Source organism: Microbacterium sp. GQ128, assembly GCF_059758615.1.
The window spans coordinates 569,962-626,600 of the sequence record NZ_JCAXDY010000003.1 but is presented as its reverse complement, the minus strand read 5'-3'; the positions used below and the strand labels follow the sequence as shown (position 1 = coordinate 626,600).

The window sequence follows — 56,639 nt, the reverse complement described above, 5'->3', positions numbered from 1 at the left end:
CATGGCGACGATGCCACGCCCACCGCAGTACTCACGCCGCGAGAGCCGGGTTCCGCCACCGAACCGCCCACCACGGGTGAGCAGCCCTTGGCCTGGGCGCCTGTCGAGCCGGCACCGAAGAAGCGTCGCCTCGGGCTCTGGATCGGGCTCGGACTCGGTGTCGTCGCGTTGGGCGCAGGAGCCGCCTCGATGGTGCTCATCGCGCCGGGAACCACCGTCGCCGGGATCCCGGTGGGATGGATGACGCCCGGTGCCGCGGCCGAAGCGATCAGCACGCATCTCGCCGAGACCGAGGTCACGCTCACCGGCGAGGGAGACGACGCAGTGCTCACCGGCGCCGACCTCGGCGCGTCCCTTGATGCGACCGCTCTCGCCGATGCCGCCTTCGCCGAGCGCCCCCTGTGGAACCTCGGCATGTGGATGGGCGATCCGGTTCCCGCCGACATCGCCCTCGATGCCGAGAAGGCTTCTACGGCGCTGCGCAGCGCCGTGCCCACGAGCTTCCAGGACCCGGTGGACGCCGGCGTCGCATTCGACCCCGCCAGCGGAAAGTACATCGTCACGGCCTCGGAGCCCGGCACCGGAATCGACGTCGACGATCTCACCGCCGCCTTCACCGACGCGGTAGCTGAGGGGAAGACGTCTCTCGAATACCCCGGCGGTCCGGCCGAGGCCCTGCCTGCCGTCTCCGACGACGACGCCACTGCGACCGCCACCGGGCTGAACACGATGCTCGGGACGATCGGCTTCTACGTCGGCGACGAACGCACCGTGCCGGTCAAGCCCGCGGTCGCCGCCACCTGGTTGACCGTGGTCGCCGAAGAAGGTCAGCTGCGCATCGAAGCCGATCCGCAGGCCATCCAGGCCACGGTCGATACGCTTCCGGGTCTCGTCGACCGCGCGCCTGTCAACGCCACGAACATCGTCGACTCCGCCGGCACCGTGCTGCGGGCCGAGCAGGAGGGCGTCGTCGGCCGCGCCGTCGGCGACACGTCGGGTGTCGCCGAGCAGTTCGCGCAGCAGCTCGCCGCCGGCGACGGTGTCTTCAAACTCACCGTGGGCGAGACCGCGTTCGAGACCGTGAACCTGTTCCGCCGCATCGAGATCAACCTGAGCTCGCAACGCGCCTACCTGTTCCAGAACAACGAGGTCGTCCAGTCCTGGGCGGTGTCGACCGGCCTGCCCGGCACGCTGACCCCGGCCGGCAACTTCAAGGTGTTCGCGCACACGGCCATCCAGGACATGGGCTGCTACGAGGGCGCGCCCTACTGCACCGAAGACGTCCCCTGGATCACCTGGTTCGCACCGAACATCGGGTTCCACGGCACCTACTGGCACAACAACTTCGGCCAGCGCATGAGCCACGGCTGCGTGAACCTCCCGATCGACCTCGCCAAGTACGTCTACGACTGGTCGCCGGTCGGCCTCGAGGTGTCGGTCTACTACTGAGCCGCTCTGGCGCGGACATGAAGAAGGGGGTGGATGCCGAAGCATCCACCCCCTTCTCGTGTGTCAGCGCAGTGCGTCGACGATGCCGTTCAGCGTCGTGGACGGACGCATGACCGCGGCGACGAGCTTCTCGTCGGGACGGTAGTAGCCGCCGATCTCCACCGGCTTGCCCTGCACCGCGTTGAGCTCAGAGACGATCGTCTCCTCGTTCTCGGCGAGCGTGGCGGCGATCGGTGCGAAGGCCGCGGCGAGCTCGGCGTCCTTCGTCTGCTTCGCCAGCTCCTGAGCCCAGTACAGGCCCAGGTAGAAGTGGCTGCCACGGTTGTCGATCGTGCCCAGCGCACGGCCCGGGGAGCGGTCCTCTTCGAGGAAGGTGCCGGTCGCGGCATCCAGCGTCTCAGCCAGCACGCGGGCCTTCTCGTTGCCCGTGCGGTCGGCGAAGTGCTCGAGCGATGCGGCCAGCGCGAAGAACTCGCCGAGCGAGTCCCAGCGCAGGTAGTTCTCCTCGACCAGCTGCTGCACGTGCTTGGGGGCGGAGCCGCCCGCACCCGTCTCGAAGAGACCGCCGCCCGCGAGCAGCGGGACGATCGAGAGCATCTTGGCGCTCGTGCCGACCTCGAGGATCGGGAACAGGTCGGTGAGGTAGTCGCGCAGCACGTTGCCGGTGACCGAGATCGTGTCGAGCCCGTGACGCATGCGGGCGAGCGTGTAGCGCGTAGCCTCCTCAGGCGCGAGGATCGTGATCGTGAGGCCCTTGGTGTCGAGCGTCGCCAGCCCCTGGTGCACCTTCGCGATGATCTGCGCGTCATGCGAGCGGTTCGCGTCGAGCCAGAACACGGCCGGCACGCCGGTCGCGCGGGCGCGGGTGACCGCGAGCTTGACCCAGTCCATGACGGGGATGTGCTTGGTCTGCGTCGCGCGCCAGATGTCGCCCTTGCCGACCGTGTGCTCGATGAGCACCGTGCCCTCGCTGTCGAGCACCTGGACGATGCCGTCCGCAGCGATCTCGAACGTCTTGTCGTGGCTGCCGTACTCCTCGGCCGCCTGCGCCATGAGCCCCACGTTCGGGACGGTGCCGATCGTGGCGGGGTCGAGCGGTCCGTTCGCGATGACGTCGTCGATCACGGCCTGGTAGACGCTCGCGTACGAGGAGTCGGGGATGACCGCGAGGGTGTCGGCCTCTTCACCGTCCTTGCCCCAGAGCTTGCCACCGTTGCGCACGAGCGCGGGCATCGAGGCGTCGACGATCACGTCGCTCGGCACGTGCAGGTTGGTCGTGCCCTTGTCGGAGTTCACGTAGGACAGGCGCGGACCCTCGGCGATGGCCTTGTCGAACGCCGCGGCGATCTCGTCGCCGCCCGTGACGTTCGCGAGCCCTGCGAGGATCGATCCGAGACCGTCGTTCGCGCTGAGTCCGGCTGCAGCCAGCTTGTCGCCGTACTGCGCGAACACGTCGGCGAAGAACGCCTTGACCACGTGACCGAAGATGATGGGGTCGCTGACCTTCATCATGGTCGCCTTGAGGTGCACCGAGTAGAGCACGTCGTCGGCCTTCGCCGTGGCCAGAGTCTCGGCGAGGAACGCGTCGAGTTCGGTGGCGGAGAGGAACGTCGCGTCGATGATCTCGCGCGGCAGGACCTTGAGCCCCTCTTTCAGCACGGTGACCGTTCCGTCTTCCGCCGTGTGGCGGAAGCTCAGGACGTCGTCGTGGGCCGCGACCCAGGACCGCTCGTTGTGCTTGAAGTCATCGTGCCCCAGAGTGGCGACGCGCGTCTTCGATCCCTCGGCGAACGGCTTGTTGCGGTGCGGGTGCTTCTTCGCATAGTTCTTCACCGCGAGAGGCGCACGGCGGTCGCTGTTGCCCTCACGCAGCACCGGGTTCACGGCGGAGCCCTTGATGCGGTCGTACCGCGCGCGCACGTCCTTCTCTTCGAGCGACGACGGCTCGTCCGGGAAGTCGGGGATGTCGTAGCCCTGCTCCTGCAGTTCCGCGATGGCGCCCTTGAGCTGCGGGATCGAGGCCGAGATGTTCGGCAGCTTGATGATGTTCGCCTCGGGGAGCGTGGCCAGGCCACCCAGCTCGGCGAGGGCGTCACCCACCTGCTGCTCCGGCGTGAGCTTCTGCGGGAAGGCGGCCAGGATGCGGCCGGCCAGCGAGATGTCGCGGGTCTCGAAGTCGATGCCCGCCTGACCCGTGTAGGCCTGGATGATCGGCAGGAACGAGGCGGTGGCCAGTGCCGGCGCCTCGTCTGTGTGGGTGTAGATGATGGCTTCGTCGGTCACCGGGAGGTTCTCCGCTCTTGTGGTCTATTTGTCTCGATACCAAGATACCTGAGTGGCCTCGAGCCCGCGGCCCCGGCCTCTCCACGCCGCCCGAGGAGTGGAGACGAACGGCCAGATCTGGACGAAAAGTTCGACCGAACCGTGTCGGGTCCGCCGCGAGGCGTTAGCCTGGGTCCATGTCCGAACTGCGCATGGTCGAACTCTCCGCTGCGACGATCGTCGCCGTGAACAACCTGTCGCTCAAGCCCGGGCAGGAGCAGTTCCTCGCTCCCGTCTCGTACGGGATCGCAGCCACAGTCATCAACCCGCAGACGTCCTGGCAGCGGGTGATCCTCGATCGCAACGAGGTCGTCGGCTTCGTCAGCGCGAACTTCGATCCCGAAGCGCCGGAGGAGCACTTCCGCTCCGTGCTGTGGCGCATCAACGTCGACGCCGACGATCAGGGTCGCGGCGTCGGCCGCTTCGCCGTCGAGGCTCTGGTCGACGAGGCCAAGGCGCGCGGCGTCGACCACGTGAACGTGATCTACGAGGCCGGCGAGGGCGGGCCCGAGACCTTCTTCCACCGCGTCGGCTTCACCCCTGTCGGAGAGACCGAGTACGGCGAGGTCATCGCCGAGATCCGCGTCACGTCCTAGGGCCGGCGGCGGGGTCTCGAATCCCCTCCCCCATCGAGACCTCGTCGCCCCTGACCGCGGGATCGCTCCCATGGTCACGAACCCGGATTTGTTGCGCATGACCACAAAAGGCTTGCGTCCCGCATCGGGTCGTGCCTATCATCGCTGGAGAAGCTTGAGCGAAACGCTTCGACGATTACTTCCCACACGTTGACGATGGAGTCCCGATGACGACGATCCATGAGGTGGCACGCGCCGCCGGCGTGTCGATCAGCACGGTCTCCTACGCGCTCAGCGGCAAGCGTCCGGTCTCGGAGAAGACCCGCCTGCGCATCGAGGACGCCGTGCACGCGCTCGGGTATGAGCCCGATGCCGGTGCGCGCATGCTGGCCGGTCGCCGCACGCACATCTTCGCTCTGACCGAGCCGCTGCGCGCGGACACGCATGCACCGACCCACATGGCCTTCGTGCTCGCGACCGCGGTCGCCGCGCGACGACAAGGCTTCGACATCCTCCTCCTCACCGACGAGCAGGCCTCAGAGGGCATGAACCGCGTGGCGGCGAGCAACCTCGTCGACGCGATCCTCGTGCTCGACGTCGCTCCCGACGACGAACGCGTCCCCATCGCCCGCTCCATCGGCACGCCCACCATCTTCATCGGCCTGCCCGACGACAGCGCCGGCCTGACCTGCGTCGACCTCGACTTCGAGGCGGCCGGTCAGCTGGCCGTGGACCGTCTCGCCGACGCGGGTCATCGACGCATCACCCTGCTCGGTCAGACCGAAGTCTCATACCGCAAGTCGAACTTCCCCCGCCGGCTGCTCCGCGGCGTGCAGGAGCAGGCAACCGCCCGCGGGGTGGCTCTCGACTGGTCGGAGTCGGGCGCATCGGTCACGGATGCGGCCGCCGTGCGCGCATCCGTGGAGGCGGCGCTCGCTCGCGGCGATCGCGCGTTCATCGTGCACGCCGTCGACGACGTGCATCAGGTGCTGCTGTCCGTGCTGGCCGAACAAGGCCTCCGCGTCGGCGACGACGTCTCGGTGGTCTCCGCTGCCGCATCCTTCGACACATCGGCGCTGCCCGTTCCCGTCGACACGATCCCTCTCGTTCCGCAGCGATCGTGCGAACTCGCGGTCGACCTGGCGGTCCGCCATCTGGACGACCCGCTCGCACCCGCCGAGATCCATCTCATCCCGCCCGAGTACCGCTCGGTCGGCTCCGTCTCCCCCGCCCGAGACTGACCGTCTCCCCACGCTCCCGCAAGGCATGGTCGCTGTCGAAACGCTTCGACGATGTCTCACTCACAACTGAACAATCCGACCCAGTGAAGTGTCCGGCCCTTGGGGCCATTGAGAAAGGAGTGCCGACGATGGCACGCACCACCCGCAGGACGAAGGCGTTGGCCCTGGTGGCCGCGCTCACGACGACCGGCATCGCGCTGAGCGGCTGTACAGCCGGTTCCGGTGACGACGGCGGCGACGGCCAGACCCTCAAGCTCTGGCACTACGAAGGCGCCGACAGTGCGATGGGCAAGGCCTGGGCCGAATCCATCAAGATCTTCGAGGAGGAGACCGGAGCGAAGGTCGAGTTCGAGGAGAAGTCCTTCGAGCAGATCCAGAAGACCGCCAGCCAGGTGCTCGACACGGATGCCGCGCCCGACCTGATGGAGTTCAACAAGGGCAACGCGACCGCGGGCTTCCTCGCCTCCACCGGCCTGATCGCCGACATCTCGGACGCGGTCGAGGAGTACGGGTGGGACGAGAAGCTGGCACCGTCGCTGCAGACCACCGCCAAGTACTCGGAAGACGGCGTGATGGGCGGTGACACGTGGTTCGGAATTCCGAACTACGGCGAGTTCGTGGGCGTCTACTACAACGAGGATGCCTTCGCCGCAGCGGGACTCGAGATCCCCACGACGTACGAGGAGTTCGTCGACGTGCTCGACGCCTTCGTCGCCCAGGGCGTCACGCCCCTCGCGGAAGCCGGCGCCGAATACCCGCTGGGGCAGCTCTGGTACCAGCTCGCCCTGCTCGAGGCCGATCGCGGCTTCGTCGACGACTACCAGCTCTACGAGACCCCCGTCGACTGGCAGGGCCCGGAGGTCACGGCTGCCACCGAGACCCTGAAGGAGTACGTCGACAAGGGCTACATCGCCTCCGACGTGTCATCGGTCAAGGCGGAGGACGCAGGCGTCTCGTTCATCAACGGCTCGTCGCCGATCTTCGTCTCCGGCTCGTGGTGGTTCGGCCGCTTCGTCGCCGAGGCCACCGGCTTCGACTGGTCGATGGCGGCATTCCCCGGAGCCGACCTCTCGCTCGGCTCCTCGGGCAACCTCTGGGTCGTTCCCGAGAACGCGGCCAACAAGGACCTCGCCTACGAGTTCATCGATATCACGATGCGCCCCGAGATCCAGGCGATCATCGGCAACAACGGCGGCCTGCCCGTCGCGGCCGACACCGCCGACATCACCGACGAGAAGAGCGCGGCCCTCATCGAGACCTTCAACGGGGTCCTCGACGCCGACGGCCTCTCCTTCTACCCGGACTGGCCCGCACCGGGCTTCTACGACGTGATCGTGCAGGAGCTGCAGGGCCTCGTCACCGGCGTGCAGGACGTGAAGACCACGAACAAGAACCTCGGCGAGCAGTACGACGAGGGCACCGCCGAATTCCGTTGATCGACCTGCGGGGGCGACGTCCACGGATGCCGCCCCCGCACCTCCTGGAGATGAAGATGTCACTCGCCACCCGCCGCGAGGGCCGCACCAAGCTGCCGCCCGAACAGCCGTCGATCCCGCAGCGCAGCGGTGGGACCGGTGCCTACTGGTTCTACCTGCTCCCCGGGTTCGTGCTCCTGCTCATCGTCGTGATCGTTCCGCTGATCTGGAACGTGTACCTCACCTTCACGAAGTGGAAGGGGGTGCGCGCACCGGAGTTCATCGGGCTCGAGAACTGGCAGAAGATCCTCACCGACAGCGACTTCTGGACCTCGTTCACGAACTCGGTGTGGATGATCATCGCGATGGTCGTGGTGCCGACGATCGTGGGGCTCGTCGTCGCCGCACTGCTGTTCGACGTGGTCGGACGCAAGTTCGGCGGCAAGGTCGGCAGCTTCCTCCGGGCCACCTACTACCTTCCGCAGATCCTCCCCATCGCCGTCGCCGGCATCGTGATCGGCTGGATCGTGCGCCCGGGCAGCGATGGTGCCCTCAACCAGATGCTCGGCTGGTTCGGCCTGCCCGCCTACGACTGGCTCGGCCAGATGCCGTCAGCGCTCATCGTGCTCATGGTCGTGATGGTGTGGGTGCAGCTCGGCTACCCCGTCGTGGTCTTCATGGCCGCACTCCAGCGCGTCGACCCGGAGCTGTACGAGGCCGCGGAGCTCGACGGCGCGAACTGGTTCCAGCGGTTCTCGGCGATCACGATGAGCATCATCCGCCCGGAGATCTTCGTCGTCACCCTGACCTGCACGATCGCCGCGCTCAAGGTGTTCGGTCCGGTCTACATCATCACCCGCGGAGGCCCGGCCGGCGCCACCCTGGTGCCTGCTTACTACGCCTACCAGGAGTTCTTCACGAAGCGGAACGTCGGCTACGGCGCCACGATCGCCACCGTCCTCACCATCGTCGTCGTGATCGTGTCGATCATCTTCATCCGCGTCCAGAACTCCCTCGAGCGCAAGGAAAGGGCGGGTCTGTGATGCACGCCACCACCGCCATCGTCACCGGAAAACCCGCCAAGACGCGTCCGCGCGGCGGCATGACCAAGAAGCGCCCGATCGACTGGCTGCTGCTCGTGCTCGTCATCGTCGGCGCGCTGCTCGTCATCGCGCCGTTCTACCTGGTGCTCGTGAACTCCTTCAAGTCTCCCGTCGACTACGCCACCTCCGGCCCCCTCGCCCTCCCCGAGTCGCTCGACTTCGGCGGCATCATCAAGTTCTGGGAACGGGTGAACTTCCCGGAGAAGGTGTGGAACTCGATCTTCATCGCCGGGATCGTGTCGGTGCTCGCGGTCGTCATCTCGATGCTCAACGCCTTCGCGATCGGCATCGGACGCGTGCGCGGTCGCTCCTGGATCGTGCTGCTGTTCCTGATGGCGAACCTCCTGCCGCAGGAGGCGCTGCTCTACCCGCTGTACTACATGTTCAAATCCGTCGGACTGTACGACAACGTGTGGTCGGTGATCATCGTGTTCACCGTCATCCAGGCGGCCTTCGGCACCTACCTGCTCTCGTCCGTCTACGGCACCTTCCCCAAGGAGGTCCTCGAGGCCGCGTCGCTCGACGGTGCCAGCCGCTGGCAGATCCTGTGGCGCGTGATCTTCCCGATCAGTCGTCCGACACTCTCGGTCCTGTTGATCTTCTTCTTCATCTGGACCTGGAACGAGTTCCTCATCCCGCTGACGTTCCTCGCCTCCAACGCGAATCAGACGGTTCCGGTGGCCATCAGCGTGCTCCAGGGCGACCGGCTGATGGACGTGACCACCACGAGCGCCTCGGCGCTGCTCGGCATCATCCCGACGCTCATCTTCTTCCTCATCTTCCAACGCACCCTCACCAGGGGCATCACCGCAGGAGCAGTCAAGCAATGAAGTTCACCGACGGGTTCTGGCAACTGCGTCCCGGAGTCTCGGCGCTCTACGCGCAGGAGGCGTACGACATCACCGAGACCGACGAGACGCCGGACGGGACCGGCATCGTCATCACGGCACCCACGATGGTCATCGCGAAGCGCGGCGACACCCTGAACCGGCCCGTGCTCACCACCACCCTCTCCTCCCCCGCCGAGGGCATCATCCGAGTGCGCATCGCGCATCACGCCGGCGGTCGATGGCACGGCGGATTCACGCTGCCGGGCGCGGGCGCCGGCACGGCCTCGATCACCATCGGCGACCAGGGGGGCGTGCTGGACGCCGGGTCGCTGGTCGCCCGCATCGCCCCCGGCGATCCGTGGGACCTGTCGTTCGAGGTCGACGGCCGCCGAGTGACCGGCAGCGGACACAAGGCGCAGGGCTACGTGCGGCTGGCGGACGACGCGCAGGTCGATCGCGGGATCGTCGGCAACGGGCGCCAGGGCGGCGCGGCGCCCCGAGCATCCGCCTACGTGCACGAGCAGCTCGACCTGGGCGTCGGGGAGCACGTGTACGGGCTCGGCGAGCGCTTCGGACCGCTGGTGAAGAACGGTCAGACCGTGGAGATCTGGAACGCCGACGGCGGCACCTCCAGCGAGCAGGCCTACAAGAACGTCCCGTTCCATCTCTCCGATCGCGGCTACGGCGTGCTCGTGAACGACCCGGGCCACGTCTCGTACGAGATCGGCTCGGAATCCGTCGAGCGCGTGCAGTTCTCGGTCTCCGGCGAGGTGCTCGAGTACTTCGTGATCGCGGGCCCGACGCCGAAGGACGTGCTCGGTCGCTACACGGCCCTCACCGGCCGCCCGCCCGTGGTCCCCGCCTGGTCGTACGGGCTGTGGCTGTCGACGAGCTTCACGACCGACTACGACGAGCAGACCGTGAACTCGTTCATCGACGAGATGTCCGCACGCGAGCTGCCGGTCTCCGTCTTCCACTTCGACTGCTTCTGGATGCGCGAGTTCCAGTGGTGCGACTTCGAGTGGGATCCGCGGGTGTTCCCCGACCCCGAGGGGATGCTCGGGCGCCTGCACGACAAGGATCTGCGGGTCTGCGTGTGGATCAACCCCTACATCGCCCAGCGCTCCCCGCTGTTCCGCGAAGCCGCCGATCAGGGCTTCCTGGTGAAGCGCGCCGACGGCTCGGTGTGGCAGTGGGACCTCTGGCAGGCCGGCATGGGCCTCGTCGACTTCACGAATCCCGACGCCACAGCCTGGTACCAGTCGAAGCTGCGGGGCCTCGTCGCCCAGGGCGTGGACTGCTTCAAGACCGACTTCGGCGAGCGCATCCCCACGGATGTCGTCTGGTCCGACGGCGCAGACCCCGAGCGCATGCACAACCTCTACACCGAGCTCTACAACCGCGCGGTGTTCGACGTGCTCACCGAGACGCGCGGGGAGGGCGACGCGGTGCTGTTCGCGCGCTCGGCGACCGCGGGCGGGCAGAGCATGCCCGTGCACTGGGGCGGCGACTCCACCTCGACCTACACGTCGATGGCCGAGACGCTGCGCGGTGGCCTGTCGCTCGCACTGTCGGGCTTCGCGTTCTGGAGCCACGACATCGGCGGGTTCGAGGGCATGCCGGACGCCGGTGTCTTCAAGCGCTGGACCGCCTTCGGGCTCCTGGGTTCGCACTCACGCTTCCACGGGTCGAGCTCGTACCGGGTGCCGTGGGCGTTCGACGAGGAGGCCGTCGAGGTGACGCGCCAGTTCACGCACCTCAAGATGCGCCTCATGCCGTACCTGTACCAGCAGGGGCTGGACGCCGCGGCGACGGGCGTGCCGCTGATGCGTCCGATGATGCTGGAGTTCCCCGAGGATCCGGCCACCGCATACCTCGACCGGCAGTACATGCTGGGGTCCGATCTGCTCGTCGCCCCGGTGTTCACCGAAGACGGAGAGGTCGACTTCTACCTCCCCGCCGGGGAGTGGACCTCGCTGCTCACGGGCGAGACCGTGACCGGCGGCGGCTGGCGACGGGAGAAGCACGGGTTCGACTCGCTGCCGCTGTACGTGCGGCCGGGCACGGCGCTCCCCTGGGGTGCACGGGTCGACCGCCCGGATTACGACTACCATGACGGACTGCGGCTCCGGGTCTTCCCCGGCGGCGCCGGCAGCACCACCGTCACGGTGACGGACCCCGATGGCCGCGCCGAGGACTACACCGTCGACCTCGAGGAGATCACCGCATGACCAGTCTGCTCACGCCCCGCGATGACTACCGCGGCTCCGGCCTGGTGTTCCCCGATGGGTTCACGTTCGGATCCGCCACGGCCTCGTACCAGATCGAGGGAGCGGCAGCGGAGGACGGCCGGACCCCGTCGATCTGGGACACCTTCAGCAAGACACCGGGTCGGGTCTGGAACGGCGACACCGGCGACGTCGCATGCGATCACTACCATCGCGTGGACGAGGACCTCGATCTGATGTCCGACCTGGGGCTCGAGGCCTACCGGTTCTCGATCGCCTGGCCGCGTATCGTCCCCGCGGCGTCCGGCGAGGTGAACCAGGCCGGGATCGATTTCTACTCCCGCCTGGTCGACGGGCTGCTCGAGCGCGGAATCCGTCCGGTGGCGACGCTCTACCACTGGGACCTCCCGCAGTATCTCGAGGATGCCGGCGGCTGGACATCGCGAGCGACCACCGACGCCTTCGAGCGCTACGCCGAGATCATGGGCACGGCACTGGGCGACCGCGTGCACACCTGGACGACCCTCAACGAGCCGTGGTGCTCCGCCTATCTCGGCTACGGCCAGGGCGGCCACGCACCGGGACGCCACGAACCGGCATCGGCGCTGTCGGCCGTCCACCACCTCAACCTCGCCCACGGGCGCGCCGTGCAGGCGCTTCGCGCGACCTCCACCGGCGACCCCGACTACTCCGTCACCCTGAACTTCCACGTGCTGCGCGGACAGGGAGACGGCGCCGCGGAGGCGATGCGCCGCATCGACGCTCTCGCCAACCGCGCGTTCACCGGCCCGATGCTGCGCGGCGAGTACCCGACCGATCTGCTCGAGGACACCGCATCGGTCACCGACTGGGGCTTCGTGCAGGACGGTGACCTCGCCACGATCGCCCAGCCGATCGACGTGCTCGGCGTGAACTACTACTCGACCGCGACCGTGCGCCTCTGGGACGGCGTCTCGCAGAAGCAGCAGAACGACGGACACAAGGGTGCCGCCGGCGGAACGGCCTGGCCCGGCAGCGACCAGCTGGTCGAGTTCGTGGAGCAGCCCGGCCCCTACACCGCGATGGGCTGGAACATCGCTCCGGAGGGCCTCGAGGAGCTGCTGGTGTCACTCTCCGAGCAGTTCCCCGAGCAGGCGCTCATGGTCACCGAGAACGGCGCCGCATTCGAAGACGAGGTCGCCGCAGACGGTGCGGTGCACGACGTCGAGCGCACCGACTACCTGCGCCGCCACTTCACCGCGGCGCACCGGGCGATCGAACGCGGTGTGGACCTGCGGGGGTACTTCGTGTGGTCGCTGCTCGACAACTTCGAGTGGGGATACGGCTACGCCAAGCGATTCGGGATCGTGCGGGTCGACTTCGACGACCTCGCCCGCACCGTGAAGGATTCCGGCCGCTGGTACCGGGAACTCATCCGCACCCGCGCCGTGGAGGGCTGACCTCGCACCGGGCGTCGCCGGGCGGCCGTCAGGGACGGTCGTCCGGCTTGCCGGGCTTCTTACGGTTGGTCCAGGCGGCGATAGCGGATGCCGCCGCACCGGCAGCACGGTCGATCGCCTCGGCCGAGCGGCTCAGCATGTCCTGCGCCGCATCCTGCCAGGCCGCGTTCGGCGGGGCCTCACCGGCCTGGACCCTCGCCGCATGCTCCGCCGCCTCGAAGGCGCGCTCGAGCTCGGAGACGGCGTCGCGATAGGCCGCGAAGTCGCCAGGGGTGGTCTTGCCCGAGACCGCGCGCCGCATCTCGGCCGCGTGCCCGGATGCCCGCAGGTACGCCGCCGTGGCGGGGAGCTTGACGTCGGTCATCGCGGGATAGGCGATCTGCAGAGCGGGGTCGGTCTCGTACCGCATCCACCGGACCGTCACGGCATCGTGCGCGGCATGCAGCCGTTCCACGGGGCCGGGCTCGGAGGCCGTCGGCACCGCCGCGCGCGCGGCGTTCAGGCGCACCTGCCGGGCACGCACGTCGGCCGAGGCCGCCTTGGCGTCGCGCTCCCGCTCCTTGAGCATCCGTCGCGCTCCGGCGACCTGCTCGGCCGTCGCGCGCTGCGCCGCACGTTCCGCCGTGACACGGGCGAGGTCTGCACGGGCGATCTTCAGCGCGATGCGTCGCTCGGACGCGATCCGCTGCGCGGTCCTGAGGTCCTGACGCGCTGCATCGACCTCGAGCCGGCGCCCGCTCATCGTGCTGCTCCGGCGACGCAGACCGATCGCACCGGCCGTTCCCGCAGCGACTGCGGTCGGCGCGATCCACCACCACTCGGCGGCGAGCAGCAAAGGATCCATGATCCGATGCTACCCAGCCGTGGCGACCGCCGGATCCCCTCTGCCGCGCGCGCGGGGCCGATCCCCACCCTTGCGGGCACGGGGTGTTCCCGTGCCCGCAGAGGTGAGGTGATCGGTGTCATCAGACCAGTGTCTCCTGCCAGGCCGCATGCAGCTGGGCGAACTTGCCGGTACCGCCGATGAGCGCGGCCGGAGTGTCGTCCTCGATGATCCGTCCGTGCTCCATCACCAGCACCCGGTCGGCGATCGCGACCGTCGACAGGCGGTGCGCGATGATGATCGCGGTGCGGTCCTTGAGCAGGGTCTGCAGCGCATCCTGGATCAACCGCTCCGACGGGATGTCCAGCGAGGCGGTGGCCTCGTCGAGGATCAGCACCGCGGGGTCGGCGAGGAACGCCCTGGCGAACGAGATGAGCTGACGCTGGCCGGCCGAGACTCGCCCACCGCGCTTGTTCACATCGGTGCCGTAGCCGTCGGGCAGCGAGGAGATGAACTCGTCCGCTCCCACCGCACGTGCGGCCGCCCTGATCTCGTCGTGCGACGCATCCGGCTTGCCGAGTGCGATGTTGTCGGCCACCGTTCCGCTGAACAGGTAGGCCTCCTGCGTGACCATGACGATCGCGCGGCGGAGGTCCTTCGGGTGCAGCGAGCGGAGGTCGATGTCATCGAGCGTGACCCGTCCCTCGGAGGGGTCGTAGAACCGCGAGATGAGCTTGGCCAGCGTGGACTTGCCCGCGCCGGTCGTGCCCACCAGAGCGATCGTCTCCCCGGCGGGGATGTCGAGCGAGAAGTTCGGGAGGATCGTCTTCTCGCCGTTGTAGCCAAAGGTCACCTCGTCGAACCGGATGTGACCACGAGACTCCCACAGGTCGACCGGCTTCTCGGGATCCGGAACCGTCGGCACCTCCTCGAGCACGCCCGACACCTTCTCCAGCGCGGCCGTGGCCGACTGGTAGGAGTTCAGGAACATCGCGATCTCCTGCATCGGAGCGAAGAAGTTCCGGACGTACAGGACTGCCGACAGCAGCACACCGACGGTGAGCGCCCCCTCCGAGACGCGGATGCCGCCCCACAGCACGACGATGCCCAGCACGAGAGCTGCGACGCCCATGAGACCGGGCTCGAACGTGCCGAACAGCAGCATCGAGCGACGGTTGACATCGCGGTACTCCCCCGCGATCTCCTGGAACGACTTGTCGTTGCGCGGCTCCTTGCGGAACGCCTTGACGGCGCGGATACCGGTCATCGTCTCGACGAACTGCACGATCACCTTCGCGCTGATCACGCGCGACTCGCGGTAGACCAGCTGCGAGCGCGAGTAGAACCACTTCATCAGGAAGAACAGCGGCACGCCGCCGATCGCGAGGATCAGGCCGGACTGCCAGTCCCAGAAGCACAGCGCGATGAAGGTGAAGAGTCCGAAGAGCACGCCGGAGACGAGCTCGTTCAGGCCGCCGTCGAGGAGCTCCTTGATCGAATCGAGGTCACTCGTCTGGCGCGAGATGATGCGCCCGGAGGTGTACGACTCGTGGAACTCCAGGCTGAGGCGCTGGGTGTGCAGGAAGATCCGCTTGCGGAGGTCCAGCAGCACCGCCTGCGTCAGCTTGGCGGCGATGATGACGTACCAGGCGATCATCACGGCGGCCAGGATGCCGGCGGCCAGGTAGATGCCGCCGATCATGAATGTCGGCATCCAGTCGGCCTGGTCGATGGCTGCCGGCAGGGCACGGTCGAGGCCGATGCTGATCAGGATGGGACCTGCGACCTGCAGCGCGGTCGAGATGATCAGCACGGCGGCGGCCAGCACGATCTGCGGCTTCAGCGGGCGCACCAGCGATCCGAGCAGCCGGAGCGACCGACGACGGATCTCCCGGCTCTCCTCGCGGGTGTACTCGGAACGATCCTCGTCCTGGGTTCCGGTGATGGCGGAGCTCATCGCTGCACCTCCTTCTCTTCATCGAACGTGGTTGCTGAGCCAGTCGAAGCATCGTCGGCGGCCTCGGCTCTGCGGCCCTGGCGGACCTCATCCTCGACCTCGAGCTGCTCGTCGCGGATGATCGGGATCGCCCCGGTCCGCGCCGCCGCCTCGGCCTCCAGGCTGGAGATCACGTGACGGTAGTGCCGGCTCGTCTTCAGCAGCTCGGAGTGGGTGCCCACCGCGGTGACGCGACCGGCCTCGAGCAGCGCGACCCGGTCGGCGAGCGCGACGGTCGAGGGACGGTGCGCCACGATCAGAGCCGTGGTCTCTGCGAGGACGTGCCGCAGTGCCTCTTCCACGAGCGCCTCGGTGTCGACATCGAGCGCCGACAGCGGGTCGTCGAGCACGAGCACCTTCGGCGCCGCCGCCACCGCGCGGGCGAGGGCGAGACGCTGACGCTGCCCACCGGAGAGGCTGAGCCCCTCCTCGCCGATCACGGTCTCGACGCCGTCGGGCAGCGAGTCCACGAACGACGCCTGCGCGACGTCGAGCGCTTCACGCAGCACGCGCTCGCCCTCTTCGCTGTGCACGTCGAGGTCGGCGCGGCCGAGCAGCACGTTCTCGCGCACGGTCGCCGAGAACAGCGTCGCATCCTCGAAGGCCATCGCGATGTGCCGGCGCAGCTCGGACAGCGGAAGATCGCGCACATCGACGCCGTCGAGCGTGACCTTGCCGCCCGTCACGTCGTACAGGCGCGTGGGCAGCGTCGTGAGCGTGGTCTTGCCGCTGCCGGTGAGACCGACGAGCGCCATGGTCTCGCCGGGGCGGAGGACCAGGTCGATGCCGTCGAGCAGATCGCGTTCGTGCGACCCTGCGTCCTGATACCGGAAATGGGCGTTCACGAACGCCAGCTCTCCGCGCGGGTTCTCGATGTGCACGGGGTTCTCCGGGTCTGTGATCGTGTTGGTCTCGGAGAAGATGTCGAACACGCGGTCGGTCGCCGTGCGGGCGTCGAGCATGAACGAGAACAGGAAGCCGATCGACTCGATGGGCCAGCGAAGCACGACGGCCATCGCGAAGAACGCGAACAGCTGCGCCTCATCGATCTGCCCCTGCGAGATCAGCCAGATGCCGGACATCAGGCTGAGCCCGAACGCGATCTGCGGCATCATGTCGAGCCAGAACCAGATCGACGCGATCGCGCCGGCCTTGCTCATCTCGGTCTCGCGCAGCGTCTCGGCCTGACGGCTGAATCGGCTGAGCGCGTGCTTGCCACGGCCGAACGCCTTCAGCACGCGGATGCCGTGCACGCTCTCCTCGACGCTGGTCGCGAGGTCGCCGGCCTGGTCCTGGCTGCGGCGGGTGAGCGCGCCGTAGCGCTTCTCGAACAGGTAGCCGCGGATCCACAGCGGGATCGCGGTGACCAGGAAGATCGTGCCGAGCAGCCAGTGCCAGCGGAACAGCAGCACCGATCCGATGATGATCGTCAGGACGTTGACGACGAGCAGCACGAGACCGAAGGCCAGCCAGCGGCGGATGAGGCCGATGTCCTGCATCATGCGGCTGAGCAGCTGGCCGGAGCCCCACCGGTCGTGGAACGAGACCGGAAGGGTCTGCAGGCGCGAGTAGAGCTCGGTGCGCATCTTGTACTCGACCTCGGTCGAGGGGTTGAGCACGAACTGGCGACGCAGCCAGACCATCAGCGCCTCGCCGAGGGCCAGCGCGAAGACCGCGAGGGCGCCCCAGACGATGGCGTTGATCTCGCCGGTGCGGACCGGCCCGCTGATGATCTGCTCGAGGACGATCGGGATCATCAGGGCGATGATCGCCGCGATGAGCGCGCTGGCCGCACCTCCGGCGAGCCGCCAGATGACGGGCTTGACGAAGGGCTTCAGCCGCCACAGCGCGGCCGGGGTGGAAAGGGTGGACGAGGGCGAGGAGTTCTGCGCGGAAGGCGAGGAAGACATGTCTCTCAGACGAGTTTCGTATGGAATGCGGTTGCGGAAGGGGACGGATGCGAGAGCGGACTCGCAGAGTCCGGCATCCGACGAAGAAGGGGCGGGGTGGCTCTAGGAGAGCGGACGCGCCGGGGTCGAGCCGAGAGCTGCGATCCGCGCGGTGGCGATCGTGGTCATGGTGTCCTCCTCAGGGGCTCGGCTGTGTCGTCCGGTTGGCGCGACAGCCCACCAGCCTATTGCTGTGAACCAGCTGAACACAAGACGCATTCCCGATTTGTTCGGCGTCTTTCCCTGTGATCGGACTTCGCCCCCGTCCGCACACGCGTTCGCCGCGCCGCCGGATGTCGGCAGCGCGGCGAAGTACCGTCGTTCAGGCGGCGATGCTCTCGCGCGCGAGCAGGCTCTCCTTCACGTCCAGCCCCCAGGCGAAACCGCCGAGGGTGCCGTCGGTGCGCAGCACACGGTGGCACGGCACGAACAGCGCCGGGGCGTTCCTGGCGCAGATCGAGGCGGCCGCACGTACGGCGTTCGGGTTGCCGAGCAGCTCCGCGAAGCCGGTGTAGGTGAGCGGTGCTCCGGGCTCGATCGCCCGCAGCGCCGACCATCCCACGAGCTGCAGGGCGGTGCCCGACTGCTTCACCGCGACCGCGTCGATCGCGGACAGGTCGCCCGCATAGAAGGCCAGCGCGGCGTCTGCGGCATCCGTGTGACCCTCGCGGAGCTCTTCGGGGCGGAGCGCCGGCGACAGTCGCGCGAGGATCGCCTCCACGTCGGAGGTCCACCCCGATGACAGCACCCGCTGACGCTCGTCGGCGAGGATCGTGAAGGCCCCGTCCGGGGTCTCGATGGTCTGGATGAGAGCGGTCATGAGGTCTCCTTCGATGTCGTGTGGGTTGTGGCGGCCGCGCGGGCGGTGGATGCTGCCCGTCGGGGTCCGGCCGGTCGCACCGGGGCGGCGCGCCAGAGATGCGCACTCAGATAGCTGCGCCAGGGGGCCGTGCGCTCGGCCCAGGCGGTAAGCGCTCGGGCCTCGCCCGGAAGCCCGGAGGCCGCAGCTCCCGCACGCAGCGCGACGTCGCCGGGGAGCAGGATGTCGGGGTCGCCGAGCACGCGCATGCGCACGTAGTCGGCCGTCCACGGTCCGATACCCGGCATCGCGAGGAGGGCCTCGCGCTGCTCGACGCCGTCGTCGCCCACGGTCAGGGTCAGGGAGCCGTCGGCGAGGGCCGCGGCCGCGCCGGTGATCGCGCGGATGCGCGCGGCCGGGCCACGCAGCACGTCGGCCCCGCGTTCGGCGATCGCCGCCATCGTGGGGAAGAGCAGTCCCCGCTCGGTGCGCTCCCCCAGCGCCTCGGTGAGCGCGATGAGCGCCGTGCGGGCGGCGACCACCGTGATCTGCTGCCCGACCATGGCGCGGATGAGCATCTCGTGCGGGTCTGCCGAGCCGGGAACGCGCATGCCGGGCGTGCGGGCGACGAGCGGAACCAGCTCGGGGTGCGCGGAGAGCGCCTCGTCGATCGCCAGCGGATCGGCGTCGAGGTCGAAGATGCGCCGCACGGTCGACACCAGCGGCGCCAGATCGCCCAGGCGCGCCACACGGGCGCGCAGGTGCAGGCGCTGTGTCGCATCCTGACTCACCTGGAACCAGGCAGGACCGCCCGCCATCCGGAGGTGCCGGGAGAACGACGTCGCCGTGGTCTCTTCGACGCCGGGGACGGCACGTGCCGCCATCCAGGTGAAGATGCCGCTCGCGTCGAGTGGACCGCGGTACGGCAGGACCAGGTCGATGGCGCCGGGAACCGCGGATGCCGGCAGTCGTCGACGCGCCCTGAGCTCGCCGGGGGTGAGGCCGAAGACCTCGCGGATCGTGTCGTTGCACTGGCGGATGCTGGCGAAGCCTGCCGAGAAGGCGACGTCGGAGATGGGCATGTCGGTGCCGACGAGCAGCATCCGCGCCGTGTGCGCGCGGTGCGCCCTGGCGAGGGCGAGGGGTCCGGCGCCGAGTTCGGTGGTCAGCAGACGCGTGAGGTGCCTGCTCGAATATCCCAGGCGCGCGGCGAGCCCCGGCACACCCTCGCGCTCGACGACGCCGTCGGAGATGAGCCGCATGGCGCGGGCCGCGACGTCGCCGCGGATGTCCCACGCCGGCGACCCGGGGGCGGCTTCGGGGAGGCAGCGCTTGCATGCACGGTATCCGGCTTCGTGCGCGGCCGCGCTCGTCGGATAGAACGTCACGTTCTGCGGCTTGGGCGTGCGCGCAGGGCAGCTCGGACGGCAGTAGATCCCGGTCGAGCGCACTGCCGTCACGAACTGCCCGTCGAAGCGGTTGTCGCGCGCGCTGATGGCACGGTAGCGCTCGTCGAAGTCGATCACGGGGAAGCTCATGCCTCCATGCTGTCACGGGCCTCCGACGTCGACTGGCGGAAATCGGACATGGCGGTGGCGGAGTCCGGCGAGCCGCCCCGAGACCCCTACACAACGCCGAGACCCCGGCCTGCACGCGTCGGCAGGTCGGGGTCTCGGCGAGAAGCGGGGGTTTCGGCGCGGGTCGGGGGCGGAGGCTGCCCGCCGCTCAGCCGCGGAGGTAGACCGTCGCGGTCTCCGTGAAGAACTCCCTGGCCGCCGCGCCCTGCTCCTTGGGGCCGAGGGCGCTCGACCCGCTCCCGCCGAAGGGAACGTGCAGGTCGGCGCCGGCCGAGGCCGAGTTCACGTGGACCACGCCTACGCGGATGTCTTCGATCGCGGTGAGCGCCTCCGCCAGCCCTGTCGTGAAGACGGCGGTGGAGAGCCCGTACTCGCTGTCGTTCACGAGCGCGATGCCCTCGGCGGTGGACGAGACGCGTCGGACGCCGACCACCGGGCCGAACAGCTCTTCAGTCCACAGCTCGCCCGGGTCCTCCTCGTCGAGCTCGAAGATGGACGGCGGGATGAAGTAGCCCTCGGCGAGATCGCCGTCGGAGTACGGCTCCGGGGCGACGACCACCTTCGCCGAGGACCGGGCGCGGACGAGGGCCGCGGCCACGCGGTCTCGGGCACCGGCGTCGACCACGGGCCCGACCTCGACGCGCTCGTCCTGCGCATCGCCCACGACCATGCGCTCGGTGCGGATCGCGAGTCGCCGCAGGAACTCGTCGGCCACGGCCTCGTGCACGATCACCCGCGAGGTCGCCGTGCACTTCTGCCCCGCCGCACGGAAAGCCCCCAGCGCCACCTGCTCGACGGCCACGTCGAGGTCGGCGTCTGCCAGCACGAGTGCGGCGTTCTTGCCGCCCAGCTCGCCCTGGAACGGGATGCCGCGTGCCGCGAGCTGCGCGGCGATGATGCGCCCGACCTTCGTGGAACCGGTGAAGGTCACTGCGTCCACCTCCGGGTGCGACACGATCGCCTCCCCGACGGCGGCGGTGCCGTTCACGAGGTTGAGCACCCCGTTCGGGAGCCCGGCCTGCTCGAGCGCCTCGGCGAAGCGCATCGCCAGCACGGGGACGAAGGTCGCCGGCTTCCAGACCACGGTGTTCCCCCATACGAGGGCGGGGGCGAGCTTCCAGGCCGGGATGGAGATCGGGAAGTTGAAGGGCGTGATCGCTCCGATCACCCCGACCGGGCGACGGATCACGAGGATGCGCTCCCCCGGACTCGGCGACTCGAACAGGCCGCCGCTCTGACGCTCGACCTCCTGCGCATGGAAACGGAGGATGTTGGCGGCGTGCCCGGTCTCGGCGATCGCCTCGACGAGCGTCTTCCCCTCCTCGCGCGCCAGCTGACGCCCCCACTCGTCGCGGTGGGCCTCGATGATGTCGGCCGCCCGCAGCAGGATCGCAGCACGCGAGCGCGCGGGGGTCCTGCGCCACCCGTCGAAAGCTGCGCGCGCGGCGGAATAGGCGAGGTCGACGTCCGCATCGGATGCTCCCGGCCCCTCGCCGACGACGTCGTCGGGTCGGCTCGGGTTCACGTCGATGAGAGGGTCGCCTGCACCCTCCACCCAGGCGCCGTCGATGAAGTGGCGGATTTCGAACGTGGTGCTCATCATGCTCCCTCGGAGGCGGTGCTGCGGAAGGCGGAGAAACCGGTGATGTGGGCGCCGAGCACCAGTGTGTGGACCTCGTCGGTGCCCTCGTAAGTGCGCACCGACTCGAGGTTCGCCGCGTGGCGCAGCGGCGAGTAGTCGCCCGAGATCCCGTTGCCGCCGAGGATCGTCCTCGCCTCTCGGGCGATCGCGATCGCCGCGCGCGTGTTGCCGAGCTTGGCGACGGAGATCTGGTGGGGCTGAAGCCTGCCGGCATCCTTGAGCCTGCCGAGCCGCAGCGCGACCAGTTGCGCCTTCTCGATCTCGACGGCCATGTCGACGAGCTTCTGCTGGGTGAGCTGGAACGCCCCGATCGGCTGGTTGAACTGGATACGCGTCTGCGAGTAGGACAGCGCCGTGGCGTAACTGTCACGGGCGGCGCCGATCACGCCCCAGCCGATGCCGTAGCGCGCCTCGTTCAGACAGGAGAAGGGCGCGCGCAGACCCCTGGCCTCGGGAAGTCGGGCTTCCGCGGGGAGTCGCACATCGGTCAGCGTGATGTCGCACTGGATCGAGGCCCGCATCGAGAGCTTGGGGGCGATGGGTGTCGCCACGAATCCGGCCGAGTCCGTCGGGACGAGGAATCCGCGCACCCCCTCGTCGGTCTGCGCCCAGATGATCGCGACCTGCGCGATGGAGGCGAGACCGATCCAGCGCTTGGCGCCGTTGATCACCCAGCCGTCACCGTCCCGTCGCGCGAACGTCGTCATGCTCGACGGGTCCGAGCCGGAGTTCGGTTCTGTGAGGCCGAAGCAGCCGATGGCCTCTCCCCGCGCCATCTGCGGAAGCCACTCCTGCTTCTGGGCCTCGCTGCCGTGTTTGTGGATCGCGCTCATGGCGAGCGAGCCCTGCACCGAGACGAAGGTGCGCAGTCCCGAATCCCCCGCTTCGAGCTCCATGGCCGCCAGTCCGTATTCGACGGCACTCCGACCACCGCAGCCGTAACCGTCCAGGTGCATGCCCAGCACGCCGAGTTCGGCGAGTGCCGGGACGAGCTCCGTCGGAAAGACGGCCCGGTCATACCAGTCGGCGATGTGCGGACGGACTCTCGCGTCGACGAATGCCCGCACGCGGTCGCGCGTCGCCCGCTCGTCGTCGCTCAGGAGCTCGTCGAAGTCGAGCAGATCGGGAACGGTGCTCATGCGGCGGCCTCCTCGGCGGCGATGGATCGGATGGACGCGGCGAGGATCTCCAGACCGGCGTTCAGGACGTGCTCCTCGATCACGAGGGGTGGCAGCAGCCGGATGACGTTGCCGTACGTGCCGCAGGTGAGCGCTAGCACGCCCGCCGCGTGGCACGCCGCCGCGACCCGCTGCGCGAGGTCCGGTCTCGGCGCGAGCGTCTTCGGGTCTGCGAACTCCACGGCCATCATGGCCCCGCGTCCGCGGACCTCGGCGATGACATCGATCTCGGCGCGCAGTGGCTCGAGATGACGGCGGATGGTCTGCTCGATGCCGACGACCCGCGGCATCAGACCCGGCTCGTCGAGCACGTCGAACACCGCGAGGGCGGCCGCGCAGGCCAACGGGTTGCCCGCATAGGTGCCGCCGAGGCCGCCGGGGTGCGCGGCATCCATGATCTCCGCCCGCCCGGTCACCGCGCTCAACGGCAGCCCGCCGCCCAGCGCCTTGGCGGTCAGCGTGATGTCGCCGGCAACGCCTTCGTGCTCGCTCGCGAACAGCCGGCCGGTGCGTCCGAGCCCGGACTGGATCTCGTCGACGACCAGGACGATCCCGTGCTCGTCCGCGATGCGACGGAGCCCCGGGAGGAAACCCGGCGCGGGGACGACGAAGCCGCCCTCGCCCTGGATCGGTTCGACGACCAGGGCCGCGAAGTGCTCGGGACCGTGCTCGAGGATGAGGCGTTCGACCTCGGCGAGCGCGGGCTCGGCCCCCTCTCCGCGCAGGGGATTCGCGTTGGGTGCGCGCACCACGGCGTCGGGGAAGGGTCCGAAGGATGTCTTGTACGGATGCTCTTTCGCCGTCATCGCCATGGTGAGCAGAGAGCGCCCGTGGTACGCCTCGTCGATGACGAGCACGGCGGGGCGGCCGGTGTGGGCTCGCGCGATCTTCACGGCGTTCTCCACCGCCTCGGCACCGGTGCTGAACAGTGCGGTGCGCTTGTCGAAGTCGCCGGGGACGTGCTCGTTGAGCCACTCGGCGACGCGCACGAAGCCCTCGTACTCGGTCACCATGAAGCAGGTGTGGGTGAAGAGCTCGAGCTGCGCGGCGACGCTGGCCCGCACCTGCGGATTCGCCGCCCCCACGCTGGTCACCGCGATGCCGGATGCGAGATCGATCAGGGTGTTCCCATCGACGTCCTCGAGCGTCGAGGCGCCGGCTCGCGCGATGAAGACCGGGAGGGTGATGCCGAAGCCGGCGGCGACCGCGGCTTCGCGCTGGGCGTGGAGCTCGCGCGACCGCGGTCCAGGGATCTCGGTGCGAAGGAGGGGAACTGTCGTCATGGGGACGACGCTAGAAGGTGCACCCACTCTCCGGGAGAACACTTCGCCCAGTGTTGGCGAGAGAACTGTGCATCACGCACACTGGATGCATGGTCTCCCTCGGCGAACTCGTGCGCACGGCCGGCAGTTCCCTGCGCCCTCTCGCTCCGTTCGATGCCGCGCGGACGATCACCGGGGTGCACGTGTCGGAACTCGACGACCCCGGTCGTTATCTAGACGGCGGCGAGCTGCTGCTCACCACCGGCATCCCGCTGCACGGCCGGCCGGTGGACGCCTACGTCGACAGACTCGAGGCGCAGGGGATCGGCGCGATCGGGATCGGGCTCGGCGAGGGCTGGGACGATGCGCCCGCTGCCCTCGTCGAGCGCTGTCGCGCGGTCGGGATCCCGGTGTTCGCCGTGCCGGACGGTGCGCCGTTCCTCGATGTCTCCCGGGCGTTCTGGTCGATCACCGGGCGCAGCGGCCAGGACGAGGCGCTGCGCACCGCCCACGCGCACACGCGGCTGGTCCAGGCCGCGACGACCGCCGATCCGATCGCCGGGATCGTCCGCCAGATGGCGCAGGCCATCGGCGGATGGGTGGCGTGGCTGCCCTTCGATCCCGGAGCGTCTGGCGGCACGCTGCATCCCGCTTCTCTGGAAGGGCTGCTACCGGCGGTGCGCGCGGATGTCGAGAGATCACTCCTGCGCTCCGGCGTCGAGGCCGCGTCGTTCGTGTCCCAGGGTTCGATCGTGATGGCCCACGCCGTCACCGACGGCGAGCGCACCCGTGGCGCACTGGCTCTCGGAGCCGGCAGGCCGCTGGCGAACGCCGACCGCCAGCTCGCGCTCACGGCCACCGCTCTCCTGCGACTCCTCACCGTGCGGGCGACCGCGACGCCGGACGCTGGAGGGTGGTTCACGATGCTCGCACTCCGCGGCGAGGTGGCGGCTGCGCGGGCACTGGCCGCCGCGGCCGATCTCACGCTGCCGCTCGAGTTCCGCGTGCTCGTCGGCAGCGACGTTCCGACCGGCTTCGGAGCGGTGCAGGACGGCGTGCGCGTCGCCCTCGTCCCCGCCGATGATGGGGACCCCGACGCCGAAATCCGGGCGAGCACCGGCGTACTCAGCGCTCCCGTCGTGCTCGACGATGTCCCCACCTCATTCGCCAGGGCCCTCGCCCTGCACCGTCGCGCGTCGGGAACCGCCCTGGTGATCGAGTCCGAACCGAGAGCGACCCGCTGGGCTGCCGCGCTCGGCGACGCGGACCCGATGTTGCAGCGCACCGTGATCGCCTATCTCCGGCACCGTCAGCAGGCCGAGCGAACAGCGCGCGAACTCGGCGTGCACCGCAACACCGTGCGGCCGCGCATCGCCGCGGTCGAGCGGCTCCTCGACGTCTCGCTGGACGACCCGGATGTCGCGGCCGAGCTGTGGCTCGCGCTGCGGGATCGCGCGCTCTAGGCGGGATTGTCGAGCCAGGCGCGCACTCGCTCGTCATGCTCGCCGAGGCGCGGTGGGGCGGCCGCGACCACCGGGATCTCCGGGATCCACGTGAGCGGCGACCGGATCTGGCGCGAGCGCCGACCGTCCTCGCCCACGGCGTCGCGGACGGGGTCGAGACCGAGGCGTTCCGCCAGCGCGATGCCCTCCCCCACGCTGTTCACCACTCCGGCGGCGACGCCGACGCGGTTCAGGCGCTCCGCCCAGACCTCCGCGGTGTCGCCGACCAGTGCTTCCTCGAGTTCGATCACCAGCTCCTCACGGTGGGCGACCCGGTCGGAGTTCCGGCGGAAGCGCTCATCGGCCGAGAGCTCGGGCCGGCCGAGCTCCGCGACCATCTTCGCGAACTGCGCGTCGTTTCCGCACGCGACCGCCATCGGCGCATCCGCGCAGCGCAGTGACTCGTACGGGGCGATCGAGGGGTGCCTGTTGCCGAGCCTTCCCGGCTCCGTTCCGGCTCCGAGATGCGCGGACACCTGGTTGACGAGTGCGGCCTGGAGGCTGGAGAGCAGGTTCACCTCGACCCTCGAACCTCGTCCGGTGAGCTCGCGTCGGCGCAGCGCGGCGAGGATGCCGATCACGGCGTCCTTGCCGGTGAGCACGTCGACGAGCGCCACCCCGGCTTTCATCGCCTCGCCGTCCGGCTCGCCCGTGATGTGCATGAGTCCGCCGACCGCCTGCGCGACGAAGTCGTAGCCGGGGAGGTCCGCACCCGCACCCAGGCCGAAGCCGCTGACCGACACGGAGATGAGGCGGGGGTGGGCTGCGGAGAGGGTCTCCCCGTCGAAGCCGAGCCGGGCGAACAGCCCCGGCCGGAAGTTCTCGATCACCACGTCGCTGCGGGCGATGAGTTCGAGCGCCCTGGCGCGATCCGCCGGGTCGGTGAGGTCGAGCGTGACCGACTCCTTGCCGCGGTTCGCCGACTCGAAGTACGTGGTCATGCCGGATTCGGCATACGGCGGTCCCCACGCCCGCGTGTCGTCCCCGGTCTCGGGGCGCTCGACCTTGATCACGCGTGCGCCCAGATCGGCCAGGGTCATCGTCGCCAAGGGGCCGGCGAGCACGCGGGAGAAATCCGCGACGATGATGCCGTCGAGCGGCGCGGTCATGCGCGCACCCGCAGCGGATGCGCGGTGGAGTCCCTCGCGACGACAGCGATCGGGAACTCCACGTCCGCCCCGGGCTCGGCCCGCCCCTCGAGCAGATCGATGAGCAGCTCGGCACAGGCGACGCCCGAGTCCCGCGGACGAAGGTCGATCGAGGTGATCGAGGGCGTCAGGAAGGGCAGCGAAGGGTGGTCGACACAGGAGACGACCGTGATGTCCTCCCCGATCGTCCGCCCCTGCCGCCCCAGCACGGCGGCCACCTCGATCGCGCTCGAGTCCGGGCCGCAGATGATCACGTCGGTCTCGGGATGCGTCTGCAGGACGCGCTCCGTGGCCGCGCGCACCGCGGGCCACGATGCCTCGAACGACACCGGAGCGATGACCGGTTCGAGACCGCGCGCCGCACATCCGGCGCGATAGCCCGACACCAGCTGACGCGACCAGTCGGTCGCATCCGGGGCGACGAGCAGCGCCGGATGCCGCGCACCGGTGACGTCGATCTCGTCGAACAGCCGCAGCATCCCGGCCTCGTGAGAGGACCAGACCACGCCGGCTGGCGTGCCGGCGACGTCTTCGGGGAGGTGCTCCTGCGTGACGACGGGGATTCCCGACCCCATGAGCGAGGGCAGACCGGGATCGCCGGACAGCGGGTCTCCGATGATGAGCCCGTCGGCGCGGATGGGTCGCGATCGTCCGGACGACACGGACGGGCTCACGATGGTCACGTCGATGTCGTGGGCGGCGGCGCTGGTGACGATGCCGAACGTGAACGCCATGTAGTACGACGACCGGGAGACGACCTCGGGGAGGACGATCCCGATCGTGCCGATGCTGCCGCCGCGCAGGTGCCGGGCGGCGGTGTTCACGGAGTAACCGAGTTCGGCCGCCGCCGCCAGGACCGCCTCGCGCGTGGCCGGGGAGACGCGACCGCCGCCGCTCAGCGCATCGGACGCGGTGGTCTTCCCGACCCCTGCGCGCCGTGCGACGTCGATCAATCGGGCGCGCCGTGGCTCTTGCATGCGGCCGAGTCTAACCACACGCGGCGAGCCGTAATCCACTCGAAACAGTTCGGGTCTTGCGCTGTAACACGTTCATCGCATACTTTTGCCGGAACGTTCCGGCACACAGACGTTCCCGAACCGACATCCGATGGAGACTCCATGAACTGCAGCTGTTCCCCGTCCGACCACGCCTCGCGCTCGCGCTCACTCGGCGACGAGTCCGGTGCGCCGTATGCGACCCTCTCGGCGGACGAACTGCAGCGGGTCGCCGAGACGCTACGCGCCCACGGTGCGCTGGACGAGGCGCACCGGATCGCGTACGTCGGACTCGACGAGCCGGACCGCCACGAGGTCGCCGCCGGACGTCCGGTCCCCCGCCGTGCCCGGGTGCAGCTCCTCGAGACCGACACCGGGCGCGCTCGCGCGATCTCGGTCGACATCGGCACCGGCGAGCTCGCGACGGACGTCGACATCGACCCGGAGCACGACGGGCAGGTGCCGCTGCTCCAGGAGGAGCACGCGATCATCCGCGAGCTGATCGGCACCGACGAGCGCTGGGCCACCGCCCTCGCCGCCCGCGGCATCGACGACCCGAGCACGGTCGCGCTGGCCGGCCTGTCGGCAGGCCGCTTCCCGATCGAGGGAGAGAGCGGGCGACGGCTCGCTCGCGTGCTCGGGCACCACCAGCCCACTCCGCAGACCATGCCCTGGGCGCACCCGATCGACGGGCTGGTCGCCTACGTCGACGTCGCGAGCCGCACCGTGGTCGACGTCATCGACGTGGGCGTCATGCCGATCCCGCAGGAGACCGGCGACTACCACGTGCCCGGCACGTTCGGTCCGGAGCGGACCACGCAGAAGCCCATCGTCATCACGCAGCCCGAAGGTCCGAGCTTCTCCTTCGAGGGCGACGTGATCTCCTGGGAGAAGTGGTCCCTGCGCATCGGCTACGACATGCGGGAAGGGCTGATCCTCCACGGCATCGGCTTCGAGGACGACGGGCGGGTCCGCCCCATCGTGCACCGCGCATCGATCGCCGAGATGCTGGTGCCGTACGGCGACCCCGGACCGGTGCGGTTCTGGCAGAACTACTTCGACACCGGCGAGTACCTGCTCGGCCGGCTCGCCAACTCCCTCGAACTCGGCTGCGACTGCGTCGGAGACATCACCTACCTCGACGTCCCGATCGCCGACGCGCGCGGCAACGTGAAGATCCTGCCGAACGTGATCTGCGTGCACGAGGAGGATGCCGGAGTGCTCTGGAAGCACACCGAGCAGTTCACCGGATCGAGCGACGTCCGCCGCCAGCGCCGGCTGGTGATCTCCTTCTTCGTCACCGTTGGCAACTACGACTACGGCTTCTACTGGTACCTCTACCTGGACGGCAAGATCGAGTTCGAGGCGAAGGCCACCGGGCTCGTGTTCACGGCCGCCTACGACGAGCGCACCAGCAGGTTCGCGAGCGAACTCGCCCCCGGTCTCGCCGCGCCGTACCACCAGCACCTGTTCTGCGCCCGACTCGACATGGCGGTCGACGACGGGCCGGCCGTCATAGACGAGGTCGACGTGCACGCCCTCCCCGTCGACGACGACAACCTCCACGGCAGCGCGATCGGCTTCACGAAGACGCGTCTGCGCAGCGAGCTCGAAGGTCGACGGCGAGCGGATGCCCGGGTCGACCGCACATGGCGGGTGAGCAGCGCGACGGCCACCAACCGACTCGGCCGCCCCACCTCCTACGTCCTGACCCCCGAGAGCAAGCCCGTGCTCCTCGCGCAGCCCGAGTCGGTCATCGCCTCGCGTGCGCGCTTCGCGACCGCCGACCTCTGGGTCACGGCCTACGATCCCGACGAGCGCTACCCCGCCGGCGATGTCGTCAACCAGTCGGCACCGGAGCAGGGACTTCCCGCGTTCGTCGCCGACGATGCGTCCCTCGACGGCGCCGACCTGGTGCTGTGGCACACGTTCGGCCTCACTCACTTCCCGCGCACCGAGGACTGGCCGATCATGCCGGTCGACACCTGCGGGTTCACGCTGAAGCCCCACGACTTCTTCGACCGGAACCCGACCCTCGACGTCCCGGTCTCCCCCCGCGCATGCGCCTGCGACCACGCAGGCGTCGGCGATGCACCACCCGAGCACCATCTGCATCACCTCTCTGTCCGCCCGTCGTCGCACGACGCCTGACCCGGCGCGTCCGACATCCCGAAGGGAAACACCGACATGCACACAGCAGCTCGAGCGGGAGTGGCCGCCGCCACCGTCGCGATCCTCGCCCTCACCGGATGCTCCGCCGGGGCATCACCCGACGCCGAACCGACACACGCCGAGGCGGCCCCCGGCTTCCTCGCCGTCGCCGACGAGGGGTTCGACGCCGGCGGAGACCTCGTCGTCCAGGTCGACTACGACACCGCCGAGGCGAGCGGCCTCGACCCGCAGGGGGCCGCCACCGCACGCTCCTGGATGCTGGAAGGGCTCTCGTACGAGACCCTCACCACGATCGATGAGAACCTCGACGTCGCTCCCAAGCTCGCCACCTCGTGGGAGACCCCGAGCGACACCGAGTACGTGTTCACGCTCGCCGACGACGCCGTGTTCTCGAACGGGCGCCCCATGACCGCGGCCGACGTCGTCGGAAGCCTGCAGCGCCTGGTCGACACCCCGACCACGTGGACCGGCCAGCTCGGCCCGATCGCCTCGATCGAGGAGACCGGGGATCTCGAGGTCACGGTCACCCTGTCCAGCCCGTATGCGCCGTTCCTCGCGGCACTCGCCAACACTCCGGCCGCCATCCTGCCCATGGCCGAGATCGAGGCCGGCGAGATCGACATCGCGACCGAGATGGTCGGCACAGGGCCGCTCGTCGCGACCGCGCACCGCCAGGACGAGGAGTGGACGTTCGAGCCGAACACCCACCACCCGGATGCCGAGGCGCTCGGCTTCTCGACGCTCACGATCGACATCGTCGGCGACGAGGCGACCCGTGCTGCGGCGCTCCGTGACGGATCCGCCGACTTCGCCGTGCTGAACTCCATCGACTCCGCCGAGCTGCTCGCCAATGCCTCGGACGTCACGGTGGTCGGGCAGCGCAACACCGACTTCCACTACCTGATGATCAACTCCCTGACCGGCGACGAGGCGCTGCAGGATCAGGAGGTGCGCTTCGCGATCAACACCGCCATCGACCGTGACGCGATCAACGAACTCGCCTTCGGCGGATCGACGGCGGCCACCGGGGTCACGCCCGCCGGCCTGCCCGATGCCTGCATCGCAGCCGATATGCCGTCGGCGAAGCGCGACGCCGCCGCGGCCAAGGCCGTGATCGACGGGGTCGGCGGGCTCGAACTCGACCTCGTCGTGTACACGGACGAGCCGGTGCTCGCGCAGATCGCGCAGGTGATGCAGCAGAACCTGGCGGAGATCGGGGTGAAGGTCGAGATCCAGCAGGTCGACTATGCGACGTACTCCGACCAGGTGTACGGCAGCCCGGCCGACTTCGACCTCGCACTCAGCTGGTTCGCCGGATACGCGGACCCGGCGATGGTGACGACCTGGTGGAACCCCGAGGTCGCCGGCTTCTCCGCGGTCTTCATGAAGGGGAGCGACGAACTCGACGCGCTGATCTCGGACGGGTACACCACCGCGCCCGGCGACGACCGCGCAGCCGTCTTCCAGGACCTGTGCGCACTCGCCGACGAGCAGAGCGAGATGGTGCCGCTGGTGCTGCGCCCCTCCACGATCGGGTGGAACACCGAGTCGCTCTCCCCGACGCTGAGCAGCGACGAGGGCTACGGCGACTTCCTCCGCTACATCACCGACTTCCGCGCCAGCTGACATGACCGTCGCTCTGTGGTCCCTCCGGCGCATCGGCGCCGCACTGCTGACGTTGGTCGTCGTCTCGGTGCTGATCTTCGCGTCGGTGCGTCTGATGCCGGGAGACTACATCGACCTCGTCCTGGGTCCGCTCGCCACCGAGGCGCAGCGGGCCCAGGCGGTGGCCGCATCCGGACTCGACGATCCTGTGGTCGCGCAGTACTTCCGGTGGCTCTTCGGCGTCTTCACCGGCGACCTCGGCTACTCGTTCGTGTCGAACGTGTCGGTGTCCGAGGAGTTCGGCGCACGGCTCCCCGTCACGGCGACGATCGCGCTGCTGACGATCGTGGTCACGCTCCTGGTCGGCATCCCGCTCGGCTTCCTCGCCGCGCTCCGTTCCGAGGGCTCGGCCGGGGCGGTCGGCCGCATCGTCAGCGCGCTCGGCATCAGCATCCCGGAGTTCCTCCTCGCCGGACTCGTCGTCTTCGCCGTCTCCACGCTGGGGCTCGGAGTGTCGGTCGGGCGGTTCGCCCCGTTCGCCGTCGACCCCGCACGATTCTTCGGCTCGCTGGTGCTTCCCGTGACGGTCCTCGCCGTCGGCTGCGTGGCCGTCGTCGCACGCAACACCAGGGACGCCGTCATGAACGTGCTCGTCGAACCGCACGTGCAGGCGGCCGTGGCGCGCGGCGAGACTCCGGGATTCATCGTCCGCCACCACGTGCTGCGCAACGCCGCAGCGCCCATCCTCACCATCGTCGGAGCACTGGTCGCGGTGCTGCTCGGCGGCACGGTCATCGTCGAGTTCGTGTTCGACATCCCGGGCATGGGCTCGTACCTGCAGACCGCCCTCGGCAGACGCGACTACGCGATCGTGCAGAGCGCGGTGCTGCTCGCGGCCATCGTCTTCATCGTCGCGAGCCTGCTCGTCGACCTCATCGCCAACGCGCTGGATCCCCGCCTGCGCCTCACCGGAGGGAGCAGCCGATGACAGTCGCACCCACGGCCACGCATCGCATCCGCGCCGCCGGAGAAGCGTCCAGGGGCGCGTGGCGCCGCAGCGACGCGGTCCTGCGCACCGCCATCGTCGTACTGAGCGTCATCGTCCTCGTCACCGTCTTCGCGGTGCTCACCGGGCTGACCGGGTCCACGGATGCCACGGTGGCCGGCCGCCTCGAGGGTCCGTCCGCGCTCGCTCCGCTGGGTACCGACAACCTCGGGCGGTCGCTGCTGCCCCGACTCTTCCAGGGAACCGCGACGACGCTCGTGGTCTCGATCGTCGCGGTGCTCTGCTCGGCGTTGGTCAGCACCCTGCTCGGAATGCTCGCGGGCTACTACGGCGGAGCGGTGAACGAAGCGGTCATGCGCGTCGCCGATGTGCTCTACGCCTTCCCCGCGCTCGTGCTCGCGATCCTCGTCTCGGCGCTCCTCGGCCCTGGACGACCGGCCGCGATCATCAGCATCGTCGTCATCACGATCCCCCTCATGACCCGTGTGGTGCGCATCGCGACGCGCGCGGTCGCCGAGCGGGACTTCATCGTGTCGGCGCGCATCAGCGGCGTGCGCACACCGGTGATCTTCGCCCGCCGACTCCTGCCGAACATCTCCGGCACCATCGCTGTGCAGGCGAGCTACGCCCTCTCCGTCGCGATCCTCGTCGAGGGCGGGCTGAGCTTCCTCGGATTCGGCGTGCAGGTGCCGGAGGCCTCCCTCGGCCTGCTCATCCAGCAGGGCATGCTCTACATGACGCAGGCTCCGCAGCTGGTCATCATCCCCGGCGTCGTGCTCGTCATCTCGATCCTGTGCATCAACATCATCGGCGACGGCCTCCGCGACCGATTCGAACCGCGAGAGACGAGGTCCCTCCGATGACCGCCGTACGCATCAGCGACCTGGCCCTGGAGTTCACCGGGGCGACGACCGTCCGCGCCCTCGACGGCGTCGACCTCGAGGTCGCCGCCGGCAGCTCCGTCGCCATCGTCGGCGAGTCCGGGTCGGGCAAGTCCACGCTGGCCGCGGTCATCGGGCGCCTGCAGCCCCGCTCGGCGCGGATCGTGCGCGGTGAACTCGAGGTCGACGGGATCGACGTGCTCGGACTCGGGCACGAGGCGCTGCGTACCTATCGCCGCGACACCCTGGCCTACATCGCACAGGACCCGATCGGCTCGCTCGACCCGACCATGCGCATCGGCGCGCAGCTGAAGCTCGTGCTCCGATCTGTCGGCGACGACGGCTCCCTGCCGCGCCAGATCGAGCTGCTGGAATCGATGCGCATCGCCGACCCCGGCCGCGTGGTGCGGCTCTTCCCCCACCAGATCTCCGGCGGGATGGCGCAGCGGGTGGCGATCGCGATGGCCATGTGCCGTCGACCGAAGCTGCTGATGGCCGACGAGCCCACCGCCGCCCTCGACAGCCAGGTGCGCGAGGAGGTGATCCGGCTGCTGTTCACGCAGGCGCGAGAGCAGGGGACGACGATCCTCTGGCTGAGCCACGACCTCCCCGCCGTCGCCCGCTGGTGCGACGAGGTGGCCGTGATGTATGCGGGTCGAGTGGTGGAACGCGGACCCGCAGCCGCGGTGCTCGGCAGCCCGGTCCACCCCTACGCCCGCGCCCTGGCCGCCACCGATCCTTCCCGGGCCCGGCGCGGCGAGCGCCTGTCCAGCATCCCCGGCTCCCCGCCCGTGTTGCACGGCGAGTCCGAGGGCTGCGCCTTCGCCGCGCGCTGCGCCCACCGCATCGACGCGTGCGACGTGATCCGTCCGGAACCCGTGCCTCCACGGCACAGCCTGTGCATCCGCACCGCCGAGCTCGTCGACGCCGATCGCCGGGCGCGACTGCTGCCCGAGGAAGAGGTCTCCGCATGAGCACCGCAGATGCAGCCGTCTCGCCCGCAGCCACACCCGTCATCGAGCTCGACGATGTCGACGTCGCCTTCATCTCCGGCTTCGGAGCGGGGCGGCGCGAGGTCAGGGCCATGTCGCATGTCTCCTTCGCGGTGAGGCCCGGCGAGACCCTCGGCCTCGTCGGGGAATCGGGCTCGGGGAAGACGACCACGGGCGCCGTGGTGCTCGGCCTGCAGCGCCCCGACTCGGGGAACGTGCGATTCCAGGGCGCGCCGCTCGCTCGCAGCCTGCGCTCCCGGGCCGGCCGCATGCAGGCCGTCCTCCAGCATCCGCGCTGGGCGCTCGACCCCCGTTCCACTGTGCTCTCCTCTGTCCTCGAACCCGTGCTGGTGCACGAGCGGCGCAATGCAGCGGTCGAGGAACGAGCGATCGCCATGCTCGACCGTGTCGGACTCCCCGCGTCCTTCGCCGCCCGCCGACCGCATCAGCTCTCGGGCGGTCAACTGCAGCGGGTGAGCGTGGCGCGGGCGCTCGTGACCCACCCGGCGTTCATCGTCTTCGACGAGGCTGTGAGCGCGCTCGATGTATCCGTGCAGGCGCAGATCCTCAACCTCATCCAGGACCTGCAGGCCGAGCACGGCTTCGCGGCGCTGTTCATCTCGCACGACCTGGCCGCCGTGCGGTACATCTCCCACCATGTGGCGGTGATGCGCGCCGGCGAGATCGTCGAGCATGCGCCCACCGACGTGTTCTACGACCTCCCCAGCCATCCCTATTCGCGTCAACTGTTCCAGGAGCTCTCATCGTGACCGACACCCACCGCCTCGCCCCCGTCGTCCCCGCGGGTCCCCGTCGCTCCAACGGCGACTACGCCCTCTCCCCCGTGCACGGCACGGACCGCGGGCAGGTCGAGTACGACTTCCCCGGGGTGCTGCTCGGCACCGCAGAGTACGAGGAGGGACCCACCGGGGCGACGGTGCTGTCGATCCCCGCAGGCGCGCGGACGTTCACCGACCGACGCGGAGGGGCGGTCGGTGCGAGCGGCCTCTACGGCTACAACCACGCGATCTGCCTCGCGGGCGGATCGGTCTACGGGCTGTCGGCCGTGGCCGGGGTGTCCGAGGCGCTCTTCGAGCGCACGGACCACCGCTCCGGCTTCGACCAGCTCCAGCTCGTGTCCGGCGCGATCATCTACGACTACTCGGTCCGCGACAACTCGGTCTTCCCCGACGCCGCTCTCGGCAAGGCAGCACTGCAGGCGGCACGTCAGGGTGTGGTCGAGATCGGTCGCGTCGGCGGCGGAGCATCGGCCTCCTCCGGCAAGGTCGATCCCGCCCGTGTCGAGTTCACCGGGCAGGGCGTGGCCTTCCGCAAGGTCGGCGATGTGAAGGTGCTCGTGGTGACGGTGCTCAACCCGTACGGTGTGATCCTCGACCGGCAAGGCCGCATCGTCCGCGGCAACTACGACGGCACCACCGGCGAGCGCCGGCACCCCGCACTCGACTACGAGGAGGCGATCGGCGAGTCGCGCCTGCTCGACTCCATGTCCGGCAACACCACGATCACGGCCGTGGTCACGAACGTGCAGCTCTCCGACGTCGAACTCAAACAGTTCGGGCTTCAGGTACACAGCTCGATGCACCGCGGCATCCAGCCGTTCCACACCCCTCTCGACGGCGACACCCTGTTCGCGCTCACGACCGACGAGGTCGCCCTCCCCGAAGACCCGGGCACCTCCCGTGGTCGGCTCTCGTTGAACTCCACCGCGGTCGCGACCCTGGCGGGCGAGACCGCGTGGGACGCGATCCTGTGCGCGGCGGGCTGATCGTGTACGAGTTCGAGAAGTATCTCGCCCCGTCGCAGCATGAGGTGAACGAGCTCGTGCGTCGCCATCCGTTCGCCCTGATCGTCTCCAACGGCGGCGGCGCGGCCGGCGCACCGACGGTCACGCACACGCCGATCATCATCGAGCGGATGGCGGAGGACGGCGGCTTCGTCGGCGGTGAGCTGCTAGGGCACATCGCGCGGAAGAATCCGCAGTGGCAGCAGATCGCAGACGGCGATGCGGTTCTGCTGGTGTTCTCCGGGCCGCACGACTACGTCTCCCCCACGACCTATGCCGACGACCCGAACGTGCCGACCTGGGACTATGCCGCGGTGCACCTCACCGCCCGGGTGACCGTGCTGGAAGACCCCGCCGACGGGATGCATGTGGTGACCCGCACGGTGTCGGAGTTGGAGAGCCTCGAACCCACCGCATGGGACATGACGAGCTCGCTCCCCACGTTCGAGCGCATCGTCGGAGGGATCGTGTCGTTCCGCTTCGAGATCCTCGAACAGCGCGCGGTGTTCAAGGTCAGTCAGGACAAGCCCCGCGAGGTCCGTCAGCGCGTCGCGGCCGCGTCGCGCGCACGCGGCTGCCCCTACGGCGACGTCGCCGAGCTCGTGGAGCGCATCGGAGGAGAGGCATGATCGTCCACGAGTGGACGTCGGAGACGGCCGACCAGCACCACGAGGGTCGCCGCTTCGGCGCGCACTGGGCGCCGCAGATGCTCGCCGCGCGCGACTCGTACCTGCGACTGTTCGGGCAGTCGGGTGTCTCCGCCGAGCAGGCGCGGAACATGGCCGACGAGTGCCGCGAGATGATCGAGACGCACGCGCCGGAGGTCGCGGAGGAGTTCCGCGGCGTCGCCGAAGGGAGCGGACTCGCGCTCACCGATGTGCACCTGCTCACGGCACGCACCGAGATCCTCGCCCGGATGACTCCGTCGATGGAGTGCTCGACCGCCGTCTATGTGCCCGATGACGCGACGCCGCCGCGCACCCTGCAGACCTGGGACTGGCACGAGACGCTCTCGAACGAGACGGTCGTGCGGCGACTGCACTCGGCATCCGGCGCCCGGGTGGTGACCTTCTCCGAATTCGGTCAGCCCGCGAAGATCGGCGTCAACGACCGCGGCCTCGGCGTGCACTTCAACATCCTCCACCATCGCAGCGACGGGACTCAGGCGGGAGTGCCCGTGCACGTCCTCGCGCGGATGATCCTGGACGGGGCGCGCACAGTGGCCGAGGCCGCCGCGATCGCCCGGTCGGTGCCTCTCGCCGCCTCCAGCGTGCTCACGGTCGTCTCCTTCGACGGCGAGACACCCGAGGCCGCCGCCGTGGAGGTGTCACCGGCGGGAGTGGCCGTGCTGTCCGCCCCGCGCGGACGGACGCTCGCGCACACGAACCACTTCCTCGATGAGACCCTCGCCACGGGTGAGTACTCCCCCTATGAGACGACGAGCGTTCCGCGGTACCGGTGTCTGACCGATGCGGGGGAACTCGCCCGCATCGTCGACGACCGCGAACGGGCGCTTGCCTTCGGTGCGATCCCGGAGGCCCCGATCTCGGTCCGCGCTCGGCCCGAGCAGCCAGAACACCTGCGCTGGGAGACGAAGCTCACGGTCGCGCTCGACGTGGCACGAGGTGCGATCGCCTTCGCCGCCGCGGCACCGGCCGATGTCGCGACCGCGGAGTGGCGGCGGGTCGGCGTGGCGGATGAGCTCGTCCCGGCCGGACGGTGAGCGGCCTCCTCCATCTCGGTGCGCTCGTCCCCGCCGCGATCGGGGTCGGCACCCTGGTCCGGATGCGCAGAGACGCCGGTCGAGCCGAGCTCCTCGCGGCCGCACTGATGCTCGTAGGCATGGCGGATGCGATGACGCTGTCGCTCCTGCCGCCGGTCGTGTGGTTCGCCGCGCTGGTCGCCACGGCTCTCGCCCTCGCCGCAGGGCGCCGGGCGCGCCCCGTCCCCACCGCGCGGCCGGGTGCGATGCTCTCCACCCACCTCGCCTTCGGAGTGATCTCGACCGCGGCGCTGATCCTCCTCATGCCGGCGATGACGTCATCGCCTCCTGCGGTGCTCGCGCCTTCGCACGCGCACGGCGCGAGTTCGACGATGCCGCAGCTGGTGAGCGCGGGTCTGGCGCTGGGCACGCTCGCCCTCACCGTGGTGGCGTTGCGCGCCGAGCGCTCCTGGCCGCATCGGCTTCATCACGTCACCATGGCCGCGTCCACCGTCGCGATGTGCGCGATCGTCGCCATCTGAGGGGCGTCCGTCCTGCCGTTCCGAGACCCCGACACACCGCCGAGACCCCGGCCTGCACGCGTCGGCAGGCCGGGGTCTCGGCGAGAAGCGGGGGTTTCGGCGCGCACGCCGGCCGCTCAGTGGAAGAAGTGACGCTCCCCCGTGAAGAACATCGTGACGCCGGCCTTGCGGGCCGCATCGATGACCTCCTCGTCGCGGACCGATCCGCCGGGCTGCACGATGGCCGTGACGCCGGCGTCGATCAGCACCTGCGCACCGTCGGCGAACGGGAAGAACGCGTCCGACGAGGCGACCGAACCGGCGGCACGGTCTCCGGCGCGCTCGACCGCGAGGCGGCAGGAGTCGACGCGGTTGACCTGGCCCATGCCGACGCCGACCGTGGCGTTGTCCTTCGCGAGGACGATCGCGTTCGACTTGACGGCGCGGCAGGCCTTCCACGCGAAGATGAGGTTCTCCATCTCCTCGTCGCTCGGGCGCTCGCCCGACACGAGCTCCCAGTTCTTGGCGACGGAGCCGATGTCGTCCGGGAAGCGGTCGGCATCCTGCAGCAGCAGTCCGCCCGAGACCAGGCGCACGTCCATGCGCTCCTGCTGCCAGTCCTGCGGGAGCTGCAGCAGGCGCAGGTTCTTCTTGGCCTTGAACACCTCGAGGGCGGCGGGCTCGAACGACGGCGCGACGATGACCTCGGTGAAGATGTCCTTGAGGTTCTCGGCCATCTTGAGGGTCACGGTGCCGTTCGCGGCGATGACCCCGCCGTAGGCCGAGACCGGGTCGCACTCGTGCGCGCGCAGGTGAGCGCTGGCGATCGGGTCGAGGGCGTTGGGGGCGGTCGTGGCGATGCCGCACGGGTTGGCGTGCTTGATGATCGCGACGGCCGGCTTGACCATGTCGTACGCGGCACGCAGCGCGGCATCCGCGTCGACGTAGTTGTTGTACGACATCTCCTTGCCCTGCAGCTGGGTGGCCTGGGCGATGCCGTGACCGCCGGCGCGGGTGTAGATCGCGCCGCGCTGGTGCGAGTTCTCGCCGTAGCGGAGGGTCGCGAGGCGCTCGGCCTGGATCGTGAGGTGTGCGGGCAGGTCGCCGGGCTCGGTGAGCGTGCCCTCGGCGAACCACTGGGCCACCGCGGTGTCGTAGGCGGCGGTGTGCGCGAAGGCGCGGGCCGCGAGCTCGCGACGCTGCGCGACGGAGGTGCCGCCGGCGGCGACGGCCTCGACGATCGCGGGGTATGACTGCGGCGACACGACGATCGCGACGTTGGCGTGGTTCTTCGCCGCGGCGCGCACCATGGCGGGACCGCCGATGTCGATCTGCTCGACCACGTCGTCACCGACCGCGCCCGAGGCGACGGTCTCGACGAACGGATACAGGTTCACCACGACGAGCTCGAACGGCGCGATGTCGAGCTCCTCGAGCTGACGCTGGTGCTCCTCGAGGCGCAGGTCGGCCAGCAGGCCTCCGTGGACCTTCGGGTGCAGCGTCTTCACGCGACCGTCGAGCATCTCGGCGACGCCGGTGACGGCGGCGACATCGGTCACCGTGAAGCCGGCATCGCGGATGGTCGCGGCCGTCGACCCGGTCGAGACGATCTCCACCCCGGCCTCGGCGAGAGCCGCCGCGAGGACGAGCAGATCGGTCTTGTCGCTCACCGAGACGAGCGCGCGCCGGATCGGCACGGTGTCGCGATCGCGGTAGAGCGTGGGGTCGTGGCGGGGGCCGGCCATGATGGGCTCCTTCGTGCGGGGGCGTCGGGTGGGGGTCAGGAAGAAGAGGTGAGGGGAAGGTCGCCGGTGGCGATCCCGCGGACGACGTCGATGAGCAGACGTCGTTCGACGGGCTTGATGCGCTCGTGCAGGCTGTGCTCGGTGTCGCCCTCGAGGACGGGCACGCGCTCCTGGGCGAGGATCGGTCCGGAGTCGACACCGTCGTCGACGACGATCACGCTGGCACCGGTCTCGGTGACGCCCGCGGCGAGCGCGTCGCGGACGCCGTGCGCTCCGGGGAACTCCGGCAGGTATGCCGGGTGCGTGTTGATGAGGCGCGGCGAGTACTGCGCGACGAGCGACGGCGGCAGCAGGCGCATGAGTCCGCTCAACACCACGAGGTCGGGGTTCCAGACGGCGAGCTGGCGGGCGAGCTCTTCACCCCAGGCCTCACGGCTCTCGTGCTCGTGCCACGGCACCGTGAAACTGGGGATGCCGAACTCCTCGGCGTGGGCCAGCCCGTCGGCTTCGCGGTCGGCACCCACGACGATCACCCTGGCGGGGAAATCGGGATGACGAGCGGCCTCGAGGAGGGCGCGAAGGTTCGAGCCGGTGCCCGAGATGAGAACGGCGACCGTGAGCACGCGCCCAGTCTACCGGGGTGTGCATACTGCTCCCGCCCGGTGTCCGGACCGCTCGCATGTCGTCGTCAGTCGCGCGGTTCCGCAGGATTCCGCGGCGGCGGGAGGAACCCGCGCACGTCGTCGAGCGGAGCCGTGTCGTCCGCGGCGGACATGCCCGCGGAGGGCGCACCGGATGCCTCTCCCGCGATGACGACGGCGTTCGGGTCGAGCTCGGTCATCTCGGCGATCCAGCGGTCGGTCCGTTCCTCGGCGAGCTCATCGCGGTTCCGAGGAGAGAGCAGGAGGATGGCAGCCCCCAAGAGGACCTCCGCGCCGAGCGCGAGAGCGAACGGATAGACCGCCGGCCCGACGACCGCCAGCCGCCCCGGACCCATCGAGCCGTTCGCGAGGGCCGCGGCGAGACCGCCGATCCCCGCGCTCAGGGCCGCGATGCCGACGGCGATCACCGCACGCTGCAGCATCCCGAGCGGCGTGCCCTCCCAGACGAGGCGCGAGCGCACCGCCCAGCCGGCGAACGCACCGGCGGCGATGGGGATGAGCACGACGATCAGCATCCAGATCGAGCTGTTCTCCGGCAGCAGCCCGAACACGGGGATGCCGGGGACCACACCGAGCTGCGTACCAGCGGGCGACACCGCCGTTCCGGCACCGACCGCGAAGCCGGGACCGGCGATCCACGCCGCCGTCCACACGAGCATGGTCGGCAGGTAGGCGAGCTGGGCGAGCGTCATCACCGTCGCGCCGAGGGCGTCGACCCTGGCGGCCTGGAACAGCGCCACCACCTCGCCGCCGCGGAACAAGACGGTCACAGCCAGGGCGAGGGCGGATGCGCCGGCGACCCCGACGAGCGCGAAGGCCGCCCCGCGCACGATCGCCGCCGGAACGGGCGCCCAGTTCTCGCGGGCGTCGAACCAGTCGTGCAGGCGGTCGAGGATGCCGCCGTCGCCGTCCTCCCACGCGACGCGCACCGCCCCGCAGAGCACACCCACGAGGTAGACCGCGGCAGGCAGGATGATCGCCGGCGCCAACGGCGTCTGCGCCGCCTGCAGCCGTGCGCTCAGCGCGACGCCCACGGAGATGAGGGTGAACACCGCGGCTCCGGTGAGCGAGCCCAGCAGCCACGCGCCCGCCTTCGCCGCCCTGCTGCCCGAACGCGCAGCGAAGAGCAGTGTGAACAGGAGGAAGGCGAGCGGTGTGATCGACACGACGAAGTTCGCCGCCGCGGGTGGGATCGCGAGCGCGACCAGGAGCGCGTCCGGGATCGTGATCGTCAGCGGAACTCCGTGACCGAACTCCCAGAGGGTCCCGGTGAGCGGCCAGAGCGCCCCCCAGTCGGCCGTGACCCCGAAGGCGACCGTCCACAGCAGCGTCAGCGGAGCCAGCAGCACGACGAGACCGACCGCCGCGGCGATGGCGGCGTCGAAGGCGGCGAGGAGCGCGACGAGGAGGCGTTGCATAGCGTTTCGAGACTACGACGAGTTGCCGACGAAGCCCTGGGGGCGCGCGTGGGGTCGGCGACACGATAGCGTTTCTCCGGAGGTTTCCCGATGACAACTGCCCCGCCCGCCCCGGCATCCACCGAGCCCAAGAACTCGCTCGACCGCTTCTTCGAGATCAGCAAGCGCGGATCGACGATCGGTACCGAGATCCGAGGGGGTCTGGTGACGTTCGTCACGATGGCCTACATCGTGATCCTGAACCCGATCATCCTCTCCGGCAAGCCCGACGTCGCCGGGAACATGCTCGAGTTCAACGCCGTCGGAGCGGCCACCGCGCTGACCGCCGGTGTGATGACGATCCTCTTCGGACTCGTCACGCGCCTCCCGTTCGGTTTCGCCGCCGGCCTCGGCATCAACGCCTTCGTCGCGTTCTCGGTCGTCGGACAGGTGACCTGGCCCGAGGCCATGGCCCTGGTGATGATCAACGGTGTCGTCATCGTGCTGCTCGCCGCCACCGGGCTCCGGAAGGCGATCTTCGACGCCGTGCCTTTCCAGCTGAAGATCGCGATCACGGTCGGCATCGGCCTGTTCATCGCCTTCATCGGTTTCGTCAACTCCGGCTTCGTCACCGCGACCGGCGCCTCGTCGCCGCCCGTCGGCCTCGGTGTCAACGGCTCGGTCGCGACCGTGCCGACGCTGCTCTTCGTGATCACGCTCCTGCTCACGGGCATCCTCGTCGCCCTCAAGATCAAGGGCGGCATGCTGATCGGTCTCATCGGCGGCACGGTGCTCGCCGTGATCGTCGAGGCGATCTGGCACATCGGTGCCCGCGGCTTCGACGACGAAGGCAATGTGGTCAACCCTGGCGGCTGGGGACTCACCGTCCCGGCGCTGAACGGCTCCCCCGTGGGCATTCCCGACCTCAGCCTGATCGGCGCGGTCGACTTCAGCTTCGACCTGAGCAAGGTCAGCCTCGTGGCGATCGTGATGATCGTCTTCACCCTGCTGTTCACCAACTTCTTCGACGCCATGGGCACCATGACCGGACTCGCGAAGGAGGCGAACCTCGCCGACGAGAACGGCGACTTCCCCCGCATCAAGTCGGCGCTGGTCGTCGAGGGTGTCGGTGCGATCGCCGGTGGAGCGACCTCGTCGTCGTCGAGCACGGTCTTCATCGAGTCCGGTGCCGGCATCGGGGAGGGCGCGCGCACGGGTCTCGCGAACGTCGTGACCGGCGTGGTCTTCCTGATCGCGATGTTCCTGACGCCTCTGACGTCGATCGTCCCGACCGAGATCGCCGCGGCCGCGCTGATCATCGTCGGAGCCATGATGATGGCGCAGATCCGCTACATCGACTTCAGCGACTTCCGCGTGCTGCTGCCGGTGTTCCTCACCGTCTCGGTCATGCCGCTGACGTACTCGATCGCGAACGGCATCGGCGCGGGCTTCGTGAGCTGGGTGCTCATCCACGCGTTCTCGGGCAAGGCCAAGACCATCAGCCCGCTGCTGTGGGTGGTCGGCGCCGGCTTCCTGATCTTCTTCGCCCGCGGGCCCATCGAGGCGCTCTTCGGCGTCGGGATCTGACCCGGAGTCGCACAGGAGGGGCGGATGCTGCGGCATCCGCCCCTCTTTCGTGTTCAGTCCCCGTAGGCGGCGGCGAACTCGGTGGACGGCTCGATCGGCTCGATCACGTCGATCAGCACACCGCCGGGAGCCTCGACGATGAAGTGCCGCTGCCCGAAGGCCTCATCCCGCAACGGCAGTCGCTCCGCCAGCCCCCGCTCCCCGACCAGCCGCGCATACTCGGCTGCGGCATCGGGGACCTCGACGTTGAGCAGCAGTCCGCTCACGGGCTGGCGGAACCCGTGCGGGATGGTCTCGTGCGTGCGGTCGAGGATCGCGAGCTCACCGCCGTCGAAGCGCAAGCTCACGTACCAGTCGGCCTCGAAGGTCACTTCGAACCCGAGTTCCTCGCGATAGAACCGCGCCGCCTCGGCGACGTCGTTCACCATGAGCACCGGATAGAAGCTCGTGATCTCCATCATCTCCCCTTTACATACAGCGTGTTTGTATCCTTGAGCTAGGATACATACACACCGCACGTAAAGGAACCCCATGCCCCGAGCATCCGCCGCAGACGCGGCAGAGACCGCACGCCGGATCCTCGACGTCGCCACCGCGCACTTCGCCGAACACGGATACGCCGCAGCGTCCGTCGACGAGATCGCCCAGGCGGCCGGTGTCACCCGCGGCGCCGTCTACCACCACTACTCGTCGAAGCCGCTGCTCTTCGCCGCCGTCGCTGCCGCACAGCAGGAGGTCGTCGCCGCAGCCATCGTCGCGGCAACCACGGACAGCACACCCGACACCGCACTCCGCGACGGCAGCCACGCCTTCCTCGACGCCATCACCCGAGGAGCGGCCTCGCGCGTGCTGCTCGTCGACGGACCGGCGGTGCTGGGGTGGGAGGGGTGGCGGCAGCTCGACGCAGATGGCCCCGAGCAGGAGCTGCGCACCGGGCTGCGCGAGGCCGGGGTCTCCCCTGCGCTCCTCGAGCCGCTCACCGCAGCACTGTCCGGATCGATGAACGAACTCGCGCTCTGGCTGGCCGCGCATGCGAACGACGCCGACGCCCGGGAGCACGCCCACGGAGCCCTCGACGGCATCCTGGACGCCGTCGCCCCTCGGAGCTGACCCGTCCAGCACTCCCCACGCCCCACCGCCGGCGCGCATGAAAGAAGGCCCCGGAGTGGAGTCCGGGGCCTTCAGATCAAGCGTAGCTCAGATCAGAGCGACTCGATGATCGCGCGCATCAGGTCTGCCGTCTCGGACGGCGTCTTGCCGACCTTGACGCCGGCGGCCTCGAGGGCTTCCTTCTTCGCCTGAGCGGTTCCTGCCGAGCCGGAGACGATCGCGCCGGCGTGACCCATGGTCTTGCCCTCGGGAGCCGTGAAGCCCGCGACGTAGCCGACGACCGGCTTGGTGACGTTCGCCTTGATGTAGTCGGCCGCACGCTCCTCGGCGTCGCCGCCGATCTCGCCGATCATCACGATGGCCTTGGTCTCGGGGTCGGCCTCGAACGCGGCGAGCGCGTCGATGTGCGTGGTGCCGATGACCGGGTCGCCGCCGATGCCGATGGCGGTGGAGAAGCCCAGGTCGCGCAGCTCGAACATCATCTGGTAGGTCAGGGTGCCCGACTTCGACACGAGGCCGATCGGTCCCTTGCCCGTGATGTTCGCGGGGGTGATGCCCACGAGCGCCTCGCCCGGCGTGATGATGCCGGGGCAGTTCGGCCCGATGATGCGGGTCTTGTTGCCCTTGCTCTGCGCGTAGGCCCAGGCCTCGGCCGAGTCGCCGACGGGGACGCCCTCGGTGATGACGACGAGCAGCGGGATCTCGGCGTCGACGGCCTCGATCATCGCGTCCTTCGTGAAGGCACCGGGAACGAAGGCGATCGACACGTCGGCGCCGGTCTCCTTCATGGCCTCGGCGACCGAGGCGAAGACGGGCAGCTCGACGGCGTTGCCGTCCTTGTCGGTGTGCGAGACCGTGGTGCCGGCCTTGCGGGCGTTCACGCCACCGACGACCTGGGTGCCGGCCTTGAGCATCAGTGCGGTGTGCTTGGTGCCCTCACCGCCGGTGATGCCCTGGACGATGACCTTGGAGTCCTTGTTGAGGTAGATCGACATTCTTCTCGTCCTTCAGTCTCAGGCGTTGGCGAGTTCGGCGGCCTTGTCGGCGCCCTCGTCCATGGTGGCGGCCAGGGTCACAAGCGGGTGCGCGTACTCGGCGAGGATCGCGCGACCCTCGTCGACGCGGTTGCCGTCGAGGCGCACGACGAGCGGCTTGGAGGCCGTGGCGCCCAGCGTCTCGAGGGCACCCTTGATGCCGTTGGCGACGGCGTCGCACGCCGTGATGCCGCCGAAGACGTTGACGAACACGCTCTTGACCTGCGGGTCGCCGAGGATGACGTCGAGGCCGGCGGCCATGACCTCGGCCGACGCGCCGCCTCCGATGTCGAGGAAGTTGGCCGGCTTCACGCCGTTGTGGTTCTCGCCTGCGTAGGCGACCACGTCGAGCGTGGACATGACGAGCCCCGCGCCGTTGCCGATGATCCCGACCTCGCCGTCGAGCTTCACGTAGTTGAGGCCCGACTGCTTGGCCTTGGCCTCGAGCGGGTCTGCGGCGTCCTTGTCCTCGAGCGCCTCGTGCTCGGGGTGACGGATCTCGGAGGCGTTGTCGTCGAGCGTGACCTTGCCGTCGAGCGCGATGATGTCGCCCTCTTCGGTGCGCACCAGCGGGTTGACCTCGACCAGCGTCGCGTCCTCGCCCTTGTAGACGTCGAAGAGCTTGACGAAGACGTCGGAGACCTTCTCGACGAGGTCTTCCGGGAAGTTCGCCGCGCGAGCGATCTCGACGGCCTTCTCCTTGTCGATGCCCGTGAGCGGGTTGACCTCGACGCGCGCGAGCGCCTCGGGGCGCTCCACCGCGAGCTCTTCGATCTCCATGCCGCCCTCGACCGAGCAGAGGCTCAGGTAGGAGCGGTTGGCGCGGTCGAGCAGCACGGAGAAGTAGAACTCCTCGGCGATGCGCGCACCCTGCGCGACCATGACGCGCTTGACGACGTGGCCCTTGATGTCGAGGCCGAGGATGGCCTTCGCTGCCTCGTACGCCTCGTCGGGGGTCTTGGCGACCTTGACGCCGCCCGCCTTTCCACGGCCGCCGGTCTTGACCTGAGCCTTGACGACGACCACTCCGCCGATCTTCTCGGCAGCCGCCCTCACCTCTTCAGGGGTGTCCGCGACGATGCCGGCGAGGACCGGCACTCCGTACTTTTCGAAAACGTCTCGTGCCTGGTACTCGTACAGATCCACTGTGGTTCCTTCACTGGGCTGCTGTCTGGTAATTCTCTCGATGTCGAGACATCGACCAGTCCCCCAGCCTACTACCTCGGCCTGGACGCTCTTGCGGCCACCGGGTCGCTCCGGTCAGCGCAGCGTCGGCACGCCCCAGCGCCTCGCCGGAAGTGCGACCAGCCGGAGCTGCCGGGAGATCACGAACGGGGTGAAGACCAGAGCGGCACCGGTCCCGACGATCACGGGGCGGATCACGACCACCGGCAGCGAGCCCCACAGCGCGAAGAGGATCGACGCGACGAGGACGGCTGCCAGCACGAGTTCGCATATGAGGAGTTGCCTGCGTGTGGAGGCACTGTCCTCCGCCAGCGTCGTCTCGCGACCGCGCACCGCGATGCGATCGGTCCACCGCGCACCGTCCCACCACCGCAGGGTGCCGCGGCGGCGTGTCTCGTACCATCCGGCCGCAATCCCGCGCTCACTCACGCTCTCAGTATGACGGTCTCGCCTCGGCGTCTCCGCCTGCCGAGGTCTAGGCTTTCGCCATGCACGAATCCGCAGAACTGCGCACCGGCGTCGTGGCCGCAGCGCTCGAGCTCTTCAGCGCCCAGGGGTTCGACCAGACCTCGGTGGAGCAGATCGCCAAGGCCGCCGGCGTCTCGCGCTCGACCTTCTTCCGCCAGTTCGGCGGTAAGGAGGACGTGGTGTTCGCCGATCACGAGGTGCTCCTCGAGCAGCTCAGGGAGTTCCTCGACGAGGGGCACGACGACCCGTGGGGCGCGGTGTGCGCGGCATCCGAGTCGGTGTTCGCGCACTTCGCGCACGACCCGGAGCTCGCCCGGCGCCGCTACCAGATCGTGCGCGAGGTGCCCGTCCTGCGGGAACGCGAGATCATCACGGTGTTCCGCTACGAGCGGTTGTTCGACGAGTACCTGCGCGGCGCGCTTCCCGGCGTCGACCCGCTGGATGCCGTGGGCTTCGCCGCGCTCGTGACCGCCGTGCACAACCACGTGCTGCGACAGCTGCTGCGGGGGCGCAAGAAGGTGCCGCTGGCCACCCTGCAGACGGCGCTGGCCGATGTGCGCCGTCGCTACGGTGTGGCGGGCGACGCCACCACCGCCCCGGACGACATGGTCGTCGCGGTGTTCCCACGTTCGATGCCGATCGCCGAGGTGTCCCGCCGCCTGCAGTCGGAGCTCGACTAGCCACTCCCGGGTCGTGGAACCGAGTATCGAGAGGTACGATACTCAGGTCCACGAAGGAGCCCCATGAGCGATGCAGCCACCCCGTTCCCCGGCGAGCGGGTCTCGTCGTACGACATCACCGCGCGTCAGGACAGCGACTACTACGCCGTCTTCACCGACATCCCCGCCGCCGACCGCGAGGCGTGGGACCGCGCGAAGTCCTACGTCGACGAGGTCGCGCCGCAGATGGCGGATGCCTGGGACCGCGCGGAGTACCCGCTGGATGCGGCTCGTCGGATGGGTGAGATGGACCTCGTCGTGGACGGCGTCCAGCACCCCGCGCTCACGAGCCTGTCGCCGCTGGCCGCCGGGCTCGTCAACATGGAGATCTCCCGCGGCGACGGCTCGCTGGGCACGATCCTCGCCGTGCAGGGCGGGCTCGCCCTGCGCACCCTCGCCCTGTTCGGCTCGCCGGACCAGCAGGAGAGGTGGCTCACCGCGCTCGCCGACGGCTCGGTGCTCGGCTCCTTCGCGCTGACCGAGCCCGACCACGGCTCGGACTCCGTCTCCCTCGAGACCGTCGCCCGCCGCGACGGCGACTCCTGGGTCATCCGCGGCGCGAAGAAGTGGATCGGGAACGGCGCGTCCGGGGGCGTCACGTTCGTCTGGGCCCGCGTCGACGACGAGGGAGCCGACGAGCACGGGGCGGTCCGCTGCTTCCTCGTCGAACAGGAGATGCCGGGCTACACCGGCAGCGTGATCCGCGGAAAGGCCTCGCTGCGCGCGATCCATCAGGCCCACATCGTCCTCGACGACGTGCGGGTGCCGCTCGACGCCGTGCTGCCGGGGACGAAGAGCTTCAAAGACGCCTCGACCGTGCTCTATGCGACCCGCTCCGGTGTCGCCTGGTCGGCGCTCGGTCACGCGACCGCCTGCTACGAGGCCGCGCTCGCCTACGCGACCCAGCGCGTGCAGTTCGGCAAGCCGCTCGCGAAGTTCCAGATGGTGCAGGAGCGGCTCACCCACATGCTCGAAGACCTCACCGCCATGCAGCTGTACTGCCGGCGGATGGCCGACCTGGAGACCGCAGGCGAGCTGCGTCCGACCCAGGCGTCGCTCGCGAAGTTCCACAACACGCGGGCCGCGCGACGCATCGCCTCGACCGCCCGCGACCTGCTCGGCGGCAACGGCATCCTGCTCGAGAACGGCGTCATCCAGCACATGGCCGACATCGAGGCGATCCACACCTACGAGGGCACGGAGAGCGTGCAGGCGCTGCTTCTCGGGCGTGACATCACCGGGATGAGCGCGTTCGCCTGACCGAGGTCGGCCGGGGTACGGTCTCGTCAGACCGGGCGCACCGCGAAGCCGACCGCGATCGCATCAGGGCCGGTCAGATCGGCCACGCGGATCATCGGTCGCTCGACCGGACCGTGCGCGTCGGGGCTCACCGTCAGTCGCAGCCGCAGCCGCCGGACGGCGTCTTCACCATGAAGCACACGTCGCACACGCCGTAGTCGCGCTCTTCCACAGGCTTCGGCGCCTTCTCCCCGCGGGGTGCGGAGACGCGCGGCGTCGTCGTGCGCTTGGCCGCGCGTGGTGCGGTCAACGGGATGAACTCGCTCGGGTGGCTGACGTAGAAGTACGGCGGCCGCCCCTCGCTCGGCTGCAGGCGCAACGGCGCGGATCCGACGACGAGTCGCTCATCCTCGGTGAAGCCGTTCGTGTAGGTGCGACCGATGTGCAACGGGGCGCCCTCACCGCGTCGGATCGCCTCGATGTAGCGACCACGGTCGATGAACGAGCTGATCCCGATCGCCTGGGTGATCTCCGCGATGAACGCGTGGTTCGACGGGTCGATGCGGTGCGCGCGCAGCGCTTCCTGGAGCGAACGGTATGGACGGGAGGTGCCTGCGGGGGTCGGCCCCTGTACTTCTTTCATCAGTTCCAGGATCGCACGCCGCAACCCCCTCTTTCGACCACTCGACGCGTGCGAGACTGGCGGCATGGCACGCGCGACGATCATCGGGTCCGGACCCAACGGCCTCGCCGCAGGGGTGGCGCTCGCACGCGCCGGCTACGAGGTGCGCGTTCTCGAGGCCGCCGACACGATCGGCGGCGGGCTGCGCACCCGGGAAGGCACGCTTCCCGGTTTCCGCCACGATGTGTGCTCCGCCGTGCATCCGGCGGCCGTCTCCTCGCCCTTCTTCCGCGCATTCCGGCTCGAAGAGCGCATCGAGTGGATCCACCCGGACATCTCCTTCGCCCATCCGCTCGACGGCGGCGCTGCGGCCGTCGCCTGGCGTGACATCGATCGAACCGCTGCCGCCCTCGGAGTCGACCGCGACGCCTGGCTCACCCGCCTGCGCCCCCTCAGCACCCACATCGACGGGGTCACCGACTTCACGGGCAACCAGCTTCTCCGCATCCCCGCCGAGCCCCTCACCGCGGTGCGCTACGCGATCCGGATGCTCGACCAGGGCACTCCCCTGGCCCGCACCTCGTTCCGGACCGAGGAGGCCGCCGCCCTGATGTCGGGCGTCGTCGCGCACGCGAACTCCCCGCAGCCGACCCTCGCCGGTGCCGCAGCAGGGCTGCTCCTCGCCGCTCTCGCGCATGCGGGCGGTTGGCCCTACCCGCGCGGCGGTTCGCAGACCATCGCCGATGCGCTGGTGGCCGACCTCGAAGCGCACGGCGGAACGGTCGAGACCGGTGCCCGCGTGAACGACCTGCGCACCCTCGACGCCGGCGACCCCTCACGCGGGGACGTGCTCCTGCTGAACACCTCGCCCCGGCTCGCACTCACTCACGCCCACGTGCCGGCCGGATATGCCAGGGCGCTGCGCGGCTACCGCTACGGCGCCGCGGCGGCCAAGGTCGACTTCGCCCTCGACGGCCCCATCCCCTGGTCGAACCCGGAGGTGCGGAACGCCGTGACCGTGCACCTCGGCGGCACCCGAGAGGAGGTATGGGCGAGCGAGAACACCGTGGCCGTGGGTCATGTGAGCGAGAAGCCCTACGTGCTCGCCGTGCAACCATCGGTCTTCGACCCGACGCGGGCTCCCGAGGGCAAGGCCGTTCTATGGGCATACATCCATGTCCCCAACGGCTCCGACCTCGATCCCACCGAGCTCATCACGGCACAGGTCGAGCGCTTCGCGCCCGGCTTCCGGGACCTGATCCTGGCGCATCACGCGGTTCCCGCGTCGTCTCGGGAGGCCATCAACCCCGCGGAGATCGGCGGGGACATCTCCGGCGGCGTGTTCGACATGCGGCAGGCTCTCCGGCGTCCGGTGCTGTCCCCGACCCCCTGGCGCACCCCGATGCGGGGCGTGTACCTGGCGTCGGCGTCGACTCCGCCCGGCCCCGCCGTGAACGGGATGGCCGGCTGGCACGCCGCCGGCACGGTGCTCCACGACGCCGGGACGCCGGCCGGGCTCGACGAGCTGTTCGGCTGATCCCGGTCGGCGACACCGGGGTACCGGAATCGAAAGTCCGCGGCCAGGATGGGACCATGCGCTACGAGATCCCCGCGCCGATGCTCGCCAAGGCCGTGCCGGCGGTTCCCGACCCGGCGAAGACCCCGGGCGGACTCCTGTTCGAACCCAAGTGGGACGGCTTCCGCGGCCTCATCGCGTGGGACGGCGAGACCGTGGAGATCGGCTCCCGGGGCGCGAAGCCGCTCACGCGGTACTTCCCCGAGCTGGTCGAGGCGATCCCCGAGCTGCTGCCCGGCCCGTGCCTGCTCGACGGTGAGATCGTTGTCGCCACCGGCCCGCTCGGCTCGCAGCGTCTGGACTGGGAGGCGCTGAGCCAGCGCATCCACCCGGCGGCCTCGCGCGTCGCGAAGCTCGCCGTGGAGACACCGGCGATGTTCATCGCCTTCGATCTGCTCGCCCACGGCGACGATGACCTGCTGACGCAGGCCTTCGAGATCCGGCGGGCCCGCCTCGAGACGCTGATGGAGGGCGTCGAGCACCCGCTGCACATCACCCGGACGACCCGGGACCGTGAAGCGGCCGCCCGCTGGCTCGCCGAGTTCGAAGGGGCGGGACTCGACGGCGTCGTCGCCAAGCCCCTCGACCAGCCGTATGCGCCGGGGAAACGGACGCTGTTCAAGATCAAGCACGCCCGCACGGCCGATGTCGTGGCGCTCGGCTACCGCATCCACAAGTCCGGCTCGGGCGTCGGGTCGCTCCTGGTCGGCCTGTACGGCGACGACGGAGTGCTGCGACAGGTCGGCGGGGTCGCCGCCTGGAGCGATGTCCGGCGTCAGCAGTTCGTCGACGAGCTCGCTCCCCTGGTCGAGCGCGACGACAGCGGCGAAGCGGTCACCGCCGAGGGCGAGCGCTCCCGGTTCAGCGGCGGCAAGGACGTCTCGTTCGTGCGGCTGCGCCCCGAGCGCGTGCTCGAGGTGCGCTACGACCAGCTCGAAGGCGCGCGCTTCCGCCACACGGTGCAGTTCGAGCGCTGGCGCCCCGACCGCGACGCCCGCTCCTGCACCTACGACCAGCTCGACACGGTCGCGGGCTACGACCTCGCGGACGTGCTCCGCTGACGGGTCGTCGGAGAAGCCCCCGACATATCTCGTGCCCTCTGCCGTTCACGGGAGCAGAGCGATCATCTGAGGCCTCGCCGGCATCGCGTGGATGACGAGTTCGTGACCGCTGTCGAACACGAGAACAACGGTTTCCAACAGACGCCCTCGCGTATCGAATCCGAGTCGCAGCTGACGCGCAGGGCTGTCATCGTCCAGATCCTCTATCCACAGGGCCCAGGTTGCGGCCTGCACGATGTCGTCAGGCTCGACTCCGTGCTTGAGTGCGGCAGCATGGACTTTCACGCGGCTGCAGCCGACAACGCCTCGCGGATTACCTCAGATCGAGTTTTTCCTTCGCGTTCCGCGCGGGCGTCGAGCGCGGCGATCTCATCGAGAGTAAGCCGCAACGCCACGACTTGTGAGGGCATCGCCCCACGTCCCGGCCGCCCGCGACCACGCTTCTTGAGAACGTCAGCGTCGTATCCGGCTTCCGCTTCTGCAGACCATTCAGCGATCTGCTCCTCGGTGACCGGACTGCCGTCGATGGTTTCGCGCGAGATCATAGAAATATTGTTATACGAAAATGCTCAGCCCGCAAGTTCAGTCCTTCTCGGCGGGAGTGCCGTCTTCGTCCCAGTTGGCGGCGACCTTCTTGCTCGGCTGCACCCGAGGGGGCTCCCCCGGCATCTTCGGGAATTCCGGCGGGAACGGCAGTTCCCCCAGCCCGTTCTCCTTGTCGCGCTCCCACCACTCCAGCAGCGTGTCGATGCGGCCGGGAGCGGCCTGCATCGTCGCCCAGGGATCGCCGACCTCCTCGAGGCGCTTCGGGATGCTGCGCACCGTGAACGTGCGCGGGTCCAGGCCGTCGAGCTCGTCCCACTCGACGGGAGTGGACACCGTCGCCCCCGGCAGCGCGCGCGGGCTGTAAGCACCGGCCATCGTGCGGTCGCGGTTGGCCTGGTTGAAGTCGACGAAGATCCGCTCCCCGCGCTCCTCCTTCCACCAGTTCGTGGTGACCTGTTCCGGCATCCGTCGCTCCAACTCGCGCCCGGCCGCGATCACGCCATGCCGCACGTCCAGGAACTCGTGCGTCGGTTCGATCGGTGCGAAGACATGCAGGCCGCGGTTGCCGCTGGTCTTGGCGAACGCCTCCAGGCCGGCCTCGCGCAGCACCTCGCGCAGCGTGTGCGCGGCAGTCACGGCATCCGCGAAATCCGTGCCCGGCTGCGGATCGAGGTCGATGCGCAGCTCGACGGGGTTGTCGGCGTCGGTGGCCAGAGAAGCCCAGGGGTGGAAGACGATCGTGTTCATCTGCACGGCCCAGACGATCGCGCTCGCCCTGTTCAGCACGATCTGCGGATGCTGCCGTCCGCTGTTGTACGTGACGGTCACAGCGTCGACGAAGTCGGGCGTCCCCTTGGGCGGGTTCTTCGAGAAGAAGCCCTCCGCCCGCGGCCCCCCGGATGCGCCGACACCGTCACGGAAGCGCTCGAGCGACACCGGACGATTGCCGTTGGCCGCAAGGAAGGGCTCCGCGACGAGCTGCGCGTACTCGGCCAACTCGGCCTTCGTGACACCGAGGTCGGGCCAGACCACGCGGTTCGGGCTCGACAGCGCGACCTCGCGTTCCCCATCGGAGTCGGCGACGGTCAGAGTCACGCGTTCTGAGGCCATGCTCCGACCCTAGAGCGATGCTCCGACGGAAGGAACCCCCGCGCTTGCCCCGTCGCGCTCTCTCAGTCGCCGAGCGCGACGGCCAGCGCGAGCACCGGAGTGAGCGCATCCCGCTCGACGATGATCGACGGCCCCGCGGAGTCGACGATCACTCCGGCCATGTCCGAATGACTCGAGAGGACCTTCGCCAGCTGCTCCGGTTCGAACGGGAGCGGACGGTCGCCGCGGCCCAGCGCGATGACCTCGAGAGGGTGGGAGAAGAGCTGCAGGAAGCGGCGGCCGTCGGTGGTCTGCGCCTCGGCGATGCCGGCCTGGCCGCTGCCGTCGCCCTCGTTCACGGCCACCCACATCCGCTTCACCGCGAGCGCTTCACCGACCTTGAGCGCCGAGTCCTGCTCGCGGGGAGCGGCGAGGATGCTCTTGACCGTCATCTCGACGTCAGCCTGCTCGAGCGTCTTCTGCAGCAGATCCGTCGGGAAGACCACACGATGGGGCGCGGAGGCGTTGTCGACGATGAGACCCGCGAAGTCTCCGGAGACGACCTGCTGCAGCACCGAGGTCACCGGCTGAGCGACGGCGGAGGTCGCCGCGGGATCGGCCTCGAGCTGCACCGAGTCGCGCACCGCGCGCGCCGAGCTGAACGCGAGCATGAACTGCCGGTCGTCGTTGTCGCGCACGACAGCGACCGACAGCGGCTTGCCCTCGCTGATCTGCGCACGCGCGTCGCCGTTCACACGGATGTAGAGGTGTCCCTGGAGCGCCTGGCGCATCACCCCGAGGAGCTGGTCATTGGACGCACCCGCCTCGATCTCGGTGAGCGCCTCGCGGAGCAGGACGTTGTCCTTCATCCCCGCGACGGTCTCGGTCTGCTCGGGCGGCAGGGGCGAGGCGAGCGGAAGGCGCCGTGCCTCAGCGACGGCGGGTTGAGCGGCGGCTGCGGACTGCGCGGCCGGAGCAGAAGACTGCGCCGGACGCGGAGCGGGTGATACCGTCTCGGACGGCGCATCGGAGGTCGGCAGCGCGACCTCCGGCCCGGCCTCGGCGCCCACACCGCGGAACGCCTGCACCGAGATGCCGATCGAGGGTGCCTCGACGGGCTGCTCGACCTCGGTCGCACCGTGATCGGTGTTTACGGCATCCGACCCGGCCACCCTCTCCTCCGTCTCAGCGGCGGGAGCGACGGCATCGTCTGCGGACTTCTTGCGGCGGGAGAAGAGGGCCATAATCAGCCAGCCTAACCGGCATTCCCCTGTACGCTCCGCCGTCGACGGAGGCGCGGCGCCGGTCAGATCTTCTCGATGGGTGCGACCTTGATGAGCAGCTTCTTCTGCCCCGCCGAGTCGAACCGCACGTGGGCGATGCGCTTCGCCCCCTCGCCGGTCACGGCGTCCACCCGCCCTTCGCCGAAGTCGACGTGACGGATGCGGTCGCCCGCGGTGAGCTCGAGGTCGCCGTTGTCGCGCATCTTGGCCGTGACCCGGTTGGGGAACTTGTCCATCGCGGTCGACAGCGGCTTCAGGGAGTCGCGACCGGGCAGCGCCTTGACGGCGAACCGGTCACCGGAGCCCGAACCGCCGAACCCGCCCTGGCGACGGGCGTTCAGAGCCCGCGACTGCATGCCCCCGCGGGAGTTCACATCTCCCGGCGACTGCCGCCAGTCGATCAGGTTCGCCGGGATCTCCTGCAGGAAGCGACTGGGCATCGCCACGGTGACCTCGCCGAACTGCGCCCTCGTCATCGCGAGCGACAGGTGCAGCCGCTTGCGGGCGCGAGTGATGCCGACATAGAAGAGTCGCCGCTCTTCCTGCGGTCCACCGGGCTCCCCCGCCGAGATGCGGTGCGGGATGAGGTCTTCCTCGACACCCGTGACGAAGACGGCATCGTATTCGAGGCCCTTCGCCGTGTGCATGGTCATGAGCGACACCGAGCCGGACTCGTCGTCGAGGTCGTCGGCGTCGGACACCAGCGCGACCTCGGTGAGGAAGTCCACGATCGTGCCCTCGGGGTTGTTGCGGGCGAAGTCGCGGGCGACGGCCACGAACTCGTCGAGGTTCTCGACACGGGCCTCGTCCTGCGGGTCGCGGCTCGCGCGCAGCGCATCGAGGTAGCCGCTCTTGCCGAGCAGCACGCCCAGGCCGTCGGCCACGCTCGTGGGTGGCGGCACCTCGCCCGTGGCCGGGGTCAGGATCGCGGCGGCTTCGCTGAGCACGGCGTCGAGCTGCCCGATCGCCGCCTGGATCTTCGGTCCGACCCCGAGCTGACCCGGCATCGACAGCGCGTCGCGGAAGCTGATGCCGTGCTCTTCGGCGAACCGGGCGATGGCTGTCTCGGTCACATCGCCGATGCCGCGCCGCGGCTTGTTCAGGATGCGGCGCACCGACATCTCGTCGGCCGGGTTCGCGACCGCGACGAGGTAGGCGAG

At 69.5% G+C, this 56,639-nt stretch carries 49 protein-coding genes (2 of these 49 only partly in view); 25 read left to right on the top strand and 24 right to left on the bottom strand.

Annotation, left to right across the window (positions count from 1 at the left end; genetic code table 11):
• Nucleotides 1–1,449: the 3' portion of a L,D-transpeptidase family protein gene (locus AC6CHX_RS13085; protein WP_498273159.1), read on the top strand. The gene continues 42 nt to the left of window position 1, outside the view; 1,449 of the gene's 1,491 nt are visible here — the last part of the coding sequence; the start codon falls outside the window, past its left edge; the stop codon is at nt 1,447–1,449.
• A 63-nt stretch (nt 1,450–1,512) separates the two neighbouring features.
• Here the strand turns inward: AC6CHX_RS13085 and AC6CHX_RS13080 are convergent, their stop codons facing one another.
• A complete protein-coding gene (locus tag AC6CHX_RS13080) occupies nt 1,513–3,732 on the bottom strand; it encodes an NADP-dependent isocitrate dehydrogenase (protein ID WP_498273158.1) in 2,220 nt (739 codons plus the stop codon).
• Nucleotides 3,733–3,908: 176 nt separating this feature from the next.
• On the opposite strand from AC6CHX_RS13080, the gene AC6CHX_RS13075 reads away from it, so the two are divergent.
• The 7 genes from AC6CHX_RS13075 (at nt 3,909) to AC6CHX_RS13045 (ending at nt 12,602) form a co-directional block, all read left to right on the top strand.
• Nucleotides 3,909–4,367, top strand: a complete 459-nt coding sequence (locus AC6CHX_RS13075) for a GNAT family N-acetyltransferase (protein WP_136042698.1) — start codon at nt 3,909–3,911, stop codon at nt 4,365–4,367.
• Nucleotides 4,368–4,573: 206 nt separating this feature from the next.
• Entirely contained in the window at nt 4,574–5,587 is a 1,014-nt protein-coding gene (locus AC6CHX_RS13070) for a LacI family DNA-binding transcriptional regulator (protein ID WP_498273157.1), read from the top strand.
• 128 nt (nt 5,588–5,715) lie between these two features.
• Entirely contained in the window at nt 5,716–7,023 is a 1,308-nt protein-coding gene (locus tag AC6CHX_RS13065; RefSeq protein WP_498273156.1) for an ABC transporter substrate-binding protein, read from the top strand.
• 56 nt (nt 7,024–7,079) lie between these two features.
• The gene (locus tag AC6CHX_RS13060) at nt 7,080–8,045 is read left to right on the top strand and encodes a carbohydrate ABC transporter permease (protein WP_136042700.1); all 966 of its coding nucleotides are present in this window, start codon (nt 7,080–7,082) and stop codon (nt 8,043–8,045) included.
• A complete protein-coding gene (locus AC6CHX_RS13055; protein ID WP_498273155.1) occupies nt 8,045–8,935 on the top strand; it encodes a carbohydrate ABC transporter permease in 891 nt (296 codons plus the stop codon). Before AC6CHX_RS13060 ends, AC6CHX_RS13055 begins: the two co-directional genes overlap by 1 nt.
• Nucleotides 8,932–11,166: an alpha-xylosidase gene (gene yicI, locus AC6CHX_RS13050; RefSeq protein WP_498273154.1), complete on the top strand. Its 2,235-nt coding sequence runs from the start codon at nt 8,932–8,934 to the stop codon at nt 11,164–11,166. Before AC6CHX_RS13055 ends, yicI begins: the two co-directional genes overlap by 4 nt.
• Nucleotides 11,163–12,602 carry a GH1 family beta-glucosidase gene (locus AC6CHX_RS13045; RefSeq protein WP_498273153.1) on the top strand — a complete coding sequence of 480 codons (1,440 nt, stop codon included), beginning with the start codon at nt 11,163–11,165 and terminating at the stop codon, nt 12,600–12,602. The genes yicI and AC6CHX_RS13045 overlap by 4 nt, the downstream gene beginning before the upstream one ends.
• Before the next feature lie 28 nt (nt 12,603–12,630).
• Here AC6CHX_RS13045 and AC6CHX_RS13040 read toward each other — a convergent pair whose 3' ends face one another.
• From AC6CHX_RS13040 to gabT, 8 genes are all read right to left on the bottom strand, one after another.
• Complete coding sequence (locus AC6CHX_RS13040) at nt 12,631–13,446, bottom strand: hypothetical protein (RefSeq protein ID WP_498273152.1); 816 nt, start codon at nt 13,444–13,446, stop codon at nt 12,631–12,633.
• Between the two features lie 121 nt (nt 13,447–13,567).
• Nucleotides 13,568–15,382, bottom strand: coding sequence for an ABC transporter ATP-binding protein (locus tag AC6CHX_RS13035; RefSeq protein ID WP_498273151.1), 1,815 nt, complete (start codon nt 15,380–15,382; stop codon nt 13,568–13,570).
• A complete protein-coding gene (locus tag AC6CHX_RS13030) occupies nt 15,379–17,331 on the bottom strand; it encodes an ABC transporter ATP-binding protein (protein ID WP_498273150.1) in 1,953 nt (650 codons plus the stop codon). Before AC6CHX_RS13030 ends, AC6CHX_RS13035 begins: the two co-directional genes overlap by 4 nt.
• Nucleotides 17,332–17,692: 361 nt before the next feature.
• Nucleotides 17,693–18,190: a methylated-DNA--[protein]-cysteine S-methyltransferase gene (locus AC6CHX_RS13025; RefSeq protein ID WP_498273149.1), complete on the bottom strand. Its 498-nt coding sequence runs from the start codon at nt 18,188–18,190 to the stop codon at nt 17,693–17,695.
• Complete coding sequence (locus AC6CHX_RS13020) at nt 18,187–19,707, bottom strand: AlkA N-terminal domain-containing protein (RefSeq protein ID WP_498273148.1); 1,521 nt, start codon at nt 19,705–19,707, stop codon at nt 18,187–18,189. The genes AC6CHX_RS13025 and AC6CHX_RS13020 overlap by 4 nt, the downstream gene beginning before the upstream one ends.
• A gap of 187 nt (nt 19,708–19,894) precedes the next feature.
• Nucleotides 19,895–21,346: an aldehyde dehydrogenase family protein gene (locus tag AC6CHX_RS13015; protein ID WP_498273147.1), complete on the bottom strand. Its 1,452-nt coding sequence runs from the start codon at nt 21,344–21,346 to the stop codon at nt 19,895–19,897.
• Entirely contained in the window at nt 21,346–22,527 is a 1,182-nt protein-coding gene (locus tag AC6CHX_RS13010) for an acyl-CoA dehydrogenase family protein (RefSeq protein ID WP_498273146.1), read from the bottom strand. The genes AC6CHX_RS13015 and AC6CHX_RS13010 overlap by 1 nt, the downstream gene beginning before the upstream one ends.
• Nucleotides 22,524–23,849: a 4-aminobutyrate--2-oxoglutarate transaminase gene (gene gabT / locus AC6CHX_RS13005; protein WP_498273145.1), complete on the bottom strand. Its 1,326-nt coding sequence runs from the start codon at nt 23,847–23,849 to the stop codon at nt 22,524–22,526. Before gabT ends, AC6CHX_RS13010 begins: the two co-directional genes overlap by 4 nt.
• Nucleotides 23,850–23,938: 89 nt before the next feature.
• Between gabT and AC6CHX_RS13000 the strand changes: the two genes are divergently transcribed.
• A complete protein-coding gene (locus AC6CHX_RS13000) occupies nt 23,939–25,291 on the top strand; it encodes a PucR family transcriptional regulator (protein WP_498273144.1) in 1,353 nt (450 codons plus the stop codon).
• Here AC6CHX_RS13000 and AC6CHX_RS12995 read toward each other — a convergent pair.
• Entirely contained in the window at nt 25,288–26,439 is a 1,152-nt protein-coding gene (locus tag AC6CHX_RS12995; RefSeq protein ID WP_498273143.1) for a CaiB/BaiF CoA transferase family protein, read from the bottom strand. The two genes, AC6CHX_RS13000 and AC6CHX_RS12995, sit on opposite strands and share 4 nt — an antisense overlap.
• Nucleotides 26,436–27,455 carry a LacI family DNA-binding transcriptional regulator gene (locus AC6CHX_RS12990; RefSeq protein ID WP_136042713.1) on the bottom strand — a complete coding sequence of 340 codons (1,020 nt, stop codon included), beginning with the start codon at nt 27,453–27,455 and terminating at the stop codon, nt 26,436–26,438. Before AC6CHX_RS12990 ends, AC6CHX_RS12995 begins: the two co-directional genes overlap by 4 nt.
• 141 nt (nt 27,456–27,596) lie before the next feature.
• Here AC6CHX_RS12990 and AC6CHX_RS12985 point away from each other — a divergent pair, with 141 nt between their 5' ends.
• From AC6CHX_RS12985 to AC6CHX_RS12940, 10 genes are read left to right on the top strand one after another with little or no spacing between them, the layout of a single operon-like run.
• On the top strand, nt 27,597–29,624 hold the full coding sequence (locus AC6CHX_RS12985) for a primary-amine oxidase (protein ID WP_136042714.1): 2,028 nt from the start codon (nt 27,597–27,599) through the stop codon (nt 29,622–29,624).
• A 36-nt stretch (nt 29,625–29,660) separates the two neighbouring features.
• A complete protein-coding gene (locus tag AC6CHX_RS12980; RefSeq protein WP_498273142.1) occupies nt 29,661–31,271 on the top strand; it encodes an ABC transporter substrate-binding protein in 1,611 nt (536 codons plus the stop codon).
• Nucleotide 31,272: 1 nt separating this feature from the next.
• The gene (locus AC6CHX_RS12975) at nt 31,273–32,238 is read left to right on the top strand and encodes an ABC transporter permease (RefSeq protein ID WP_452325966.1); all 966 of its coding nucleotides are present in this window, start codon (nt 31,273–31,275) and stop codon (nt 32,236–32,238) included.
• Nucleotides 32,235–33,119, top strand: a complete 885-nt coding sequence (locus AC6CHX_RS12970) for an ABC transporter permease (RefSeq protein ID WP_498273141.1) — start codon at nt 32,235–32,237, stop codon at nt 33,117–33,119. The genes AC6CHX_RS12975 and AC6CHX_RS12970 overlap by 4 nt, the downstream gene beginning before the upstream one ends.
• Complete coding sequence (locus AC6CHX_RS12965) at nt 33,116–34,111, top strand: ABC transporter ATP-binding protein (RefSeq protein ID WP_498273140.1); 996 nt, start codon at nt 33,116–33,118, stop codon at nt 34,109–34,111. The genes AC6CHX_RS12970 and AC6CHX_RS12965 overlap by 4 nt, the downstream gene beginning before the upstream one ends.
• On the top strand, nt 34,108–34,899 hold the full coding sequence (locus AC6CHX_RS12960) for an ATP-binding cassette domain-containing protein (protein WP_498273139.1): 792 nt from the start codon (nt 34,108–34,110) through the stop codon (nt 34,897–34,899). Before AC6CHX_RS12965 ends, AC6CHX_RS12960 begins: the two co-directional genes overlap by 4 nt.
• A complete protein-coding gene (locus AC6CHX_RS12955) occupies nt 34,896–35,915 on the top strand; it encodes a P1 family peptidase (protein WP_498273138.1) in 1,020 nt (339 codons plus the stop codon). The genes AC6CHX_RS12960 and AC6CHX_RS12955 overlap by 4 nt, the downstream gene beginning before the upstream one ends.
• Nucleotides 35,885–36,562, top strand: a complete 678-nt coding sequence (locus tag AC6CHX_RS12950; protein WP_498273137.1) for an FMN-binding negative transcriptional regulator — start codon at nt 35,885–35,887, stop codon at nt 36,560–36,562. The genes AC6CHX_RS12955 and AC6CHX_RS12950 overlap by 31 nt, the downstream gene beginning before the upstream one ends.
• A complete protein-coding gene (locus AC6CHX_RS12945) occupies nt 36,559–37,656 on the top strand; it encodes a C45 family autoproteolytic acyltransferase/hydrolase (RefSeq protein WP_136042722.1) in 1,098 nt (365 codons plus the stop codon). Before AC6CHX_RS12950 ends, AC6CHX_RS12945 begins: the two co-directional genes overlap by 4 nt.
• Nucleotides 37,653–38,177 carry a hypothetical protein gene (locus tag AC6CHX_RS12940; RefSeq protein WP_498273136.1) on the top strand — a complete coding sequence of 175 codons (525 nt, stop codon included), beginning with the start codon at nt 37,653–37,655 and terminating at the stop codon, nt 38,175–38,177. The genes AC6CHX_RS12945 and AC6CHX_RS12940 overlap by 4 nt, the downstream gene beginning before the upstream one ends.
• A gap of 116 nt (nt 38,178–38,293) precedes the next feature.
• Here AC6CHX_RS12940 and purH read toward each other — a convergent pair whose 3' ends face one another.
• The 3 genes from purH to AC6CHX_RS12925 form a co-directional block, all read right to left on the bottom strand.
• Nucleotides 38,294–39,901: a bifunctional phosphoribosylaminoimidazolecarboxamide formyltransferase/IMP cyclohydrolase gene (gene purH, locus AC6CHX_RS12935; protein WP_498273135.1), complete on the bottom strand. Its 1,608-nt coding sequence runs from the start codon at nt 39,899–39,901 to the stop codon at nt 38,294–38,296.
• 35 nt (nt 39,902–39,936) lie between these two features.
• On the bottom strand, nt 39,937–40,524 hold the full coding sequence (gene purN, locus AC6CHX_RS12930) for a phosphoribosylglycinamide formyltransferase (protein ID WP_136042725.1): 588 nt from the start codon (nt 40,522–40,524) through the stop codon (nt 39,937–39,939).
• 65 nt (nt 40,525–40,589) lie between these two features.
• Entirely contained in the window at nt 40,590–41,981 is a 1,392-nt protein-coding gene (locus AC6CHX_RS12925) for a cell division protein PerM (RefSeq protein ID WP_498273134.1), read from the bottom strand.
• A 90-nt stretch (nt 41,982–42,071) separates the two neighbouring features.
• Here AC6CHX_RS12925 and AC6CHX_RS12920 point away from each other — a divergent pair, with 90 nt between their 5' ends.
• Complete coding sequence (locus tag AC6CHX_RS12920) at nt 42,072–43,547, top strand: NCS2 family permease (RefSeq protein ID WP_498273133.1); 1,476 nt, start codon at nt 42,072–42,074, stop codon at nt 43,545–43,547.
• A 53-nt stretch (nt 43,548–43,600) separates the two neighbouring features.
• Here AC6CHX_RS12920 and AC6CHX_RS12915 read toward each other — a convergent pair whose 3' ends face one another.
• On the bottom strand, nt 43,601–44,005 hold the full coding sequence (locus AC6CHX_RS12915; protein WP_498273132.1) for a VOC family protein: 405 nt from the start codon (nt 44,003–44,005) through the stop codon (nt 43,601–43,603).
• 73 nt (nt 44,006–44,078) lie between these two features.
• On the opposite strand from AC6CHX_RS12915, the gene AC6CHX_RS12910 reads away from it, so the two are divergent.
• On the top strand, nt 44,079–44,657 hold the full coding sequence (locus AC6CHX_RS12910; protein WP_498273131.1) for a TetR/AcrR family transcriptional regulator: 579 nt from the start codon (nt 44,079–44,081) through the stop codon (nt 44,655–44,657).
• Between the two features lie 92 nt (nt 44,658–44,749).
• Here the strand turns inward: AC6CHX_RS12910 and sucD are convergent, their stop codons facing one another.
• The 3 genes from sucD to AC6CHX_RS12895 all read right to left on the bottom strand — a co-directional run bounded on the left by sucD (nt 44,750) and on the right by AC6CHX_RS12895 (nt 47,305).
• Nucleotides 44,750–45,652, bottom strand: coding sequence for a succinate--CoA ligase subunit alpha (sucD, locus tag AC6CHX_RS12905; RefSeq protein ID WP_498273130.1), 903 nt, complete (start codon nt 45,650–45,652; stop codon nt 44,750–44,752).
• Between the two features lie 18 nt (nt 45,653–45,670).
• Nucleotides 45,671–46,837 carry an ADP-forming succinate--CoA ligase subunit beta gene (gene sucC / locus AC6CHX_RS12900; RefSeq protein ID WP_029262293.1) on the bottom strand — a complete coding sequence of 389 codons (1,167 nt, stop codon included), beginning with the start codon at nt 46,835–46,837 and terminating at the stop codon, nt 45,671–45,673.
• 114 nt (nt 46,838–46,951) lie between these two features.
• Nucleotides 46,952–47,305 carry a DUF2510 domain-containing protein gene (locus AC6CHX_RS12895; RefSeq protein WP_452325974.1) on the bottom strand — a complete coding sequence of 118 codons (354 nt, stop codon included), beginning with the start codon at nt 47,303–47,305 and terminating at the stop codon, nt 46,952–46,954.
• A gap of 59 nt (nt 47,306–47,364) precedes the next feature.
• Between AC6CHX_RS12895 and AC6CHX_RS12890 the strand changes: the two genes are divergently transcribed.
• Together AC6CHX_RS12890 and AC6CHX_RS12885 are read left to right on the top strand one after the other, a co-directional pair.
• Nucleotides 47,365–48,024: a TetR/AcrR family transcriptional regulator gene (locus AC6CHX_RS12890; RefSeq protein WP_136042732.1), complete on the top strand. Its 660-nt coding sequence runs from the start codon at nt 47,365–47,367 to the stop codon at nt 48,022–48,024.
• Between the two features lie 63 nt (nt 48,025–48,087).
• Nucleotides 48,088–49,323 carry an acyl-CoA dehydrogenase family protein gene (locus tag AC6CHX_RS12885; RefSeq protein ID WP_498273129.1) on the top strand — a complete coding sequence of 412 codons (1,236 nt, stop codon included), beginning with the start codon at nt 48,088–48,090 and terminating at the stop codon, nt 49,321–49,323.
• A 133-nt stretch (nt 49,324–49,456) separates the two neighbouring features.
• Here the strand turns inward: AC6CHX_RS12885 and AC6CHX_RS12880 are convergent, their stop codons facing one another.
• Nucleotides 49,457–49,945: a hypothetical protein gene (locus tag AC6CHX_RS12880; protein WP_498273128.1), complete on the bottom strand. Its 489-nt coding sequence runs from the start codon at nt 49,943–49,945 to the stop codon at nt 49,457–49,459.
• A 64-nt stretch (nt 49,946–50,009) separates the two neighbouring features.
• Here AC6CHX_RS12880 and AC6CHX_RS12875 point away from each other — a divergent pair, with 64 nt between their 5' ends.
• Together AC6CHX_RS12875 and AC6CHX_RS12870 are read left to right on the top strand one after the other, a co-directional pair.
• A complete protein-coding gene (locus AC6CHX_RS12875) occupies nt 50,010–51,461 on the top strand; it encodes a phytoene desaturase family protein (RefSeq protein WP_498273127.1) in 1,452 nt (483 codons plus the stop codon).
• 56 nt (nt 51,462–51,517) lie between these two features.
• Nucleotides 51,518–52,561 carry an ATP-dependent DNA ligase gene (locus AC6CHX_RS12870; protein ID WP_498273126.1) on the top strand — a complete coding sequence of 348 codons (1,044 nt, stop codon included), beginning with the start codon at nt 51,518–51,520 and terminating at the stop codon, nt 52,559–52,561.
• Nucleotides 52,562–52,606: 45 nt separating this feature from the next.
• Here AC6CHX_RS12870 and AC6CHX_RS12865 read toward each other — a convergent pair whose 3' ends face one another.
• The 5 genes from AC6CHX_RS12865 to AC6CHX_RS12845 form a co-directional block, all read right to left on the bottom strand.
• Nucleotides 52,607–52,846 (bottom strand): toxin, encoded by a 240-nt coding sequence (locus AC6CHX_RS12865; RefSeq protein WP_136042737.1) that lies wholly within the window; start codon nt 52,844–52,846, stop codon nt 52,607–52,609.
• Nucleotides 52,843–53,106 carry a ribbon-helix-helix protein, CopG family gene (locus AC6CHX_RS12860; RefSeq protein ID WP_136042738.1) on the bottom strand — a complete coding sequence of 88 codons (264 nt, stop codon included), beginning with the start codon at nt 53,104–53,106 and terminating at the stop codon, nt 52,843–52,845. The genes AC6CHX_RS12865 and AC6CHX_RS12860 overlap by 4 nt, the downstream gene beginning before the upstream one ends.
• Before the next feature lie 37 nt (nt 53,107–53,143).
• A complete protein-coding gene (gene ligD, locus AC6CHX_RS12855; RefSeq protein ID WP_498273125.1) occupies nt 53,144–54,217 on the bottom strand; it encodes a non-homologous end-joining DNA ligase in 1,074 nt (357 codons plus the stop codon).
• 62 nt (nt 54,218–54,279) lie between these two features.
• Nucleotides 54,280–55,440: an SseB family protein gene (locus AC6CHX_RS12850; protein ID WP_498273124.1), complete on the bottom strand. Its 1,161-nt coding sequence runs from the start codon at nt 55,438–55,440 to the stop codon at nt 54,280–54,282.
• Between the two features lie 62 nt (nt 55,441–55,502).
• Nucleotides 55,503–56,639, bottom strand: the final stretch of a protein-coding gene (locus AC6CHX_RS12845) for an ATP-dependent helicase (RefSeq protein WP_498273123.1). Its footprint extends 1,338 nt past the window's final position; 1,137 of the gene's 2,475 nt are visible here — the last part of the coding sequence; its start codon lies beyond the right edge, outside the window; it ends in the stop codon at nt 55,503–55,505.

What these genes read in the sequence shown, in the direction of transcription:
- AC6CHX_RS12970 (WP_498273141.1), top strand. Translation starts at nt 32,235, where the DNA reads ATGACAGTCGCACCCACGGCCACGCATCGCATCCGCGCCGCCGGAGAA.
- AC6CHX_RS13035 (WP_498273151.1), bottom strand. Translation starts at nt 15,382, where the DNA reads ATGAGCTCCGCCATCACCGGAACCCAGGACGAGGATCGTTCCGAGTAC.
- AC6CHX_RS12850 (WP_498273124.1), bottom strand. Translation starts at nt 55,440, where the DNA reads ATGGCCCTCTTCTCCCGCCGCAAGAAGTCCGCAGACGATGCCGTCGCT.
- AC6CHX_RS12875 (WP_498273127.1), top strand. Translation starts at nt 50,010, where the DNA reads ATGGCACGCGCGACGATCATCGGGTCCGGACCCAACGGCCTCGCCGCA.
- AC6CHX_RS12965 (WP_498273140.1), top strand. Translation starts at nt 33,116, where the DNA reads ATGACCGCCGTACGCATCAGCGACCTGGCCCTGGAGTTCACCGGGGCG.
- AC6CHX_RS12945 (WP_136042722.1), top strand. Translation starts at nt 36,559, where the DNA reads ATGATCGTCCACGAGTGGACGTCGGAGACGGCCGACCAGCACCACGAG.
- sucD (WP_498273130.1), bottom strand. Translation starts at nt 45,652, where the DNA reads ATGTCGATCTACCTCAACAAGGACTCCAAGGTCATCGTCCAGGGCATC.
- AC6CHX_RS12870 (WP_498273126.1), top strand. Translation starts at nt 51,518, where the DNA reads ATGCGCTACGAGATCCCCGCGCCGATGCTCGCCAAGGCCGTGCCGGCG.
- AC6CHX_RS12995 (WP_498273143.1), bottom strand. Translation starts at nt 26,439, where the DNA reads ATGACCGCGCCGCTCGACGGCATCATCGTCGCGGATTTCTCCCGCGTG.
- AC6CHX_RS12920 (WP_498273133.1), top strand. Translation starts at nt 42,072, where the DNA reads ATGACAACTGCCCCGCCCGCCCCGGCATCCACCGAGCCCAAGAACTCG.
- AC6CHX_RS12980 (WP_498273142.1), top strand. Translation starts at nt 29,661, where the DNA reads ATGCACACAGCAGCTCGAGCGGGAGTGGCCGCCGCCACCGTCGCGATC.
- purH (WP_498273135.1), bottom strand. Translation starts at nt 39,901, where the DNA reads ATGGCCGGCCCCCGCCACGACCCCACGCTCTACCGCGATCGCGACACC.
- AC6CHX_RS12890 (WP_136042732.1), top strand. Translation starts at nt 47,365, where the DNA reads ATGCACGAATCCGCAGAACTGCGCACCGGCGTCGTGGCCGCAGCGCTC.
- AC6CHX_RS13040 (WP_498273152.1), bottom strand. Translation starts at nt 13,446, where the DNA reads ATGGATCCTTTGCTGCTCGCCGCCGAGTGGTGGTGGATCGCGCCGACC.
- AC6CHX_RS13055 (WP_498273155.1), top strand. Translation starts at nt 8,045, where the DNA reads ATGCACGCCACCACCGCCATCGTCACCGGAAAACCCGCCAAGACGCGT.
- AC6CHX_RS13045 (WP_498273153.1), top strand. Translation starts at nt 11,163, where the DNA reads ATGACCAGTCTGCTCACGCCCCGCGATGACTACCGCGGCTCCGGCCTG.
- AC6CHX_RS13025 (WP_498273149.1), bottom strand. Translation starts at nt 18,190, where the DNA reads ATGACCGCTCTCATCCAGACCATCGAGACCCCGGACGGGGCCTTCACG.
- AC6CHX_RS13065 (WP_498273156.1), top strand. Translation starts at nt 5,716, where the DNA reads ATGGCACGCACCACCCGCAGGACGAAGGCGTTGGCCCTGGTGGCCGCG.
- AC6CHX_RS12985 (WP_136042714.1), top strand. Translation starts at nt 27,597, where the DNA reads ATGAACTGCAGCTGTTCCCCGTCCGACCACGCCTCGCGCTCGCGCTCA.
- AC6CHX_RS12990 (WP_136042713.1), bottom strand. Translation starts at nt 27,455, where the DNA reads ATGCAAGAGCCACGGCGCGCCCGATTGATCGACGTCGCACGGCGCGCA.
- AC6CHX_RS12925 (WP_498273134.1), bottom strand. Translation starts at nt 41,981, where the DNA reads ATGCAACGCCTCCTCGTCGCGCTCCTCGCCGCCTTCGACGCCGCCATC.
- AC6CHX_RS12960 (WP_498273139.1), top strand. Translation starts at nt 34,108, where the DNA reads ATGAGCACCGCAGATGCAGCCGTCTCGCCCGCAGCCACACCCGTCATC.
- AC6CHX_RS13030 (WP_498273150.1), bottom strand. Translation starts at nt 17,331, where the DNA reads ATGTCTTCCTCGCCTTCCGCGCAGAACTCCTCGCCCTCGTCCACCCTT.
- AC6CHX_RS13000 (WP_498273144.1), top strand. Translation starts at nt 23,939, where the DNA reads ATGGTCTCCCTCGGCGAACTCGTGCGCACGGCCGGCAGTTCCCTGCGC.
- AC6CHX_RS12860 (WP_136042738.1), bottom strand. Translation starts at nt 53,106, where the DNA reads ATGATCTCGCGCGAAACCATCGACGGCAGTCCGGTCACCGAGGAGCAG.
- AC6CHX_RS12975 (WP_452325966.1), top strand. Translation starts at nt 31,273, where the DNA reads ATGACCGTCGCTCTGTGGTCCCTCCGGCGCATCGGCGCCGCACTGCTG.
- AC6CHX_RS12880 (WP_498273128.1), bottom strand. Translation starts at nt 49,945, where the DNA reads ATGAAAGAAGTACAGGGGCCGACCCCCGCAGGCACCTCCCGTCCATAC.
- AC6CHX_RS12885 (WP_498273129.1), top strand. Translation starts at nt 48,088, where the DNA reads ATGAGCGATGCAGCCACCCCGTTCCCCGGCGAGCGGGTCTCGTCGTAC.
- AC6CHX_RS13075 (WP_136042698.1), top strand. Translation starts at nt 3,909, where the DNA reads ATGTCCGAACTGCGCATGGTCGAACTCTCCGCTGCGACGATCGTCGCC.
- ligD (WP_498273125.1), bottom strand. Translation starts at nt 54,217, where the DNA reads ATGGCCTCAGAACGCGTGACTCTGACCGTCGCCGACTCCGATGGGGAA.
- gabT (WP_498273145.1), bottom strand. Translation starts at nt 23,849, where the DNA reads ATGACGACAGTTCCCCTCCTTCGCACCGAGATCCCTGGACCGCGGTCG.
- AC6CHX_RS13070 (WP_498273157.1), top strand. Translation starts at nt 4,574, where the DNA reads ATGACGACGATCCATGAGGTGGCACGCGCCGCCGGCGTGTCGATCAGC.
- yicI (WP_498273154.1), top strand. Translation starts at nt 8,932, where the DNA reads ATGAAGTTCACCGACGGGTTCTGGCAACTGCGTCCCGGAGTCTCGGCG.
- AC6CHX_RS13020 (WP_498273148.1), bottom strand. Translation starts at nt 19,707, where the DNA reads ATGAGCTTCCCCGTGATCGACTTCGACGAGCGCTACCGTGCCATCAGC.
- AC6CHX_RS13010 (WP_498273146.1), bottom strand. Translation starts at nt 22,527, where the DNA reads ATGAGCACCGTTCCCGATCTGCTCGACTTCGACGAGCTCCTGAGCGAC.
- AC6CHX_RS13015 (WP_498273147.1), bottom strand. Translation starts at nt 21,346, where the DNA reads ATGAGCACCACGTTCGAAATCCGCCACTTCATCGACGGCGCCTGGGTG.
- AC6CHX_RS12910 (WP_498273131.1), top strand. Translation starts at nt 44,079, where the DNA reads ATGCCCCGAGCATCCGCCGCAGACGCGGCAGAGACCGCACGCCGGATC.
- AC6CHX_RS13060 (WP_136042700.1), top strand. Translation starts at nt 7,080, where the DNA reads ATGTCACTCGCCACCCGCCGCGAGGGCCGCACCAAGCTGCCGCCCGAA.
- AC6CHX_RS12915 (WP_498273132.1), bottom strand. Translation starts at nt 44,005, where the DNA reads ATGGAGATCACGAGCTTCTATCCGGTGCTCATGGTGAACGACGTCGCC.